We start from the raw sequence: 57,671 nt of genomic DNA, 5'->3' as shown, positions 1-57,671 counted from the left end.
CACGCTCAAGCAGAGCAGAAGCCCCATCCTGACTGCTAGGGTCAAGGATCCTCTTCCACTCCTCCCAATTAGAAGGCAAGGATTCTTTGGTTCTGCCGGCCATTAATTCCTTGTTCCATACCAGCACATAAGGATCAATCTGAGCAGGTACTCCCCACGTATACCCATTCCACTTCAGTTGATTCATTAGCCATGCCGGAGAGGAGAAGCCAGCATTCGATGACTGCTCAATCGGCAGCAGCCACCCCTTTTTGGCAAAGCCCATTACGGAAACACTGTCTGACAGCATAATGTCCGCACTATATTCCTGAACCAGCTGATTGAACCAATCAGCATCAGTCAATTTATCTGTCGTATTGACAAGCTCTACATAGATGCCCGTTTCGTCAATAAAAGACTGATTGGCTTGATTGAGTTGGATAAATGATATAGGTGACAGGTTCACCTGCACTCTTAGCTGCTTCCACGTTTCTTGACTCTTCTTCGCCTTAGGCGGGCGATTGGCTACCTCATTCGTTGAGGGCTGTGATGGTACGAATAATTGATCATCTATATGAAATTGGGACAGCAAGAGTAACGAAACGAAAATCATAATAACCGCAACTAGCAGCTTTTTTAAGTTCGGCACTCATTCTCCTCCCACGTTACCATTTTTGACTTTTCCACATCCTTATTGTAGCACCGAACGCACTAGCTGTCCCTATCTGAATGCGTCATTAGAGCAAAAAAATAAGCCCCTGGGACTATCCAGAGGCTCTGAGGGCTGTCGCTCACTAATGACTCTATAGGAGATCAGCTGCAAGCTGAGCGAGTCGGGAGCGTTCTCCCTTCTCAAGGGTGACATGGCCGCTTACACTTTCTGTCTTAAACCGTTCCACCAGATAGGTGAGACCATTGCTTGCTGAATCCAGATAAGGATGATCAATCTGCGCTGGATCTCCCATGAGGACAATTTTACTTCCTTCCCCGACTCGGGATACGATTGTCTTCACTTCATGTTTGGACAAATTCTGAGCCTCATCAATGATGATGAACTGTCCTGGTATGGAACGGCCACGAATATAAGTGAGCGCCTCAACTTGAATATTGCCCATACCCAGCAATATTTTCTCAATGTCCCCAGCTTTTTTCGTATCGAACAGAAATTCCAAATTATCATAAATCGGCTGCATCCAAGGCCGAAGCTTCTCTTCCTTCTCCCCTGGCAAGTACCCGATATCCTTCCCCATTGGCACTACTGGCCTTGCAATGAGAAGCTTCTTATACTTGCGCTCATCTTCCACCTTCATGAGGCCAGCTGCAAGCGCCAACAACGTCTTGCCTGTACCTGCCTTCCCTGCCATAGTGACAAGGGGAATATCGTCATTGAGCAGCAGCTCAAGCGCCATACGCTGCTGAGCGTTTCGTGCAGTAATGCCCCACACGGGATCATTACTGAGAAATAGCGGCTCAAGCTTCTTGGCGTCTGCGCTTACCTTGAGCAAAGCAGACTTACTCGTCCCCATGTTATCTTTCAAGATGACGAATTCATGCGGGTGAAATGACATATTGACATTTAAGCTGCGGATGGGGAGATGCCGGAAGGAATAAAATTCATCGATCACCCCAGGATGAACGAATAAGGTGACGCAGCCATTATACAACTCATCGCCAGATTGTACGGTACGATCTGACATATAGTCCTCTGTATGCAATCCCAATACATCTGCCTTGATTCGTACAAGCACGTCCTTGCTTACTAGAATGACAGTTGCTGGCTCGGATTGCCGTTCCTCCTGCTCTAAATGATAATTCAATGCCACGGCCAAGATCCGATTGTCATTCGATACTTCCCCGAACATCTCCTGTACTTTAACAAAGCTGCGATGATTCAACTCCACCTTCAATGTTCCACCGTTGTGCAGTTTAACCCCCGAATGAAGATGGCCTACATCGCGAAGCCCGTCTAGCAAGCGGGAAACAGTACGGGCATTGCGCCCGATTTCATCTGCATTTCGTTTCTTCGAATCAATCTCTTCCAGTACAACTGCCGGGATAATCACTTCATTGTCGCCAAATGCAAATAATGCGTTCGGATCATGCAGCAACACATTCGTATCCAGTACAAAAATTTTACTCATACGATCTCCCTTTCAGTTCGCATGCCCGTACTTGCAACACCAGCGGACAGCCGCGCTCGGTGTTACATAAAAAATGCAGGCACCGCTCACACTATAGTCAGTACACATGCCGCACTACTTATTTGACCAACGAACAAAGAAAGGAACGATGAATTCATGCGTATGTTGCTAATTGCCATGCTTGTCATCGGACTCATCGCCGGATGCGGCAACGCGAATAAGCACGCTGCTACGAATAACTCCTCCAATCAAGTTAAGGCGAGATCGACGAATAATGGAAAACCGGTCATTCACGATCGGGAAGCCGTTCGCGAACACTTAACTGCGCTGGCTAGGAAGGTGCCGGGGGTTCGCAACGTTAACTGTGTCGTATTCGGCAATACCGCAATTGTCGGGATTGACGTCGATGCGAGCCTAGAACGCTCTCGAGTCGGAACTGTCAAATATTCCGTTGCAGAGGTTCTCAGCAAAGACAAATATGGCGCCCATGCACTTGTTACCGCAGATATCGATTTGAATCAGCGTCTTCATGAGATGGCGGTTGATATTCGGCAAGGCCACCCTATTTCTGGCTTTACAGAAGAACTTGCAGATATTATGGGCCGCATCGTGCCGCAGATGCCAAGCGACGTCCAACATATTGATCCATCCCGCAATACAGACCAGCCTAAACTGAAAAAACAGATGTAGCTGCATGATTGCCGCACGGCCGCGTGAAGACCGGACAAGCATATTGACGCACGAAAAGCCTAGTGGGGTTCCACTAGGCTTTTCGCATGAAGACATCGTCATATTCATGATCCAGCATAACAGCTGCAGATGGGCAACAGGTCATCCCGATGCCTGTTTGATCGGATAACAGATGAGACCCTTGGGACATCTTATGTTGCAATAAGGGATTACCCATCATCAAAGCTTCGGACATCGCTCAGACCTCCTCCACATCATAATTGCAGCTTTACTCTATTATATTAATGATGCTTCAAAAATTGCATACCCTTATCCACTTAGGAGCCAGGTTGGGTTGTATTCGCATGCTGCGAGTCCGCTCCGCCTTCTCCGGGTAAGGTTGATTTCAATGATTTGCCGGCAAGTACATCCTTTATCGCCTGCTTGCCCTCTTCCAACTTCACCGTGTCCGGATAGATGTACGGGCTAACCCAATTCCCATCTACTGAAATGTAGTGAATGTTATCTCGGTTAATTCCTAAGTACGTAGAAATGGAACTGCGAATTTGGTCAGGTGTCATATCAATTTTAAAGTTATCAGCCATCGCATCAATAACGCCTGTTACCTTTGTTATACCGCCAAGCGATTGCATGTTGCCGACGATTTCCTTCAGCACTGCATTCTGGCGGACGTTGCGATCCGCATCTGTCGTGCCCTTCGTCATTGGACGGCAGTTCGATTTGCGGTAGCGAACAAAGTCAAGGGCGTTCTTGCCGTCGAGCGTCTGCTGGCCTGTCTTCAGCTTGATATGGGTTCCATCCGCATTATCGTTATAGCACATATTCTGATCCACGTTCACGTTGACGCCGCCGACTGCATCCACGACATCAGAGAAGCCTTGGAAGTTAATCACTGCGGCATAGTCGATCGGCATGCCCATATACTTGCCAAGCATCAGTTTCATCTCATCTTCCGGAGTAGCGCTGTCCAGCTTGCCTTGCTCCTTTAGTGTGAAGAACTTCGGATAATAATGATTTAGCTTATCCGGATGATAGCCGGGCAGTTCGAAATACGTATCACGCGGCAAAGAAACAAGCACCGCTTCCTGTGTTTCCGGATGCATTGCGCCGACCATGACAACATCAGTACGACGTCCAGGCAGCTCTGGCCGATAGTCGATACCGAGCAAGATGAAGGAAAAAGGCTCCTTGTTCGGTGAAAGCGTATCTTGCACCGTTGAACTGCCGCCGCCCTGTTTAGCAACTGTAGAAATATCGTTCAACTTGTTGTTCGCATACCAAGCAAAATATCCGACAATGAATATAACGACAACAGCTGCGATAAGCGCGGTGATAAGGGTCACCTTCAACCATTTCGGCATCCCTCGCTTCTTCGTGGAAGACTTCCCTTCGGAGGGCTTCCTCTCAGGCGACTTCCGCCGTTTCTGCTTCGTTCTAGGTGGCAATGGTGTCGATGAATTCATATCTTACCTCACTTACTCATTGTATTTCGGATTCGCTTCGATGTCCTGCCATAATCGCTCTGCATCTTCGCGGTCGAATACTTCTGTACTCATTTCTTCTTCCCGCCAATACGTAATGACATATCGCTCATCCGATCCATCCAAGCAAGCCTCGAAGGAGGTCAGTTGATGATCCTCCTTCAAGATTGTCTCAAAAAATTGTACCGTCTCCTTCGCTGCCCCATCATCCGGGCGCTGCTCAGACACAATATGAATTTGCAGCCAATTGAATAGTGCAACTTGCAGCTTCATCATCCGGCCTTCTCTCCCCTTTGCGTGTCGGTGATGGTGATAACGATGACGCACAATCCATTAGTTCTTTGAATCTGTCGCCTTCTTGCGGCGAGCTTCCATAAAATAGCGAATGCGTACCATGAACATCAAAGCGACCGCGACAAACAAACATTGAATGATTGGCAGCTTGTCTATTTGGAAGATGAGCAGAACAAACGCGCCCAATCCCATCAGCAAATAGATCAGTACCTCCTTCAATATCGGGAGTTTCTGCACACGGAAGACTTTATTGAACACATACACGATTAACAGATAAATAAGCGCATAACTTACAAAGGGATGGGAAGCCAACCATTCCTGCATCGTAGACGCTCACTCCTTTGCCAAAGTTGTCCAAATCCCATTATACATGGGATTCGGATACTTTGCGCGTCTTTTCTGCGCGTTCACGCTCGCTTTTGTTCAGTATTTTTTTGCGCAACCGTACAGAAGACGGTGTAATCTCGCAATATTCATCATCATTCAAATACTCTAAAGCTTGTTCCAAAGAGAATAGAACAGGAGTTTTCATCTTGACAGTATCGTCTTTGGTTGCGGAGCGAACGTTCGTCAACGCCTTCTCTTTACAAATATTTACGACGATATCGTTGTCGCGGTTGTGCTCACCAACGATCATACCTTCATAAATTTCAGTACCTGGGTTTACGAACAACGTACCGCGATCTTCAACGGACATAATGCCGTACAGTGTTGAATTTCCTGTTTCTGTCGATACGAGAACGCCTTGGTGACGTCCGCCAACTTGACCGCCAGCATATGGGCCATAGCTGTCAAACGCGTGGTTCATGATGCCGTATCCGCGTGTCAGCGTCAAGAAGTACGTGCTGTATCCGATAAGACCACGTGCAGGGATCAAGAACTCCAAACGCACTTGGCCATTGCCATGGTTAATCATGTTGACCATTTCTGCTTTTCTCGTTCCCAAGCTTTCCATTACCGGACCTGTAGCTTCTTCTGGAATGTCGATAAGCAAGCGCTCAATCGGCTCCGTCTTCTTACCATCCACAACTTTGATGATAACTTCTGGTTTCGAAACTTGCAGCTCGTATCCTTCACGGCGCATGTTCTCAATCAAAATACTCAAATGCAATTCACCACGACCTGATACGATAAATGCATCCGGGCTCTCTGTTTCTTCAACACGAAGGCTGACGTCTGTTTCCAGTTCCTTCATTAAGCGCTCGCGCAACTTACGCGATGTAACCCATTTACCTTCACGCCCTGCAAATGGGCTGTTGTTCACGAGGAACGTCATTTGCAGAGTAGGCTCATCAATATGAAGAACCGGAAGTGCTTCTGGATTCGCCGGATCTGCAATCGTCTCACCAATGTTAATATCCTTAATGCCGGCAATGGCAATGATATCGCCCGCTCCAGCTTCTTCTTGCTCAACACGCTTCAACCCTTGGAAACCGAACAGCTTCTCGATGCGTGCCTGCTTCGTCTTCCCTTCACGGTTAATAACCGCTACAGATTGACCTTGACGGATCGTACCACGGTTCACACGACCAATCGCAATACGTCCCATGTACTCGTTGTAATCGAGCAAAGTAACGAGGAATTGCAATGGCTCTTCTGGATTTTCAGTTGGTGCAGGGATGTGGGAGATGATCGTCTCATACAACGCCTGCATGTTCTCTTCCTGCTTCGCAGGATCGGATTCCATGCTCGATGTACCGTTAAGCGCAGATGCATATACAACTGGGAAGTCCAATTGCTCATCATTCGCATCAAGCTCGATGAACAGCTCAAGCACTTCGTCGATGACCTCTTCTGGACGAGCATTTGGACGGTCAATTTTGTTTACAACAACAATTGGCGTCAATTGGCTCTCAAGCGCTTTGCGAAGTACGAACTTCGTTTGCGGCATGCAGCCTTCAAATGCATCCACGACGAGCAATACGCCGTCAACCATTTTCATTATGCGTTCTACCTCGCCGCCGAAGTCAGCGTGGCCTGGTGTATCTACAATGTTAATCAGATTATCTTTGTACGTGATGGCTGTATTCTTAGCCAGGATCGTAATTCCGCGTTCACGCTCCAAATCATTGGAGTCCATTGCGCGTTCTTGAATAGCTTCATGCTCACGGAATGTACCGGATTGTTGAAGCAGTTTGTCAACCAAAGTCGTTTTCCCGTGGTCAACGTGTGCGATAATTGCGATATTGCGAAGTAAGCTTCTGTCTTGCATCGTAAAATCTTTCCTTTCTGGGTGTGGAATCATACCAAAAATCCAAATCAAGCTAACCACGAATAAAGCCGCCATAGAGGGCGGCATCTATTCCTACGATAGGTCATTCTGAAGCATGTTAGCACGGACACTTCAGAACTTTACGCTTACATGTTCGCCAGCTAGTGCTTCCATTAACGGAATCGATTTCTGAGTCCGCCAAATGCAAGCCCTGCTCCGGCAAGTATGAGTGCAACGGCAATCATATACGTACCAATTGCAAATACGAGCATCAAGATCAGCATGGATACACCGACCCCACCGAACAACAGCGCGCCTTGCCATGCGCCTCTCGGATGGTATGGATCGTATGTGTAGTATCCATACAGGCCCACGCCAATCCCAATGAGAAGCAGTGGCCATAAATACCCGAACAGTCTCCAATTGATCCAGTGGCTTAGCATGAACAGGACGCCATACATCGTCAGCATACCTGCTGGAACCATCATTACAGGCGGCAGGATTGCCATTCGTGCAAATACATACAAGGCAATACCGATAAGGAACATGAGGAGCGGCCACATCGTACCGCCGATGAAAGCAAACACTCCCATTTTCCCAAGCAAAATGAATAAGCCTGCAGCCAATATAGCAATGCCAATCACTTGTTGGTTTCTAGGCATAGGTCAACCTCCATGTCCAGATTTCTGATTCGGACACGATGTGACGCAATTCGCGTCGTTTTTTACTTTTTCTAGTGTATATGAAAGTTCGTAAAATTACTACCTGCTCCTTGAAAAAAACACAATACCCTTACCAAACCCTCCTGAGACTTCCATAACCGCCCTCTATTCATAATAGAAAAAACCTGCCATCAGCGTACTTCGGCAGGTACAAAGCATCTGTTCCGATTATCTATTGCAGAAGATCAAAAAGAGCTAATAGCGTAACTGGCGCCGAAACCAAAATCCGAGCAGCACGACGAGCGCAAGAGCGATCCACGGGAATCCGTAATGAAGCTTGCTCCACATGGCGGGCAGCCATACCGCCAATCGTTCATCAGACGCAATCATCTCGCCCGCGGTATAGCCAAGTATCCCTGCACCCGCATACAGAAGCAGCGGCATTTTCTGAAGCCATATGCTGATGAACCCGCTTCCCCACACGATAATGGGAATACTTAGCGCTATGCCGATTGCAACAAATGCCAGATTTCCCTTGGCTACCGCTGCAATCGCCAGCACATTGTCGAGACTCATGACCACATCAGCTAATAGAATAATTCGAATAGCCCCCCATAAGGAGTGGGCCTCGTTATCCCGGGTATCTGCAGGCTCCTGTTCAGCAATCAGTTGAACCGCGATAACGAACAACATAACCCCTCCCGCTGCCTTCAGGAGCGGAATGTTGATTAACCATAATGCTGCTACAGTCAGCACAATGCGAAGTACAACCGCGCCTGCGGCGCCCCACCAAATGGCCTGCTGCTGTTGTTGCTTAGACAAGCGTCTGCTCGTCATGGCAATTACGACTGCATTGTCTCCACTAAGCACCAAGTTAATCAGCATAATCTCCACCAACAACCATATCGATTCCACAGCCCGTCCCTCCCCTGTAGTTAGGTCTATGACAGAGGAGGCCGAGCTATTCCGCTATTCGCTGGCCAATGCGCAGAACAAGTCAATCCAATTGTTTAGAACCAATCTCCAGTTGCTGGCGCTGCCAGCCCAGCAGACTCATCTGTTTTCTGTACAACCTGAGCAGGCTCATTCGCATTCGCTACCTTGTCTTTACCCGACAACACGATTGCATCATCAGGCGAGCCACCCGCCTTCAGCAGGATCGCTTCCGTGTTTTCCACAGCAGCTTTAATGAGATCATCCAGCTCGGGGATAGAACGTTCCGCATGCTCAACGATATTCAAATTCGGATTCGTCGCCGGCGATTTCGGAATGAATAGAGTACAGCAATCTTCATAGGGAAGAATGGACAAGTCGTAAGTTCCGATATACTCTGCTTCACGAATGATCTTATCCTTGTCCACCGTAACAAGCGGACGAAGCAATGGCAGATCTGTCGCACGGCCGATGACATTCATGCTGCCAAGCGTCTGGCTCGCAACTTGACCCAAGCTGTCTCCCGTTACGATTGCCAGCGCATTGCGCTGCTCTGCAATTTGTGTGGCAATGCGCAGCATGGCACGGCGCATCAACGTAATAAGCAAGTTATCATGTCCACTCTGATGAAGGCGAGTCTGGATATCTGTAAAGGGAACCATATGCACACGCATTCGTCCTGCATAGTTCGCAAGCACTTGAGCAAGATCGAGCACCTTCCGCTGCGCCCGTTCACTTGTGAACGGATAGCTGTGGAAATGAATCGCATCCAGTTGCAGCCCTTTGCGCAATGCTTCATAGCCGGCAACTGGACTGTCAATCCCCCCAGATAGAAGCAGCACGCCGCGGCCGTTGGATGCCAATGGGAAGCCTCCCGCACCTTGTACAACTTCGCTATACACATAGGTCCATTCTTCTCTAACCTCAACGCGCAAATCAATTTCAGGCTTGCGCACATCGACCTTAAGCCCCTCAAACTCGCGCAGCACGGGCGCACTAACAAGGTAATTCATCTCCTGGCTGCCATGCGGGAATCCCTTCCAAGCACGCTTCGCAGAAACTTTAAAGGTTGTCCCATCCGCAGGATTCATCTCACGGATTAATTGGACGGCCGTTTCAATAATCGGCTCTAGCTCAGAAGGAGTTCGTTTAACTGGACTAATGGACACCACACCGAACACATGCTTGAGCACTTGAATCATTTCGTCTAATGGCTCACCATTCAGCTCAACATAGAGTCGACCGTATTCTTTAATGACTTTAGCATTAGGAAAAGGACTAAGCACTGCATTGACATGCTGGTAAGCTGCCTTTTCAAACTTGCTACGGTTCTTGCCTTTAATTGTGATTTCCCCATAACGAAGAAGAATCATATCGTATTCCATGATTTTCTCTTTCCCTGCCTTTCGCTTGCTATCGATTCCAATACCTATATTATCGCTGCACAAGAGATTGCAATTGTTCTGTCATTTGCTTGAAACTCTGTACAAGCCGCTTCAACTCATCCTCAGAGCAGTTCGCATCCAGACTGATGCGGATTCCGCTTGCAGCAACTTGAGAGTCATGCGTCATCGCCAGCAGCACACGGCTGGGCTTATGGAGCTTCGATGAACACGCGGATTGTGTTGAGACAATAATGCCACGCTGTTCGAGGGCGTGAACCACAACCTCTGATTTCATTCCAGGGTATGATACATTGATGATATGTGGAGCGCCATATGGAACAGCAGGACTGTTCACAACAAGCGGCTTCATCTGTGACAAATGTTCAAGTACGAATTGACGCAGGCGAACTAGCTTGTCATAGCGTTCAGACTGCCCTTCGACCGCTAGTCTGACCGCCTTAGCAAGCCCTACAATGCAGGGGACATTCTCTGTACCAGGACGAAGCTCCCCCTCTTGAGAACCTCCATACATTAGCGGCTTCAATGCGACTTGCTTCCGCTTAACGAGCACGCCAGCCCCACGTGGCCCTTGAATCTTATGTCCCGAGAGACTATATAGGTCTACACCCCATTCAGCAAGACGAACGGGAACCTTGCCTAAGCCCTGCACCCCATCCACATGGAACGTTACTTTTGGGTAGCGGCGCAGCATATCTCCAATTTCTCCAATAGGCTGTATAGCACCCATTTCATTGTTGACGTGCATGATACTAACGAGTACTGTATGAGGCCGAATTGCAGCCTCCACTTCGTCAGGACGGACTCGGCCGTTCTCATCCACAGGAAGGTAGGTAACCTCAATCCCCTCCTGCTCTAACTGCTGAACACATTTATATACGGATGCATGTTCAACTTCAGATACGATCATATGGATTGGCTTGCCTGCAGCTTGATAGGCCTTCGCAATTCCGAATATAGCAATGTTATTGCTCTCTGTCGCCCCTGATGTGAACAGTATATCTTCAGGCTCCACTTCCAGGGCACGAGCTACAACCTCGCGCGAGCGTCGAATAAGCTGCTCTGCTTGCCCCCCAGCACCATGAATCGATGAAGGGTTGGCATACACCTGCCCCATCACCTCCGCAACCGTCCGAATAACATCCGGATGGGGGGGAGTCGATGCACAATGATCGAAATACAACTGAGTTGCGCTCACCACATTCCCTCCTCATGACAACAAAAAAGATCAAAATCGGATCGAGGCGCAATCGGCTCCTCACCGTTGTTGATCTCATGTACGAAATAAGATGTTACTTATTTTACACGTTTCAACATAAAAGCACCATCCCTAATCCCATGTTCTTATCGATCCTTCATGCAGCTAATGCTCCCTTGCTCCCCATATAGAAAAAGCCTGATCCGGGGCAACTTACCGGTTCAAGCTTGAATACTCACTTATGATGACATCGTTATGAATTGGACAAGGACGGCTAATAACCCAGCAACGGTCGCAAAGATTCCAGATGAACGACTTCCCTGCAAGTAGGCAAGAACACCTAACGCGGCGGCCCCAATCCCCATCGGAATTGGAAATAGAAAGAAGGCGATAATCGAGAAAATAACGGCCAGCATGCCAATACCCGACCAATGATTGATCTTCGAATGCTGTGTTGCAATGCGAAGCGTGTCTGAGAAAGTTCCCGCTTCTTGCCCAAATTCTACATCCTGCTGCTGTTCCCGATTTCTCGCGGTATGACTTCTAACCCGGTGCCGCTTCAAACGGCGTGAATTGCGTGCTTTGTGACCTGACATCACACCTCACTCCTAGCTTCCGTTCAAGATCATTTGGGCACAAACGTCTGACAGCATGTTGAAGAGGACTTAGAGGCTGTATCCTTATGGTCGCCTCGGAACGATTCGTCCGCGAACTCTGAATTGGCCTTTACATTAGCATGTGCATCAATATCAATCATAATTTCAGAAGCTTGACAGCGAAAATCCCCCCAAAATTTACAGTTGGATACGCTGCAGCGAACTACAGGTTTTTCACTCACATCCATCACCTCCGTGTTATCAGCATGTCCTAGTCCGTGATGTCATATCCTGCTCTCTTCCTGCCATGATCTAACGAAAAAGACGCTCCGTGGCATAAACGGAACGTCTTCGTAATTGATATATTTGGAATTCCTTATTTCGAGCCTTGCATACGACGCTGCGTTAAATAGTCACTCTCATAATAGGCAAGCTCATCGCGGAGATCTTCGAACAGCTTCACAACCGACAGAACAATATCCCTCGCTGCTCGAACAGGCTTCTTCCGGAAACGAATTGCGTCTTGACCCGTATACGCGTATCGACCATCCTCTGAATAACACTCGTTCTTCGGGTAGAAGAAGGCATTCACACAATGATGATACACTTCGTACAAGCAGCGCTCGCCAAATGCCGTATCAAAGGTTGCTCTTCTTAACGCAACACCCAGCCGTTCATAGCTCTGCTCCGTGAATACGAGCAAATGCCGAATATCCGTCAGGAATCCTTTATAGAAACTAACAGTCTCGTCTTCCTCATTCCCTTGAACAAGAGCAGTTAGCGAATACTCATTTAAAAATTGCTCAAGCTTATCAATCGCTTCCTTAAGTTTGTCCTTTGAAACTTCGCATTGCTGCTTCACATTGGATGCTGGCATGAAAGCTCCCCCTTACCCCATTCGTCCATTTGGAATTTCAACTCTTCGGGCATCCGATTTGGAATCATTTTCATTTCCCCTTCATCCTACCACAATCCGATCATGATGGATATCATTTTCCGCCGCGTCCCGAATAAATTCGTGTACCAATTCTCAACCTATAAACAGGTCTGTTCACGATACGATATCTGCAGCCGAGAGGCGCTTGATATCAAAAGGCAGGACAATTAGGAAGGAACGCTAGAGGAGGAAGTTGTATGCAGCGACGATATGTGGTTGGAATAGTTGCTCTCTGTGCAGCCGTACTTACGATTCCGCTATTATGGGCTCCAGATCGCCATCCCGAGCCAAGGGGCATGACGACAGCCGCACACGAAGAGAGCATGAAAAAACAAATCCTGAATCAGGACGTTACACGCACAAGCCGGATGTTCGCCATTGATTCCAGACGTGATCTGGAAGATGCGCTTGCCAATTGGGGAGCCAAGACTCATGCCCAGAAGCAGGATACCGTTCAGCAATTTATGAAATCCCATCCCCACTTCGTGTACATGAAATGGGTCGAAGGTGGTTCAACCGCTTGGGAGAAAGGAAATGTACCGAAGGATGAGCGCTGGGACGCCAACAAGCAGCTCGAGAGTTACGTTCGGACTGCTACCATGAACGTAACGAAGCAGCAGTCATATTCCTCTCCTGAAGTGTTAGTGAATGGGAAAAGCCATATGGTCATTGGCATTGCCTCTCCCCAATCGCAGCAGGGGATTGTCGCAATCGTGAATCAAGATGTCATCCAGACCGTACGGAAGCATCAGCAAAAAAATCTTCGACTTGTACCTTACCCGCCTGAATCCAAGTACCGTGTCAAGTCTGTGGATTCCAACTCGATGCGGGATGTAAAGGTTCAAGACGGAGAAGATAACGCCGGCACAAGCCATTATTATGAAAATGAAATCGTCGTGCGCTTCCGTTCTGACCCCGACTCCATTCAATTGCAGCGTATGATGCGGGATACTGGGTGCGCACACCCGCGCAAGCTCGGTTACACGTATGTGTTTCGTTCTCATAAGATGAGTGTTAAGCAATTAACTTCTTATTTCAAACAATTCAATCCGATATACAGTGAGCCTCATTTTCTATATATGACAAATGAGAAGCCCTCACCAGTTCCATCGACTCCTTCTTCTCAAGCTCGCCCCAAGACATTGAATGAACCGACACAAGGGGATGCTGCTGAGGAGCCAAATGATGCGTTGTACAAGGCTTATCAATGGAATTTGCCGAATATCCATACGAACCGAGGATGGATGACGAGCAAAGGGGCCAAAGATGTCATTGTGGCGGTTGTCGATACCGGTGTCGATTCCAATCATCGTGATTTGCAAGGCAAGCTGCTGAAGGGTTATAACGTCTTTGATAAAAACCAGCCTCCAAAAGATGAAGTCGGACATGGTACTCATGTAGCCGGCATTATTGGCGCCACTGTCAATAATGGTGAAGGCATTGCCGGGATTACATGGTACAATCCGATTCTTCCAGTCAAAGCGCTTGACAACAACGGATCAGGTACATCGTACTCTGTTGCGGAAGGAATTATTTGGGCGACTGACAATGGAGCCAAGGTCATCAACATGAGCTTAGGCAACTATGTCGATGGCGCATTTCTGCATGATGCAGTCAAGTATGCCTATGATCGCGATGTCGTGCTGATTGCTGCAACGGGCAATGACAATACCCGGCGTCCTGGATACCCTGCTGCTTATCCTGAAGTATTTGCCGTATCCGCTACGGATGCGAATCAGAAGCGCGCTTCCTTCTCCAACTACGGCAACTACGTAGATGTTGTGGCGCCCGGCACGTCGATTGCAAGCACTTATCCGAACAATCAATATGCGGCATTGTCAGGCACTTCAATGGCTTGCCCGCATGTATCCGCATTGGCTGCACTTATTCGCTCCGTGAATCCTTCGTTAAAGAATACGGAGGTGTATGATATTATGCGGCAGAGTGTAGTCGACTTAGGAACACCGGGTAAAGATATGTATTATGGCTATGGTGAAATTGATGTCGCACAGGCCCTAAGCCTTGCAGAGCAAGGTACGACATCATTGTCGCTGCTTCCGCAAAATATTGCACGCGAAATCAAGCGGACGATTGCTCAATATGTGAAGCGTCCATCTACGCCATCTTCAATAATCCCCGCTTCCCAGCCGTAAACGACTTATGGCCGTGGGATGGGACATTGTAGATAATGTCCCCCAAACCAAAAACCCCCGCACAGCTTGTGTGCGGGGGTTATCTTATAGGCTTCGAACAATAAGTGTTGTAGCTCCGGAAAGTTTGCCGTAAGCCGGGTTCTGTACTGATCGTGGTATTACGGGAGCTACCCTTCCACTACAAAGTGACAATCATCTATCTAGACCGTACATTGCTGCACGGTTCAAGCGACCAACCCAGACGCACCTCGGGCTAAGGCTGCCCTTGCGGGCATGCATCTCATTAGGTCTTGCTCCAGATGGGGTTTACCAGGAACGAAGTCACCAACGCTCCTCGTGGTCTCTTACACCACGGTTCCACCCTTGCCTGTGCTGCCGAAGCAGCCATCGGCGGTCCATTTCTGTGGCACTATCCTTCAGCTCGCGCTGACTGGACATTATCCAGCACCCTGCCCTATGGAGCCCGGACTTTCCTCTCGTGACCAAGTCACCAGCGATTGTCTGTCAAACTTTCCGTCAACATTCGTTAGTATACAAGTTTCGCGCAAGAAACTCAACCGTCAACTTTTACAAAAACTGAAATGGCTCGGTATTTGTGGAAGAAGCTACGAATTGCGTCGATACTCCCTTGTCAGATGCCACCTGCTGCAGGCGTCCTGCGACATCCTGCTTCATCATCTTCTCTGCATTATGGCCCGGATCAATTATTGCAAGACCTGCAGCGAGTGCATCGTGGGCAGTGTGGTAATCCACATCTCCCGTGACGAGCACATCCGCTCCGTGGAATATCGCATGATGGATATATCGGGCGCCTGAACCGCCGAGGACAGCAACCTTGCGCACAGAACGATCCAGATTGCCGACCACGCGTACATTCGATACCTCGAAGCTGCTCTTCACCTGCTCTGATAATTGATGAAGAGTTACAGCTTCAGTCAGCTTGCCTACTCGGCCCAAGCCATACTCTGTTCCTTGAATATCTACAGGGTAGAGATCATAAGCGACTTCCTCGTATGGATGCGCCTTAAACATCGCTTGCAGCACACGGCTTCGAACCGACTTCGGAATAATTGTCTCAATTCGTACTTCTGGTACATTCTCCAGCTTGCCCGCTTGTCCGATATGCGGATTCGTGCCGTCGCCAGGCTTGAACGTGCCGAAGCCTTCACTATTGAAGCTGCAATGGCTGTAGTTCCCGATGTGCCCAGCCCCGGCATCCAATATTGCAGCACGGACTTCATCTGCATGCGTCTGCGGTACAAATACAACCAGCTTGTGCATCTGCTCCTGCTGCAACGTTTCGAGGACACGGACATTCGTAAGCTGGAGGCGTTCCGCCATCAAATCATTCATGCCCCCTACTGCCACATCGTAATTCGTGTGTGAGATGTATACCGAGATGTCATGCTTGATGAGCTTCTCATATAATCGGCCGGCAGGGGTATCTGTCTGCAAATGCTTCAAAGGTCGGAAAATGATTGCATGGTGAGCGATAATGAGGTTCGCTTGCTGAGCGATAGCTTCCTCCACGACCTCTTCATTCACATCGAGTGCAACGAGTACTTTCGCTACTTCCTTATTTAGCGAACCTAGTTGAAGCCCAATTCGATCATCTGGTACAGCCAATGACTTAGGCGCCAGCTGCTCCATCCACTGAATTATTGTTGACCCTTTCGCAAACATTCAATAATCGCCTCCAGTTCCGCTTTGTTCTGAACGAATACTTCTCGACGCTGCTTCGCCTCTTCACTCTCGGCCTGTTCCATCGTACGCAGTACACGCTCCCGCTTCGCTACTTCACGCTTCCATTTCTCAAAGAATACATCTGTAGGAGCTTGCGACAGCAGTGGGCCGAATTGCAGCAGCCACTCCTCTGACAGCGTCTTCCCACATAATAAAGGCCGAGACTCGTACAGACGAGCGTTATGTGTCTCTGCTGATTCGAACTGGCGCTCTGCAAGCAGAACCTCATAAATTTTGCCGTCTTCCTCTAAAATATGCTCCTTAAGCAGTGCCCAGCCTTCCTTGCGAAGCCAGCGACGAACGGTATCCTCGCCCACATTCGGCTGGAGGATGAGTCGCTTGACCCCCTCAAGCTTCTCAGGTTGAGCTGATAATATACTGACAATGAGGCTCCCCCCCATTCCAGCGATAGAAATGCAGTCCACCTCATTAGGCTCCAATACGGCAAGCCCATCACCAAGCCGGACCTGTACAATATTCTCCAAGCGAGATCCGAGCACTTGGCGTCTAGCTGCTTCATACGGACCTTGATTCACTTCACCTGCGACGCCATAAGAAATAATGCCTTGCTTCGCCAAATAAGATGGCAGCAGCGCATGGTCAGAACCGATATCTGCAAGTTTGCTGCCTTCAGGCACCCAATCCGCAATCCATTGTAGTCGTTTGGACAATTTGATGTTCACGAATCCATTTCACCCACTGTTGTCTAAAGTAATATCCCATGTAAAACGTAATAAAAAGCTTCATTAGCATAAATAGCAGAACCTCGCCACCAGCATTAAGCTTCAGTGTGATGATTCTGCCAAGCCAAGCGGCCTCAGGCATATGCCAAGCAATCAGGGAAGCTATCAGCAGCCCTGCTGAAGCTGAAGGAAGAACACTGTGCATCACCCAAGCCATCCAGATGAATAATAAGCTCTCTGGAAGCCACAACCACTGCGTCTCAATGAGCGTAAGTTCTCCCACCATTGAATAGAGAATTACCGCATAGGCGATCGCCAACAGGAGCCAACCGAACCCCTGCATTCCGCCGCGCCGCAGTAGCAATCCTGTTATGATCCATAAGAGCCCTGCTCCAATCAGCCACAGCGCCACGCCATACCAGGAAAGCCATTGATGCAGCATGAGAATGGCAAGCGCGCCAAGCATGCTTACAGCGTTGCCGAGACTTGTAAATACCGCGATTTGCACTTTACTTTTCTTTGCCGCATACTTTGAATTGAAGACGGCAAGCCCATAGTTAATAAGGGCAAATAAGGCGACAGCCCCAATTTGCATTGGAATGTCAAAAGCGGTAAAATGAAATCCAGCAGTACAGAACAAACCAGAAATGATAAATAACGCCAGCCATTTGGCGGCAGGAAGATCGGCCAGCCATTCCGCGAAGCGTCTGTTAGATACCACAGACGGCTCAGCTGCTTCTGTTGATTCTGGCAGTTGGTACAATTGAGCAAGGAATTCGCAATAGCGTTCCGGCAATAATCGATTATGTCTCCAACGTGCAATTTCCTGCGACATCCATTGGCGCTGCTTCTGATCCATGAGGCTTGTCACGCTCCTGTGTGGGAATGCCTTACATGGCGACAAAAGACCTTCCCCACGCATACTGCGCGCAAGAAGGTCTCGTCGTTAGCCACTATTCAAGAAAATCTTTAAGTCGCTTGCTGCGGCTCGGATGACGCAATTTACGAAGTGCTTTCGCTTCAATTTGGCGAATCCGTTCGCGTGTGACACCGAATACCTTGCCTACCTCTTCTAAGGTGCGAGTACGGCCGTCATCGAGACCAAAGCGCAAACGAAGCACATTTTCTTCACGTTCTGTCAATGTGTCAAGGACATCCTCCAACTGCTCCTTCAACAGCTCATATGCTGCCGCATCAGCAGGTGCCAATGCTTCTTGATCCTCAATGAAGTCTCCCAAGTGAGAATCGTCTTCTTCACCAATTGGTGTCTCAAGCGATACCGGTTCCTGAGCAATCTTCATGATCTCGCGTACTTTCTCAACACTAAGTTCCATCTCTGCTGCAATTTCTTCTGGAGTTGGTTCGCGTCCAAGTTCTTGCAGCAATTGACGGGATACACGGACAAGCTTATTAATCGTTTCTACCATATGAACAGGGATACGGATTGTACGCGCTTGGTCGGCAATCGCTCTTGTAATCGCTTGGCGAATCCACCATGTTGCATACGTACTGAACTTGTATCCTTTGCTGTAGTCGAATTTCTCAACAGCCTTAATCAGTCCCATATTTCCTTCTTGAATCAAATCGAGGAACAGCATTCCGCGTCCAACATAACGCTTCGCAATGCTGACTACGAGGCGCAAGTTCGCTTCCGTCAAGCGTTTCTTCGCTTCTTCGTCTTCCTGCTCAATTCGCTTCGCAAGTTCAATCTCTTCTTCTGCTGACAAGAGCGGAACACGGCCGATCTCTTTTAAGTACATCCGAACCGGGTCATTAATCTTAATTCCCGGTGGCAGCGATAAGTCATCATCGAAATGGAAATCTTCGTTATCCCCATTCTCCCGATCACCATTATTGCGATTGCCCATTCCATCTTCCGTTTCATTTACCACTTCAATGCCCAAATCAGACAGCTGTTCATAAAACTCATCCATCTGCTCCGGGTCTTGATCGAACGTCGATAACTTTTCAGTAATATCTTTATAGCTGAGCGAGCCGCGCTTTTTACCGAGCTCAATCAATTGATCCTTCACATGTTCCAACGCTGCTTCGGCATCTAGTCCAGTATGTTGATCATTCGCCATTTTCCGACTCCCTCCTCCCTAGAAACTTCTGCTTCCTACCGCTTCAGTTGTTGCTCTAGGGCTATAATATCTTGTGCAATTTGCGCGGCACGCAAGATGTCTCCAGAACGCTCCGCCTGCACCATTTCTTCCTTTTTACGCTCTATTTCACGATGCCTAGGCACTTTCAAGATCTGACCGATGTAATCATCTAATAAGGCGGTGTCATTTCGCAATGGCACTTCAGCCATCGATATGGATGCAGCCGTTTTCTCTAATCGGTCATCTTGCAATGTCGCCAAATAACAACTGAAATCAGGCTCCTTGCCTTGCGCGTAATAAGCATATAGATAAGCGGCAAGTGCCGCATGATCATCTACATTGAATTGCTCACCAAGATTCCGCTCCACATAGTTGGACACTTCAATATCTTGGAACATTAGCGCCAGCAGACTGCGTTCTGCATACACGTATGCTGGACGCAACACGGGCGGGGAGATAACTTGTTTATCATTCCTAACATTATTCCACCAATTGTCTTGATTATCCCCGTTTTGGTTGTTTTTTTGCAGTTTTTGACGGATATTCGCGCATTCTTGCTTCAAAGAAGCAATTGCAGAATCCCCTGATAATTCAAGCAGTGAAGCGAGCTCCTTCAAATGCATCTCCCGCTCGACAGGAGATTCAACCTGCGCCACAACACGCAACGCCGCATCTTTGAAGCGCCGTTTGCCATCATCTTCTAGCAGTATATGATTTCGACGTAAAGATATAAGCTTGAATTTGGTTGGCGTAACAGCTGACGCGATGATCGCGTGCCTGAACCGCTCAGCTCCGTGTGCCTTAATAAATTCATCAGGATCCATCCGATCAGGAAGCATGGCGACAGCAACATGCAGGCCGCTTTCCTCTAATAGGTCAATTGATTTCATGGCGGCTGCTTGTCCAGCATCATCGCCGTCATAACATAACGTAACACTGTCTCCGAGCTGCTTCAGCAGCTGGACATGATCAGAGGTTAACGCAGTTCCCATTGTCGCAACGCCATTCATTACTTGGGCTTCCCAAGCCTGAATAACGTCTGCAAATCCTTCAAACAGAACAATTTCCCCGCTGCGCTTAATGTGCGGTCTAGCTTGATGCACATTGTACAGCAGCTTCGATTTGTTGAATAGCATGGTCTCGGGTGAGTTCAAGTATTTGGGCTGACTTCCGTCCAGCACCCTTCCTGCAAATCCAACAATGCGTCCCCGGCGATCCCATATCGGGAACATGACCCGGTTACGGAAACGATCGACATACCCTTCACCATTCGTTCTTGCCGATACGATACCGCCCTTCTCTACCAGAGCAAGGTCGAACTGCCGTTTCGTTAGAAACTTCACGATCATATCCCAATTCGGCGGTGCGTATCCAATCTGAAACTGTTCGATGAGCTTGTCATTAATGCCGCGTTCACGCAAATAACGAAGCGCTTCCTGACCTTCCGTTGTATTCATTAATATGTAATGATACATCTTCGCAGTCAGTTCATGTGCTTCAATCAGCCGATCCTTCGCTTCATTCCGCGGATTGCGTTCAGCATACGAGTCGCCGCTTCCCCATGTTATAGGAATGCCTGCCAACTCAGCTAGATGGGTAATCGCTTCAGGATAGGAATATCCTTCAAGGCCCATCACAAATTGAATGGCCGTCCCGCTCTTCCCGCAGCCGTAGCAATGGAATATTTGCTTCTCCGGCGTGACCGTGAACGATGGTGTCTTCTCTGAATGAAAAGGGCACAGCCCCTTCAAATATTTACCGTTCTTCGATAAGTGGACGTATTGTCCAACAATATCGACGATATCGTTGCGTTTCAATACTTCATCGCGAACTTCGTCAGGAATAAGTCCATATCCGTTTATCGTCCATCACCTTCATCTGAACACGTATTACTAATTCGCTATGGGCGCATTTTCTCCTGCTCACGAAGCAAAAGTTTTGTCAGTTTATGTTGGAAAGTTTCGCGATCCTCTTCACTCATCGCTCGCGGACCTTTCGTTCGTAAACCTGCTCTTCTCGCTTTGCTTGAGATATGCCGCCTTGTCAGGTACTCATCTACATTATCGCCGGTCAGCTCGCTGCCTCTCGGCGTAAGTACGGATGCACCTCTTGGCAAACAGAGCGCGGCCAACCCGTAGTCGCCCGTAACCACTACGTCCCCTGACCGCGCTGTGTTGGCAATATAAATATCCGCCGCTTGAAACGCTTGATCCACAAAAACAGTATGAATATCAAGACTCATAAGCTGCCAGTCTGGAGCAAATGCAGCATAAGAAGCTACAAAAATAACTCCTGCACCCATCTCAATGGCTGCAGCAACGATTTCATTTTTTACAGGACAAGCATCGGCGTCTACTACGATTCGAAGTTTAGAAGACATGTTCTCACCATTTTCGTAAAGCGTCGGAACTTTCATTAATCGTTTCACCGTTTATATTATATACGCTGTATCGTTTAAAATTCCTGCTTCGAAATCCGGATTTCCTCTACATCAACTCAGTTTTTGTCGAATCGATGAAAATAAGGATGGAACATGTCGAAGAGAATCCGAAGAATCCCTTCTTCATGTTCCATCCATTTACAACAACTACCCTACTGTCCATAGACGATAAATCTCATTGTTGCTTATTACGCCCAGACAAGCTTGGAGAAATCTGCGAAGCGCTGAATGTCATTTGCAATATTCGCAAGCAAAGCCAAGCGGTTCACCCGCACCGCTTGATCCTCAGCCATAACCATCACTTGTTCGAAGAACGAATGGACTTCATCCTTCAGCTGGGACAATACGCTCAGTGCCTCTGATGGATTGCTATAAGCTGCTTCATAAGCTTCATGCACACGCAGCCAGCTCTCATGAAGATTGCGTTCTGCATCCTGCTCGAACAGCTCAGAACGTATCTCCTTGCTGTCTGCTTTAGCAGCCAGATTACCTACACGGTTGAACGATTCAACCGTCAGCTTAAACTCATCTGCCTGTACAGCATGCATAAGTGCTTCTCCACGAGCTACTGTGAGCTTCACATCGTCATAGCCAGCAGCCATTACCGCATCAACAACATCGTATCGAACGGAATCAGACAACACATTCTTCACCCGCAAGCCGAAGAATTCATACAATTCTTTACGAACTTCCTCACGTTCACGTTTCAACAATCCTGCTTGTTCATATACATCAAGCGTAATGTTGAAGAGCGTATGCAAAGTAAGTGGAAGATTGCGTTCCAATAGAATTTGCACAATACCTGTCGCCTGTCTCCGCAAACCATATGGATCCTGCGATCCTGTCGGGATTATGCCGATGCCGAAGCAGCCAGTCAACGTATCCATTTTATCAGCCATACTGATAATCGAACCGACAAGCGAAGCTGGTGCTGGATCGCCAGCGAATCTAGGCTTGTAATGCTCGTTGATTGCTTGGGCTACCGCCTCTGGTTCCCCTGCCTTGCGAGCGTAATCCTCACCCATAACCCCCTGCAATTCAGGGAATTCATAGACCATTTGCGTAACAAGGTCGAACTTGCAAATATCCGCAGCACGGCTTACCCACAGCGCTGTCTCACGATCCGTCTGAACCGCCAGCGCCAATGCATCCGCAATTGCATGAATGCGGCGCACCTTATTCCCGATCGAGCCTAGCTCCTCGTGGAACACGATTGAATCTAGCTTGTGCACGCAATCGATAATTTTAAGCTTCTGATCTTCTTCATAGAAGAACTTCGCGTCAGACAGGCGTGCGCGCAGCACCTTCTCGTTCCCTTTTGCAACCATCTCCAATCCCTTGGAGTCACCGTTGCGCACGGTTACGAAGTAAGGAAGGAGCTGGCCCTCTGCATTCAATACAGGGAAGTAACGCTGATGCTCACGCATCGAAGTAATCAACACTTCTTGAGGAATGTTCAAGAACGCTTCATCGAATCCACCGAACAATACGGTAGGGGTTTCAACCAAGAACAGTACCTCTTCCAGCAAATCTTCCTTAATCGCAATATGCCAATCCTTGCTCTTTGCAAGCTCTTGAATTTGGTTCTTAATATTTGCTTCGCGTTCTGCCACATCAACGATGACGGACTGTTCACGAAGGCGCTCCACGTATTGAAGCGGCGCATCAATAACCGCCTCATCACCAAGGAAACGATGACCACGAGTCGTGCGGCCCGCTTTTACGCCTGCAATTTCAAGTGGAATAATATCCTCGCCATGCAGAGCAACAATCCAGCGAATCGGACGAACGAAGCGCATATCCTTCGCACCCCAACGCATGTTTTTCGGGAAAGTCATTGCATGAATAATTGAAGTCAATCCCTCAACGAGAACATCCGCCGTATTCGTCCCAAGGCTGCTCTTATTCGCGTAGATATACTCGACTCCGTTCAACTCTTTGAAGAAGAATTCCGACGGATCTACGCCTTGACTGCGTGCAAATCCAAGGGCAGCCTTCGACCACTCACCGCTCGCATCGTGAGCAATCTTCTTCGCTGGCCCCTTCACTTCCTCATGAACGTCTGTCTGCTTATCTGCAACGTCCTGAATGAGCACTGCGAGACGTCTTGGTGTTGCATACGCAGATACCGTTCCGTATGCAATCCGCGATTCTGTCATCCAGCGTTCCGTACGCTCCTTCAGTTGTTCCATCGCACTGCGAATGAAACGTGCAGGCACTTCCTCTAAGCCAAGCTCGAGCAATAAATGTCTAGGCATCTTGTTCCTCTCCTTTCTTCAAGAGTGGGAAGCCAAGCTTCTCACGTTCTTCCAAGTAAGTCGCAGCCACATGACGCGCAAGATTGCGCACGCGTGTAATGTACCCTGTGCGCTCCGTTACGCTAATCGCGCCGCGTGCGTCAAGCAGGTTGAATGTATGGGAGCATTTCAGCACATAATCATATGCTGGGAATACCAAATGGGCATCCATCGCACGATTTGCTTCTTTCTCGTACATATTGAACAGCGTAAACAACATCTCTGTATCGCTTACTTCGAATGTATATTTCGAATGCTCGAATTCAGGCTGGTGGAATACGTCGCCATAAGCTACGCCTTCTACCCACTCCAGATCGAACACATTTTCCTTGTCTTGAATATAGGACGCAAGGCGCTCCAAGCCGTACGTAATCTCTACAGCCACTGGATGTGCGTCGATACCGCCCACCTGTTGGAAATAAGTAAACTGCGTAATTTCCATACCATCAAGCCATACTTCCCAACCTAGGCCCCATGCACCCAAGGTTGGCGATTCCCAGTTATCCTCTACAAAACGGATATCGTGGATTGTCGGATCGATCCCCAGGCGGCTCAAGCTCTCCAGATATAATTCTTGAATATTGTCCGGAGATGGCTTCAAAATAACTTGGAACTGGTGATGCTGATACAATCGGTTCGGGTTCTCCCCGTAACGGCCGTCAGCTGGACGACGAGATGGCTCTACATAAGCTACGTTCCATGGTTCTGGCCCGATGGAACGAAGGAAGGTCATCGGGTTCATCGTCCCCGCACCCTTCTCTACATCATACGGCTGTACGATGATACAATTCTGCTCGGCCCAAAATTGCTGCAGCGTCAAAATCATTTGTTGAAAATTCACAGTCAGGACTCCTTTGCCTCATATTGACGGCATTGACGTATGGGAGAATGCAAAAAACTCCCGCCTCTACGCCTGATGCCAGACGTAGGGACGAGAGTTATATTCCCGCGGTTCCACCCTACTTGATCGAAATAGTCCGATCCACTTTCACATGAGCCTTGCTCCAAAGTGCCATTTCATTCGTTCGTTCGTTCAGGCTTCCACTGCCCCTGAATCGCTGCATTCAAACGCTGCGAACTACTTTCTTCTTCAACACAAGGTATACCTCAATTTATTGATTTATTATAGCGAAATGGATATTACTCGTCAAGCTGCGCCAGATCATATTTCTCCATCTGCTCAAGGAACTGCAATGATTTCAGACGTACCCCAACATGCGTATCCATGTAACCACGCATGCAAGCCCGAAGCTGCAGCTTAGTTGCAGGCTTCAATGTAATATTGCCCAGACGATGCAAGTCTGTCATCTCGAATTTTTGAAGCAATGCAAGCATTTGCAGATTGGCGACGTAATTCGCATGTTCCCTCGGCTTGCAGCTTGCACACAGCGCACCACCTAACCGCCAACTAAAAGCAGCAAGCCTCTCCTCTGTACCGCAAGCGACGCATGCATGCAGTTGAGGAGCTACGCCAGTTCGCTGCCACAATTTCATCTCGAAGAGATGGGTTGTCACCTGTACATCCTTGCCTTGGGCAATAGCTTGCAAGTAGGCATGGAATTGATCAAACATTGGCCCCCCAGCTTCTTCATCATGCAGTGCCTTATCCACTAATTCAGCCGCATAGGACGCATAGGCTGCCAGATGGAGCTGCTCACGAAGCTGATGATTCGCCTCTACTATCTCACAAGAATTAAGAGTACCAATATGCCCCATTCCACGAAAGAACACGTACTCCCCATAAGTGAACAACTGAGTCGCCGCAGCATGTCGGCTACGAACCTTTTTCGCGCCGCGAACAAGAACACCGACTTTGCCGTGAGATTTCGTACAAAGTGTGATGATCTTATTGCCTTCCCCATAGTCCATGCTGCGGATGACAATTCCTTCAACCCGATATAACACTCTCGTCCTCCCATGATTGACGCTGCATAATCATTATTAATCTGTAGATTGCTCCACGATTGGCGCAATCTCTGTTGGGTGCTCCTCAAGCTCTTCAGTCATTCCTGCCTGCTTATATAGCAAGTAAGCGTCGACATCCCCCGTCTTCGCAAATACATTCCATGAAAAATCACGCATTGCTACAATCCCCTTTCGTTAAGAGAACCTTAATCAATGACATGCTCCTATGATGCCCGCAAGCAACAATAGTGGCAGTTATAGTTGCTGTACCTGAAGCGAACGTTCGAGGCAATATCTTCGGATACAGACCAGTAAAACTATGCGTCATCATTTAGGTTGTGCTGCTTAGAAGGGAATATCCATTGCAAAAATTGGAGTGTATGGTTTAGACCAGCCTGTTCCTCGCTAGATTTACTCGTGTCTAAAACCAAGATCGCGCAAGACTCGATCCTGATTTCGCCAATCTTTTTTGACTTTCACCCATAGCTCCATGAATGTCTTGGAACCGAGCAAGTTTTCGATATCCTGTCTCGCCAACTTTCCAATTTCTTTCAACAAGGCACCCTGCTTGCCGATAACAATTCCTTTTTGTGAATCCCGTTCCACGAAAATAACTGCCGAGATATATACAACGCCATTCTCCTGCACACGCATATCCTCGATCGTTACCGCAATGGAATGAGGAATTTCTTCTCGCGTCAGGTGCAATATCTTCTCGCGAATCAATTCTGCAACGACGAATTGCTCCGGATGATCCGTAATTTGATCATCTGGATAGTACTGCGGGCCTTCTGGCAAATAGCCTCCGAGCACATCCAGCAGCCGGTTGACGTTGCTTCCATTTATCGCCGAGATCGGCACAATCGCTGCGAAGTCGTGCAGCTCATTGTACTCTGTAATCATCGGCGGTAAAGCCTCTGGATGAACCTGATCGATTTTGTTCATGACGAGTATGACAGGAGTGCGGACTTTTTTCAATTGTTCAATCACATATTTATCTCCGCCGCCAAGCCCAGCAGATACATCGACAAGGAAGAGGACAGCCTCTACCTCATTCAAGGTGTTCAGTGCCACATTGTTCATATAATCGCCGAGCTTCGACTTTCTCTTGTGGATACCAGGAGTGTCCAAAAATACAATTTGCGAGTGATCCGTTGTATACACGCCATGAATTTTGTTGCGTGTCGTTTGCGGCTTATCTGACATAATGGCGATTTTCTGGCCGATCACATGGTTCATCAGTGTAGATTTGCCGACATTTGGGCGACCTACAATCGCGACGAAGCCCGATTTATACGTATTACGATTCATTTGATCTTGATTATGAAACATGAATTCCCCTCCAAAACTTCTCTGTATGTGCATACACGGCGCTCTGCCGTTCAATAACGACAATAGCGCCGTGTATGAATGTCTTCATCCGTGCATAACGCGCAGAATCGCACCAAGCAGCTTCATTCCCGGTTCGAAAAAGATAGCAACGCCAACTATAACGGCGAATACCGCCGTCACGAGCACGGCTCCTGCGGCGGTATCTTTGGCTACCTTCGCCAATGGATGCGGTTTAGGCATCACGAGATCGACGACAGATTCTACTGCGGTATTCAATAGTTCAGCTGAGATTACGATGGTAATGGCGAGTCCTAGCCACAGCCAGTCCGAAGTCGATATTTGCAGTACAGCCCCTAATAGAAGTACCAACACACTCATTGCTGCATGTACCCTCATATTGCGCTGCGTTCGTATTGCATAGGCTATTCCTGCGAAGGCAACACGAAAGGTATCGCTCCACGGACGCTTCATTAGCGGCGCAAACCTACCTTCTCTAGCACTGCTTCCTGCTTGTCCATCATAATTTGTTCACTTGGCTCATCCTGATGATCATATCCGAGCAAGTGCAGGAAGCCGTGAACAAACAAGAATCCAATTTCACGCTCCAAGGAGTGACCATATTCATCCGCCTGCTCCTTGGCACGTTCTGTTGAGATGATGATATCGCCAAGCAGATCATTCATCTCATCCAATTCTTGCTCATCCTCAATTTCGTATAGAATGTCCAATTCCTCTTCAACAGATTCGTTCAAGGCAAAGGACAATACATCTGTCGGACGATCAATTCCTCGATATTCACGATTTAACTCATGGATTTGCTCATTATCAACGAACGTTAACGCGACCTCTCCCTCTTGAATGCCCTCCATCGCCGCAGCTTCCTGTAGGATACGCTCCAGAAGCTCAATTAGGGAAGGATCTATCGGGTAAATGTCTTGATCGTCATTCCATTCCAGCTTCATACTCGACATGTTCGTTGCTCCTTACTTGCAGTTTTAAGATGTACGTTCAACCGAATCAATCGCAGGCTACGACTTCGGAGCTTCCGCTGCAGCACCCGCGTCCTTATTCTTCAACTTCGAGTCATCCGGATACTCAATGCGGGAGTGGAAGATTCCCATTACAGTCTCCTTCAGTGACTGAGCAACAATATCCAGCTCGCGCAGTGTCAGATCACATTCGTTGAACTGATTGTCGTCCATCCGATCCTTCACAATTTTATGAATCATCGATTCAATTTGCTCGACTGTCGGATGACGAAGCGAACGCACTGCCGCTTCCACACAATCCGCTATCCCTACAATAGCCGCTTCCTTCGATTGGGCTTTAGGCCCAGGATAGCGGAAATCATCCTCAGTAAAGTCAGGCTCAATACCCTGTTCTTCCGCCTGCTTCTTCGCTTTAAAGTAGAAATACTTCAAGAAGGTTGTACCATGATGCTGCTCAGCAATATCTCGTATCGGCTTCGGCAGCTTGTAATCCTTCAGCATCTCAGCGCCGTCCCGGGCATGAGCAACGATAATGGACGTACTCAGCTTCGGATCGATTTGATCATGCGGGTTGTCCATATTCGTCTGATTCTCAATAAAGTAACTTGGACGCTTCGTTTTGCCGATATCATGATAGTAGGCACCTACTCGACACAGCAGTCCATTCGCACCAATCGATTCCGCAGCCTGCTCAGACAAATTCCCTACCATCACGCTATGGTGATAGGTTCCCGGTGTTTCTGTCAGAAGTTTGCGCAGTAATGGATGGTTCGGATTGGACAATTCAACCAGCTTGAGTGCAGACAGAATGCCAAATGTAACTTCGAAAAACGGCATCAGTCCGAGTACAAGCACAGATGTGAGCAGTCCGCTGGCAAAGGCAAATGCAGCCGACAGCATCGTATGACTCTGATTCATTGGCTCTCCATATAGCATGGACAGCGTCAGAGCGGTTACACTGCCGAAGATACATACCATAATGCCTGCCTTCAAGATCGTGGAGCGTTGGCTTGCACGATGAATGGCGAATATCGCTGCGTAACTGGTCACGAGCGCAAAAAATCCAAAATGGAAATCAAACAGCGTGCCTTGGTTGGTGTTCAAGATCATCCCCGCAACGATACTCAGAACGACTGCACATATATATGCCAGCGGCAGATCAATAAGCAGGGTTATCAGCATAACCCCCATCGCAGTTGGTGCGACATACCCGATATAAGGGATATCCTTCGTCTGCGCGTAGCCGATTATATGAATCGCAATAATATTGATTATAAAAATCAACACAAGCATCAGCAACTGCACGTTGTTGAACTTGAAATGAGTATGGCTTGATTGACGCATAAACATAAACAAGACGAGCGAGAACATCACAGACAGAAGCAACAAGCCAAATTGCGGCCAGTAGTTGACTTCAGATTTCAAGAGATCGTTCTCTTTCAGCAAATCATAAGTCTCTTGAGAGATAACCTGCCCTTTTTTAATAAAGATATCGCCCTGCTTAATGAAGATTGGCTGCGTATTCTCCCGCGCCTGAACCTTTGCATCCTTCGTTGCGTCATCATTGTAGAACTTGTTCGGCGTAATGCAGAGGCGAACGAGCTCCTGCACCACCTCGCGAGCAGAGCGCTTATCCAGCGAGCTTGCATTGACGTATTCCGGCACCTTAGCTCGTGGCACAGAGGCATCTGGAACCGCGTCAGCCATCAGCTTAGACACTAGTTCCCGAGCAACAGGCTTCATTTGTGCGACGTCTTCTTTAGTCAAGCGTGCAATTTTCAGGTACGTTTCTTCAGGGATATCGTACTTCTGCTCGTCAATGCGTTTCTTTACTTCGTCAAGCAGTGTACTCGAATATGTATCCTTATTGCGGCTTGTCGTCAGAAATTCCCTAAGATACTTATTGACCTCATCAGGGATGACGGTGCGATATAAGCTGATCTTTTGTGCGTACGATATAAGCTCATCGTCATTTAACTGGTCGATACGCTCGAACAGAGAATCGATTAAGCGCTCATTTTTGAGCGAGATAATCTCATAAATGGGCTGCACGCGCTCGGCAGCCTGCTCTTGAGCTTTAAGCGTTGCCTTCTTATCTGGGATTTGAATCGGTGCGATAATATCCTTCTCACTCTTCGCATTGACTTCAATATCCAGCTTCTCTGGCAGAATGCTCGGCGCCAAACTAAAATAAAATAATAATGTTAATAAGAAAAACAGAAGAAAACGTACGCCTACGCTATACTTCCATCCCGTCATATTCACTTGACGTTTGCTATTTCCGTTGCCGGAACGATTTGTCTGTAGCATAGAGAACAGTCCTCTCTATCCTTGGTTTTCGCTTTCCTTCTGGTAAGCTGTAATAATTCTCTGCACTAAGGAATGACGAACGACATCCTGCTCGGCAAAATGCACGAATCCGATCTCTTCAATTCCTTTCAAGATTCGCCCTGCTTCTACGAGACCAGAGCTCTTGCCGCGAGGCAAATCAATTTGGGTGATATCTCCGGTAATGACCATCTTCGAGCCGAAGCCAAGTCGTGTCAGGAACATCTTCATTTGCTCAGGTGTCGTGTTCTGTGCCTCATCCAATATGATGAACGCATCATCCAGCGTCCGTCCCCGCATATAGGCGAGAGGCGCAATCTCAATCAATCCACGCTCAAGAGCCTTAGCAACCTGTTCCGTGCCCATCACGTCATACAGCGCATCATAGAGAGGGCGCAAATACGGATCTACCTTCTCTTGCAAATCTCCAGGCAAGAAGCCAAGGTTCTCTCCGGCTTCTACTGCAGGCCGAGTCAGAACAATTCGCTTGACGGCTCCTTCCTTTAACGCAACGACGGCAAGTACAACGGCAAGATACGTTTTCCCTGTACCTGCAGGCCCTACACCGAATACGATGTCTCTCTTCTTAATCGTTGATACATAATGTCGCTGACCTATTGTCTTAACGCGGATCGGTTTGCCGCGGTATGTATGTGCGATTTCGCCCCTGAATAAATCAAGCAGCTCGTCAACCTTCCATTCCTGCGCTAAATCGACTGCATACATGATATCCCGTTCAGACAGGATAATATTGTTGCGAATCAGCTCGAGCAGAACGAGGAATAACTGCTCCAATTTTTCAGTTTCTTCCGCTTCCCCCGTAATGACAACCTCCGCCTCGCGCGATGTTACTAGTGCATCTGTACGGCTTTGAATCAAGCGCAGATGCTTATCTTGCGGCCCGAACAGGGCTAGTCCTTCAGCAGCATTTTGTAGTGAAATTTTAACAGTCTGTTGTTGCGACAAAAACCTCAGTCTCCTTGTATTCAGTGTCCTTGTTCATGTGGTTCTGATTCCGGTTGTGATTTCTGTTCAAACTGGCGAACAAGCGGAAGTTCTTCCGCTATTGATTGCTCCACTTCAAAAAGCACCTTCATGACCACTTTACCATTGTCCGTCTTCTGATGCAAAATTTTTTCCGAATGAATGCGGGCATTTGGTCCGTTTTTGCCGAGCACATCCGCCCTAGCTTGCTTCAGTCCTGCCTCTGCAGCTTGCGTCTCCGTTCGTTCCTCAGATGCGAACTGAACTTCCTTAATTTTCTCATTCGTCCAGCCAATAGGCAGCGACAACTGCCTCCATTTCAGCGTGTTGTCCTCCTGCAGCTGCTCATAATGAGCATAAGGAATATCTCCGAATCCAGAGACCATAAGTCTCCGGTTGCCTGTCACGATATATTTTCTTTCTTTCTCTTCCCCTGTGTATACTTTATGCTTCATGACGAGCGGCGAGGAAATCTCATATTGGTGCCAGACGAGCCCTCTTGCTTCTCCCTTGGCCGCCACATCCTTCGGTTCAGTTTCAGTTCCAACGGCCCCGGAAATAAGTACAGCGCCTTTTTTGACGCGGGCATTGCGGGCAACGACAGCTCGTCCATTCTCCGCGATAATATCAGTTACGATTGCATCCTCTGAAGCAACAATATGTCTTGGATTAACCAATTTCAATGAATCGGGCTTCGTTGCTTCAATCACTTGAATTGATACCCTGGTCCCTTCCCAATTGACTCCCACCCATGATGCCTCTTTCAGCTTCGTGTGCATCGCCTTCGCAATTAGATCAGGGTCACGCAGACGGAATGTCCACTGAAAAGGATATATCCCCTGCTCTTTCGCAGCCGCAAGCACCTGCTCTGTTGGTATGCGATCATTGCCCTTCACATCAATGGACCATACCAGCGAGGAGAGCATGTACAATCCAAGCATAAACATAGCGAAGCCAATCAAGAAGAACTTGCGGCGGAGGACTCGTCTCAACGCAAAAGGCCATCCTATCCGCTGCTCCACATGAACCCGACAGCCTGTCTGCTTCAAAATGGGCCTCAGGTTAAAATAATCAGACAGCAGTACATAGCACTGGAAGTCTTGGAACGAAGTCCGCTGCACATCCCACACTTGGATTTGTTTGGAGACGACAGCATTAATAAAAGACTCCGCATTCCCTCCTCGAATGCGAACCCGAACATAGCCGCGAGCATTGGCCAACGTAGGTGCCTTCACTTCATTTCCCCCGTTCCATTGTATGTGATATTGCGTATGATTCCTTCAATACGTATCTCTTCCGTCCATATCGCCCGAATAACAAGCTCTGATCCGGATATCTCTAGTTCTCCATTGGTTAGCGCCAACCGAACCAGTTCGTTCGAAAAATGCACAATCCCGCGGTGGTTCTCAACGATAAGATGCCGATTTCCAATCATGGCTAACCGGGGCGTATCCGATAATGTATCCTGCGGCAGATCCAGCCAATTCGCTGTCCAGTTGCTTAATTTGCGGCCAAAGCGACTCATTTTGCGACGGGCCCCCTTCCTATTCGTTACAATTTATGCGCAGAATGACGCGATTATAACGATTGCAGCGACCCTTCACGCGAGATCCTCGAGGAATATTCCATGTTAATGATTGTCTGTGGAACTGCAGAAATAAAAAAAAAGCCCCACTATGCAGGCTTAGCATGTATTGTACTGAGCCTGTATGTGGAACTTCTCTCTTCGCCTACAGTTGTTCCTAAACGGAACAGCGAGGACTTGTATTAATACTTATAGATTCAGCGGCGATGCTGATAGGGACGCTTGGCACGCGGCGGCCGAGCACCTCCGCCCAAATGACTCCCTGCATCACTTCATCAGGTGTTACTGCCCGGCTTGAAGAACCCTGCCCTTGTTCGGGTGAAGCAGCTGATGAAGTATGGCGCTTAGAGAATCTGGAAGCTGATCCGGACGAGATCGAGCTCGCCATTCGGTCAATTGCAGCCAGACGCTGCTCTAGCTCCGTAAGACGCGCCTCATCCGAGTCAATGGAATCATACGAGTTACCTGCGCTCGAAGCCATCCCTGCTGGCTCAGGTCGTTCAGCGCTGGCCGTATACACAGGCTGACGTTCTGGCCTGCGTTCTACCTCCTCGTATTCCTCCTCGCCTTCATCTTCATACCTCTTGTCATCGCTGCTTTTTGCAGCCCCTCCACTAAAATCAGGCATCCGGTTAGTTTTGTCCTTTTTCTTCGAGCCGCCCAGTGAAGAAAAAAGAGCTCCCAAAATAATAATCGCTATTAACGGATTGCTTGTGACGAAATGAATAATCTTCTCAATGATCACCATGGCTCATCGCCTAGCTTTCCGATTTGTTGTCGTGATTATGGTTGGAATTATTGTCGGAGACTTTGCCGATTGTACCGCGCATTTGCGTATCGGCTTCAATGTTTTTCAAATTCATATAATCCATCACACCCAACTTGCCGCCGCGAAGCGCTTCAGCCATAGCAAGAGGGACTTGAGATTCCGACTCAACAACACGTGCACGCATTTCAACGACGCGCGCCTTCATCTCTTGCTCTTGCGCGACTGCCATTGCACGGCGTTCTTCTGCTTTTGCTTGCGCAATGCGCTTATCCGCCTCAGCTTGCTCTGTTTGCAAATGCGCACCAATGTTCTTACCTACATCAACGTCTGCAACATCAATAGACAAGATTTCAAAAGCCGTTCCCGCATCCAAACCTTTGCCGAGTACAGTACGGGAAATAAGATCTGGATTCTCCAGAACGTCTTTATGGGATGCGCTGGAACCTACAGTTGTAACGATACCTTCGCCAACACGCGCGATAATCGTCTCTTCCCCAGCACCACCGACGAGACGCTCGATGTTCGCACGTACGGTAACGCGCGCGCGAACCTTTACTTCAATACCGTCCTTCGCCATAGCGGCAACGATAGGCGTTTCAATAACGCGCGGGTTAACACTCATTTGCACCGCTTGCAATACATCGCGACCTGCAAGGTCAATTGCTGCTGCGCGTTCGAATTCAAGATGAATATTCGCACGTTGTGCAGCGATTAACGCATTAACAACACGGTCAACATTACCGCCCGCCAAGTAGTGACTCTCCAATTGGTTAATATTCAGTCCAAGACCAGCCTTGGTAGCCTTAATCATTGGGTTAACGATACGGCTTGGGGTTACACGGCGCAGACGCATAGCGACGAGTGAGATAATACCGATCTTCACCCCGGACGCAATAGCCGAGATCCAGAGCATTACTGGGAAGAAGCTAAAGAATACACTCAGTGCAATAACAATAACAACCCCTATTAACAGCGCAGTTACCATAGATGGATCCATATTCGATCATCCTCCAATATTTTGTTATATGTGTGAAGCAAGGGTTAGAACCTATAGTGAAAAATAACATAAAGGGGTCAATCTTTGGTCAACGATCGTACGACAATCCGTACGCCCTCCACCTCAACAACCTCAATCTCTTCGTCACGGCTTATAAAACCGCCATCTGTGACGACATCATATTTGATATCTCCAATCAAAGCCGTTCCCGATGGACGCAATGTTGTCAATGCACGCCCTGTCTTCCCGATCAGCTCTGTATGATTTATATTCGACACGTACCCTTCATCTGTCGTCAAGGAATCGCGGAGAATGAACTTATTCCAAATGCCGCGGTGCTTGAACACACGAACGACGATGATAACCACGATCAGAGCAGCTGCGAAGGCAATGCCAAGCGACATCAGCGCATCTGCTGTATCATTAGCAGCTCGCACGACACCCGTAATCAAGCTTAACGACCCTAGTATACCCAATATGCCGAAGCTCGGGATGAACAACTCCAGTGCTAGCAGTATTAGCCCAATGATGAATAGTACGATGGTCTCCACCCCCGCTAGTCCTGCAATGTAGTGACCGAAGAAATACAAACCAAATCCAGCAATCCCCAGTATTCCTGGGACACCGAAGCCTGGTACGAACAGTTCGATTGCAACACCTGCGATTCCAAGGAACAGGAGCAATGTCGCAATCCCTGGATGAACAACAAAGGCTGCAATTTGTTCTGAGGTAGAAGGCTCAATCTGAACAAGATTTGCTTGATCAAGCTTCAACTGTTTCAACAGATCTGCCGTATTGGATGCTACATATTCCGCATAGCCAGCTTTACGCGCATCCTCCGAGCTCAATGACAACACCTCACCCGATGGTATTGTCCGTCCCAGCTCCTTAATTTCGTAAGCGCCTTGCAAATCAGCCATTGCTTGTGCAACGAGCGGATCTCTGCCATTTTTTTGTGCAACGGCTTTCATTTTGCTAACCCACATGGCAACTAACTTCGGATCATTCACGTAATTATGAGCCCCATCAACCAAGGCTGCCGATCCGATTGCACTGCCTGGAGTCATTGCGATCTCATTGGCGCTTAGTGCAAGATAACTGCCTGCCGATGCTGCATTGCCCTCTACGAACATAATCGTACGCACAGGACTGGAGATAATTCTCTGGCTGATATTGCCCGCAGATCCCAATTCTCCACCCGGTGTGTCCATCTCGATAATAATCGCTTCAGGACTTAGCTGCTCTGCCTCATCAAGTGCCCGGAACAGGAAGGACTCCATAACTGGATTCACCGTTCCCTTCAGTGGAAGGACTATCACATTGTGTACCGAACTGCCTTCCGCTTTCACTTGAGCGCTTACAAATGGGATGCAGGAGAACAGGATCATGATCGCTGTCAAAACTAAGGTGGCTAATCCTAGTGGTTTACCTCGAAAATACCGCATGGTGGATGACTACCCCCTTTCTTATTCTGTTGTAGACAAATGCGATACGTGCTATTCAAAAAGCTTGCTGACAATTGTGGCATGACTCACATTGTGAAAACAGCCCTTTTGAACACATATAATAATACGTCCTGATCATGCCTTGCGTTTCATCTTTAGATATATAGAAAAAAACACTCCTTATGAATAAGGAGTGTTTTTTATCGTTTCGTCAATAGACGTAAAGAGATCGTTTATTGCAGACATTGTTGCACGACAGAATTGACTAACTTGCCGTCTGCGCGCCCCTTCACCTTTGGCATGAGGGCACCCATTACTTTCCCCATGTCGGCTTTCGAAGAAGCACCGGTCTCTTGGATGGTCTCTTGTACAATCACTTTTATCTCTTCTTCGGAAAGCTGAGCAGGAAGATAAGGCGTCAAGATATCAATTTCCGCCCGAACCCCATCTGCCAAATCGCCTCGACCTGCTTTTTCGAACTCGTGGAGGGCATCTTTCCGCTGTTTGATCTCACGACCTAGAATTTCAAGCACTTCATCGTCATTCAAAGTTCTTCTTTCATCTATCTCAACATTCTTGATCGCCGAACGAACCATTCGGATGGTGGAGAGTTTGAACTTGTCTTGACTTTTCATCGCTTGCTTCATATCTTCGTTCAATCTTTGGCTAAGATCCATTGGTGCGTAATCCTCCTAAAACTTTCTCTTGCGGGCAGCCTCGGACTTCTTCTTGCGCTTAACGCTTGGCTTCTCATAGTGCTTGCGCTTTTTAACTTCAGCCAATACGCCATCCTTCGCGATGGAGCGCTTAAAGCGACGAAGTGCAGCATCGATTGTCTCGTTTTTGCGAACTTTCGTTTCAGACACCAGTTATCCCTCCCTCCGAACAGACCGTCCAAGAACAAAAACACGGTTCATCAAATTACATTATATGTGATTGTAAAACTAGGTGTCAACCATGTGAACAGATTATAACGACATTTCATGGTTGGAAATGTTTGCACAGCGGCATTTGCCCGCATGTTGACCTGCCATTATATGGCTATAATACGCGATTTATCCAATCAATGCTCCCAGCTGTTCGCCGCCAAGCAAATGATAATGGATATGGAATACCACTTGTCCACTATCCTTGCCGCAGTTGTTAATCAATCGGTAACCCGATTCTGCAATGCCTAGCTCACGTGCAATATGCTGAGCAGCGCGATGAATGTCGCCAATTAGGTCGAAATCCTCGCCTTCAGCATCGTTCATTGTTGCAATATGTTTCTTTGGAATCACGAGAATATGTACTGGAGCTTGGGGAGTAATATCGTGAAAGGCTACTACCGTATCATCCTCATACACTTTTTTCGAAGGAATGGAGCCTTCGACAATTTTACAAAAAATACAATCCATCTCTTTCATTCCTCCCTCATTTGTATTCGCTCTGAGCCTGCATTCAGGCTGTATGTCTCTTAATTTGGCGTACCCTTATCATAGCAAAAAAAAGAAGCCTGTCCAAGTGATCTCTAAAAAGCAATAGCGTTTGTATGCGCATATACCGTACTTTGAGGTTGGAATTTATCAAAAAAAGAAAAAAAGAGAGCACCTCGTACCCCGCAATTGCGGGCAGCGCGTCAGCGCTGTGAGCGTACTGTTGCTGCAAGCATCGCGACTCTTGTTCATTGATCACGACTGTTTGCAGACACAATACGATCACCGAGGTGCAAATAGGAAAATTATTGATGTCGGCTGTCTGTATTATAACAGCCTGTTGAAACTGTTACTGTGAGCTAGTTCACAACCATCTAATTCGTTTCCATTACGATTCGTGACCCTTCTCCTGCTTGTTCTGCCGGTATGACAGCCAGCTTTCTCGCCAAGCGAGCACGCAGCTCCGGAACATGGCTGATTACCCCAACTGACAAGCGATCCGAATGCAGCTTCTCCAGTGCGGTAACAACCGTATCAAGAAGCTCAGGATCGAGTGTCCCGAATCCTTCATCAAGGAAGAAGAACTCGAGAGGGTACTTGCCTCGTAATTGAATCTGAGAGGACAGTGCAAGAGCCAGTGCAAGCGAAGTCAAGAAGGTCTCTCCTCCCGATAGTGTAGATACCGGTCTGCGGATACCTCCATTGCCATCATCGCGGATGACGAAGCCCCCGCCAGAATCCACTTCCAGCGCATAGCGCTGCTTCGTTAATACCTTCAATCGTTCTGACGCAGCGCGGCTAACCTGCATAAGCTGTTCTTCCGCAATAAATTCAACGAAGGCGTTACCACGGAATACAGCCTGCAGCTGGTGCAATCGGCCCGCATATTCTTCGGTGCGCGAGCGTGCTTCCTCAAGTTCTGTCCAGCGTGCATGCTTGCTACGTAACTGCTCCGCGTCCCGCTCTGCCTTTGCTTTCCGAGCAAGGGCTTCCTCTGCCGCTGCTTCGGCCGCCACTTTCTTCTCGCTGCAAGCGTTCCACTGCTCGTCCGTAACCACTGAAGAACCTATTCGCTCTTGCAATCGATTCAGCTGCGAACTGACATCCCGAACTGAATCGTGATAAGCGAGCAGCGTTTGCTCTAATTGTGAGGTGAGTTCTTCTGTCATCCGAGCGGCATGCACATCTGAAATTTCTGTAAAGGAAGACTTCGACAGCAGATCTTGAAGTCGTTGACCGCTCACTTCTACCTGCTCGGCCAGACTCGTCAAGGCTTGCGCAGCAAGAGCCGCCTGACGGCCTGCAGCTTCGCTTGCAGCCCGTAACCTTTCAGCCTCGTCCGCTGTTCGCTTAACTCGTTCACGAAGCTCCGCTAGACGAGCTGATGTAGCTGCTGCAAGCTCCTCTATGGATTGCTTCTGCAGCCATGGCTTCAACCGAGTCTCGTAATCCCCTAGTAGACGGGCAACACCATTACACTCCGCTTGCGCATTGACACGCTCAACCTCAGCAGCTTGACGCTCTTTCGTGTATTGAAGAATACGTTCTTTCGTTTCCTCTATATAAACCGTACTCTTCTCCAGCCGTTCCCGGCAATCGCTCACAACTGCTTCTCGTGTACTCCATTCCTGCTGCAAAGACGGCATCTGCGCGAATTCCCATTGGAACGCCTTATAACGAAGATTCCATTCCTCATGCTGCTTGCCAATATCCTCTTCGGCTTCCTTCCATGCACGATTGGCGTCACGCAATGCCGCATATGAAGATTGGTAGCTTGATGACAATTGCTGCAGCTCCCACTGCTTGCCTGCAGCATCCTTCAGCAGTTGCTCCATAAGGCCTTCCATTGCACGAGCATTCTGGATGAATGACTGCACGTCTTGCTGTAGAGCTGTCAACTGATTCTCCACTGCAGCCAAATCCAATTCTTTAACATCTTTGTACGTGTGTGAACCTGCTTGCTCAGATGCTGCTCCTTCGCCGGCTTGCAGCGGCGATTCATCTTCCAACAGCATGTCCTTGTTATCTAAACCAAACGATTGCGCGGCAGCAAGCTCAGTCATAGAGTCTCTCCACGAAGGATGTTCGCCTCTTAGTTGGTCTTCTTCAGCCACTGCTGACAACTGATCGCGCATCAGCTGCGACGCTCGCTCGGACACTTCCTGCAGACGCTGCATCCAGGTCGAGAACTGTTCACGGCTACGAGCTGCTTCAGTGTCCACATCCAGCAGCAATCGGCTCGATATATTCTTCAGTTGCTCCCATTGCCGCCAGCGCTCATCTCCATTCGTAGAGTTGACCTTAGCACTCGCATGTACATGGGCGGGGGCTGGATGTTCCTTCGATCCACATACCGGACAGGACTCATTATTAACCAATGACGATGCTAACTGGACAGCCATTTGCTCCGCTGTTTCCTTCCACTGCTTCTGGCGCTCATCATCCATTGCCGATTCAACCTGGATTAAGAGATGGGTCACTTGCTCGCGAAGCCGTCTCCAGCATGTTCTTGAATGAAGCCCATCTTCCAGTTTATGCCGAATCGTCCCAGCTGCGGACAACAGCTCTTCAAGCTTATCATTAAGCTTGCGATTGACAGCTTCTGTCTGTGCTTCATGCTTCATTCGATGGTTATTCAACTCATTGGAGCGTCCTTCCATGAACGTGATCTTATCATAGTAAGAGATCGCCTGATGGAAGTGTTCCTGCTCCTCGGCAGTCTTGACATGTGCCGCAAGCGTCGTTCGAAGTTCCTCTTGACGTGCCGCCGCCTTCTTAAGCAGCTGCTCTGATCGTTCAATATCAGACGCTGCAGAGTCATAGCGTGCATGGGCACTCTCCAAGCGGAGCTTCCATTCGCCCTCCTCCTTGCGCAGACGCTCGCATTCCTGCTGCAGGCGAACTGCCTCTTGAAGCTGCTCACTCTGACGGAGCAATTCCGGCTCTTCACGCTCTTGAACGTGCTTCGCCTCCTCGACAGCAGTCACAGCCTTCTGTGCATCCGATGCAGCGATGCGCGCTTGTTCTTCACGAGATGCATGCTCTGCCACAGCCATGTTCCGCTTTACAATCAACTGCTCCGCTTCCAAGGCAACAGGTGCAATCCGTTCTGCCTCTCTCGCACGATTCAGCTTCGTCTCCTCTTCAGCGCGCTTTGGCGCCTCATTCTGCAGCTCAGACATTCTTCTCGATATTCGTGCATGCTCCTGTTGAAGCTCACGCTGCTCAGCCATAGCGTGATACTCCTGCTCAACAGCCTGCTTGGACGCCTTCGCCAGTTCCGCCTGTTCCGCCGCTTCAGTCAATGCCTGTTCTGCACTCGCCAGCGCTTCCTGCGAGGCATCACCCAATCCCTGCTGTTCAGCCGAGTAAGCCATCAGTTCAGCTTCAGCATCCTTGGCACGACGAGATATACGAGCAGACAGCTCATCTCCGTATTTCTCAAGCGAGAAGAGACGCTGAAGCATTTGACGTCTATCACTGCCCTTAAGCGACAAGAACTCTTCGAACTTGCCTTGAGGAAGAACGACCGCTCTTGTGAAGTCATCCATTTTCAATCCAATGTGCTGTTCAACACACCGAGTTACCTCAGCCAGCTTGTCAGCTAAGACGACCTCGCCTTCAGGCGTAATCTCAACAAACCGACTGACCGAGTTGCTTACTGTAATATCGCCCGTCCGTTTGAACCTGCGCTCTACGCGGAACGCTCTACGCTCCCCAGCACCGTTCAACTCAAATGTAAACGCAACGGACAATTGATTTTCCGCCTGATTCAATATGCCCTGCGTGCCATTCGTAGCTCGCTCTACCTTCCCATACAGTGCGAGCGTCATCGCATCCAAGATCGTAGACTTACCGCTTCCTGTCGGGCCAAATATACCGAATAAACCTGTCTCGCACAGTGTTTGGAAGTCGAGGCACTGCTCTTCTCGATAGCTTTGCAATCCTGCCAGCTTCAACTCGATTGGCTTCATGCGCCTTCACCTTCCTTCTCCAGCCCATCTTCTCCGATCAATTCCAAGAAGCAGTCCACTAATGCATCATCAGGCTTGGCTCCTCCAGTCTGACGCTCATAGAACCTCCGGAACAGTTCATGTACCGGTAGTTCACTACGGCGTCCTTCTTCAGCCGCAATTCGTTCAATCTCTGGATAAATGGGACGAATATTGACGATACCTTCATGATTTCGACGCAGCTTCTGAATCTGCTCTAACGTCAGTGCTTCTGTAAGATGAATGCAGACCTCCAGCCAAGCACCAGCATCCTTGCCCTCCTCAATCCAGCGAAGCGTCTCTTCATACCCACCGCGAACATTCCATTTCATGAGCGGCTTGCCGGAAGAGAGGAATCGCTCCTGAGGAACAGCCTCCTGACCCGGTGCCAAATCCAGCAGAGTGACCGACTTCGCCTGACCCGCCTCTGAGAAGCTGTAGCCGAGCGGCGATCCACTGTAGCGAATAACCCCCGGCCCCTTCACTGCCTGTGGCCGATGTAAATGGCCAAGTGCACTATACTGCGGTGCAGCAGGAGCTCCCATACAAGCGAACACGCTTGGATCAACAGTATAAGCTCCACCCACCTGGATTGGGCGCTCAGAATCACTCTCCAGTCCGCCAAGAACGTACAAATGACTCATAATCAAATTAACGGTAGAAGGTCGAAAATGCATGGCCTGATGAAGCAGCAGCTTCCCTACCTTCGCGCTGTATGCACTGCGCAGCTCATGTTCTTCATTGGAGGCTGTAAGCAGCTCTCCTAATCGCGCCTCAGATGGATAAGGCAGCCCTGCAATAACTGCATCTTCCCCCGTTCTCGCACAATGAATGGTCACTGGCTCCAGACTAGGCTGCCCGATTAGCGTCACGCCAAGCTCATGCACGAGTGGCGCTGATGCCGATAAGCGATCTGGGTGGTCATGATTCCCGGAAATAATTACGACCGGGCGCTTGCCCTGCTGCGACAATCTGGCAGCAGCCTCATAGAACAGCTGCTCTGCCGCTGCCGGTGGGTTAACCGAATCATATACATCCCCTGCGATCAGGATCAGGTCTGCCTGCTCTTCATCCGCCAGTTGTATGAACTCTTCGACGAAAGCAGCCTGTTCGTTTAGACGGCTCCTGCCTTCCAGCGTCCGCCCAAAGTGCCAATCCGCTGTATGCAAAATACGCATGGTTGTCTCTCCTTTCTTCCTGCGATTGTAATAGACTATAGTTCACACGCTTGCTTAGCATCGAAAAAGTACAGCACCTTACGGTCGACTGGACGATGCCATATCTGTTCGATTGCACGTGCGTATAAATTCAACTGGAAACGATAATGCTCCGTTAGTGCCTCTAGGCCGCCTCGATGTGCAAGCACCTTATCTGTCTTATAATCGAGCAGCACGAGCTGCCCTTCCCATTCGAACAGGCAGTCTATGACCCCTTGAACAAGTACCGTCTCCTGATCAAGCAAGCCAGATGTGTCTCGTGCCGCGAAGGTCGAAGTTGCGACAAACCGCTCCATCGTCGATTTCCCCGACCGATCGTTGTCCAGCGTTGGTTGTTCGCTAGAAACTGGCTCAGCTACCGGCACATCTTCATGAGCAGGGGGCTTCTGAGCGAGATTGCTATTCCCGGAGCTGAGATGCAGCTGTCTCGTCAATTCGATCGTATAAGCTTCAGCAGCTGTCAGACCATAGCTGAACGGAAGCTCTCGCTTCACCCATGTTGCCTGCAGCAGTTGACGGCCAACCTCACTCTCGAAAAAGCCAGCTACCGCAGCTTGATCAATCGCTTCCGCTTGCTTGTCCGTCATATATTGATGCTGTACCAAATAGAGCAGGGTGTTGTGAACAGTATCTATCGTCACATCCGAATGCAGAGGCATATGCTGCATAAAGAGATGATATAACGTCCCCCGTTCCGTTGGCGTCACCTTGCTAGCCTCCATAAATTTAGGACGGCGCAGATGCAGCGTGAAGCCTTCTTCACTCCTGGGAGAAGATGTAGCGGGGCCATTTCCCCCTGATGTCTCCAAGGAATGGCCATTGTCCATAGTTGTTTCATTTCCAGCCATCGCTCTATCGACCGGCTCATGCTCGTCGGTACGAGGCTCTGAAATCCATTGGTCGGCTGGCCATTCATCCGACGCCGACATCCGTTTCATTTCCGTGACTGAAGTCTTCGCTGGTAGTAAAGTTGCAATCCGATTCGGATCCCGCCAGCGAAGCCGCTCATCCAGCGCAGCTTGCCAATCGCTTGACGGCATGTTCTCCTGCACGTCCAGCCGCTCCAATGCCTCGAGCACCTGCGCCTTATCCTCATCCAGTTCCACTCCGCCGAGTGCTGTACCAGATGCAAGAACCGCGGCGGACATAATTGACAGTCTCCACTCCGAGCGATCGTCATGCAGGCACTCCCCGTTCCGATTCGGAAGCCCCGCGAATCGGCGCCATTCCGACGCGGACATATGTCGAATAACAGATGGCCCGATCCAATCCATGTAGGAACGTGCCCGTGCCACCATATAATCAGGCAGCAGCAAGGACTCTACATCGAGTGCTTCTCCCCACTCCCGAATTGACTTCTCTGGATCATTGACAGTACCGATTAGAATCATCTTCTCCTTCGGTCTTGTCAAGGCGACATACAGCACCCGCATCTCCTCAGCAAGCAGTTCCAGTTTCATTTGCCTGCGAATCGCCAAGTTCGGAAGTGTCGGATAAGAAACTCGGAGCTCTTCATCTACGAACTTCGGCCCGAATCCGAGCCTCTTGTGCATCAAGAATGGCGAGTTCAAGTCTTGCTGATTGAATCGCTTCGACAGTCCTGCAACAAAAACAACTGGAAACTCTAGCCCTTTACTCTTATGAATCGTCATAATGCGAACTACATCTTCTTGTTCCCCTAACGCACGAGCAGTTCCCAAGTCTCCTCCTGTATCGCGCATGCGGTCAATAAAGCGTAGGAATCGGAACAGACCGCGAATGGAAGAGGATTCGTATTGACGTGCCCGATCATATAGCGCTCGCAGATTGGCCTGCCGCTGCATACCTCCTGGCAATCCGCCTACCCATTCGTAATAGCCCGTCTCTCGGTACAGTCGCCATATGAGCTGCGATAGACTTCCTTGACGTGCCGCCGACCGCCAATGCTCCAGCTTGTACAGAAAGCGATACAGCTTATCCTGCAAGTCAGTGTCGCTTGATACCTCCTCAGCTTCTTGTTCTGCCGCTTCGGTGTGCATCGTTTTACACACAGCATCATAGAAAGAAATACCCTTTCCCTGAAGTCGAACTTGTGCCAGCTCTTCTGCCGTAAGTCCGACAATCGGAGAGCGGAGAACCGCCGCCAATGGAATATCCTGCTGCGGATTATCAATAACACGAAGCAAAGAGAGTACAACCTCTACCTCCGTAGCCTGAAAATAGCCCGTATTGAACTCGGCGTAAGCAGGAATGCCTTCCAATCTCAGTTCTTCTACCATGAGCGGTGCCCATGCTTGCGTCGCCCGAAGTAAAATTACAATATCCCGATACGTCGCTGGACGCATTCGCTTCAAATACTTATCGTACACGAGGAACGGTTCTGTTCCTTCATCCCCGAGAAGCCTGCGGATTTTTGCCGCAATTGTCCGCGCCTCAAGGCGTGCTGTTTCCATCTCAGCAGGATCAAGCGCTTCGACAGCCGCAGCTTCCACATCTGAATCAATATCCTCATTTTCATCGGAGGCCAGCTCTGCATCAGAACTTGCACTAGCCTTCTCAATGAGCACCAGTTCGGTTGCATAGTTTTGGCGTTCTGCAAGCTGCTCCATATTCGGCTCGCGCTGAGCAGCACGCAATTCATCGCTGATTTGTTCCAAGGTTGGATAAGTCGCCCCGCAAACGAGCTCAGCAGCTTCATCATATTTCAGCTCAGCTACTCGGTCATTCATGATCTGGCGGAACAGCATATTGACCGCATCTACTACACCCTGTCGGCTGCGGAAATTGCGTGCCAAATCAATGCGTATCCCCTTCTGCTCGGAGCTATCTGAAGAATAAGATTCATATTTGCTCAAGAACAGACCTGGTTCGGCAAGGCGGAAGCGGTAAATACTCTGCTTAACGTCCCCTACCATGAAGCGGTTGCCAGCGCCGGAACGCGTAATCAGATTCACAATCGCTTCTTGAACCATGTTCGTGTCCTGATATTCATCGAGCAGGATCTCAACGTATTGTTCTTCATACTGTCTAGCTGCTTCTGAAGGAATCGTATGAGCTGGTGTCGAGTCTGGATGGCGCAATATTCGAAGGCAGTAATGCTCCAAGTCCGAAAAATCCAGCCATCCCTTCTTGCGCTTTGCTTCCTCAAAGCGTTCACCGAATTCAATGACAACATCAGCCAGCGTATGCATGATTGGGGCTATCACGCTCAGTTCCTGTAGAAATTGCTCTGGTGTTCTGCGGAACAATTCGTCCCGCAGCTGCTGCAGCCTCGCTTTTGCTTGGTCGCGAAGACGTTTCACCTGCTCCTGCAGTGATTTATCGTACTTATCTCCCCGGCAAGCAGCCAAACGGCCGAACGCCAATAAGTCAAATGAGGAGAAAAGCCTCTCCCATGGTTCATGTTCAGCGGCCTCAGCCAATGCAGCAGCACCTGACAATTCCTGAATTAGTGCCTCCCGATAGGGCTCAGGGCCTCCAGGAGCGTCCAATAATCGATACGCCTGCCGCAGCAGTTCTACAATTCCATTCAAGGTCAGGCGTGCATCCTGCATAACACTTGTCGTCCAAGGTGACTTGCCCAGTTCTTCCACCGATTGCACCTCGAACGAAGCGGCCATCTCCTTCATCCATTCATCCGGCCATGGATGACTGCGCGAGAAGTCGAACAACTGCTGCACTAAGCGGAATGCGGCTTCATCGCTGCGTTCCCCGCTGAACCAATCAACCATTCGCTTGAATTCCGAGTGACCGTCCGCATAGCGCTGTTCAAACAATTCCTCCAATACGTCCTGCCGCAGCAGCTCTGTCTCCGTGTCATTTGCTATGCGAAAGGCCGGATCGAGCTGCACCGATTGGAAATGGCGCTGAATAACCTCTAGACAGAAGGAATGCAGTGTCGTGATAGAAGCGCGATTCAATAGCGCCAGTTGACGGCGCAGATGCTCAGAATCAGGCTTCGCCTCCAATTCCCGCTCCAAGGCAAGTCGAATACGCTCTCTCATCTCGGATGCAGCCGCCTTCGTAAAGGTTGCAACAAGCAGCTGGTCGACATGGACGGGTTGTTCTTCATCACTAATCGTCCGAATAATACGCTCCACGAGAACCGCTGTCTTCCCCGATCCAGCAGCAGCCGCGACAAGCACATTTTGTCCCCCGTCAACGACAGCACGCCATTGTTCATCTGTCCAGGTGCTTCCTTCCGGCTTGTCTGGCAGCACCCTGACTGTAGATGATGCCTCTACAGCATCCGAACGAGACTGTGTCCAATTCAGCAGATCGAACTCCAACTCCTGCTGCCGCTTGCCGCCGAGCGCTTCGTCCCCATTATGATTCTCGTTCTGATTCATTGTCCGCTGCTCCTCCTTCCATCCTCATCCACACTTCGTCCTTCGTCATCCGCGGCAATACATGATAGTCGTTGCCTTCGGTCAACTCATCGAATTGGCAGACTGGCTTATAACTGCAAAAATCACATGCCTTCTTCGTACCAAGGCGATAAGGGTCTATACGAACATCACCATCTGTAATCCGGGTTCCGATATCTTGGATCACATAGCGAGCCGTTCCCCGCAACATATCCCATTGCTCCGTAGTCGCAACAGATGCATTACTGTAGAACGACCCATCCGCCTTCACCGCAACCGGGAGAATGTCTGAATACCCTTTTTCAAGCGGCTCATCCATCAAGGACACAACTTCGCGATCTGCCAAAACGAGTCCGCGCATTTTATATTTCTTCATCATTTGCTCATAAGCTTGCTCCACACTCATTCCATTCGCCGCCTGCAACAAAGGATTGTGGACATGGAAATAGAGTGTGCCAGCAGGCAATGCCGACGAGCCGAGCCACAGTTCCGCATACGTAATCAATACATCCAAATAAGTGAGCATTTGCAGCGACAGACCGTAATACACTTCCTGCAGCTTCAAATCTGTCGAACTCGATTTATAGTCAATGACGCGAAGCAGCACGCCGCGGTCACTGTCCGCCTTGTCCACCCGGTCAATCCTTCCGATGATCTCCATTGTACATCCATTGCTTAGAGTAAATCGAAGCGGCGGCAGCGGCTTGTCCGGACCAAAGTCCATTTCCAGTCCAATTGGCTCAAACTGACCTCTGCGAGCATGCTCTCCAAGCACGGAAGCAGCACGGCCAACGATTCGCTTCAGCTTGAGCGAGATATGCTCATAACGCTTCGAGCTAAGCAGAATCTCCCCTTGCAGTCTTGGGGCAAGCATATCCACGATACGATCCGCTTCTGCTCGACATTCATCCGCAGACAGCGCTGCCCAAGTTCGATTCGAGCTCTGCAAATCAATGGCAAAGCGGCTGAGGGCTGCGTGGAACAGCTGCCCGATGTCTGGAGCCTCCAATCGATATACCCGACGTTCCTTCAGCTTCAAGCCATGGGAGGCGAAGTGCGAGAACGGACAGGCTACGAAGCGCTCCATGCGAGACACACTGGTTCGCAAGGCAGTACCGTACAAGTGACGGCTTGTGGCCGGAGTAAGTGTCTCTGCTTGATTCCGATACAATAGCGAGCCCATCAGCACCTTCAGCCGATCATGCCATGCTGGCTGTGCGGCGAACCAGCGGTACACATCCCACCATATATTTGCCATTGGTCTTCCTTGGCGCCACTCTCGCAGCTGAGCAATCAGGTGTTTCAGCGCAGATTCCGGATAGACAGCGAATTCCGATTGCTCCTCCTCATTCATGAATTCATTCGGCTCAGCCATGACGAGCCGCTCTTGTACACGTGGGAACATGCCGCGTACATGCCGAACCACCTCGGACGGCAGCAATGTCTTCCCTTCTTCATCAGCGAGTGCGTAGCTAATCCACAGACTGTCGCTAGGCGTCGCGAAGGACTGATAAATTAAGAACCGCTCGTCCAGTAGCTTGCGGCGGACGCCAGGCGCGAGTTCCATGCCTATCTGCTGCAGAGTGTCCCGTTCATGCTCCGTAAGCACGCCATCCTCAATCGGACGAGCCGGTATAACGCCATCGTTCACGCCAAGCATATATAAGTGCTTAATTTGGCCGGGTCTTGTCCGATCCATTGAAGCAATGAGTACTTGATCCAGCGCTGGCGGAACAAGCGCCATCTTGATGCTCTCAAATCCGGTATCCAGCATGCCGCCGAACAATTCAATGCTCATCTTCTCTTCGCCGACCATCTCTACCATTTGATCCAATATATCTAAGAGAGCCCCCCATATTTGCCGATGTTCCCGTGATAGTTGAACCTCTCCGTCAAGCAATGCATCTTGGCTCATGCGCTCCAGCTTATGAGGCACACCAAGCGCCATCCAGAACGCATACATAGCCTCGCACATGCCGCGAACGTTCGAGCTCGCCTTCATTGCGCGTGCAAGCTCAGCAATCGGATCGGCAATGATGCTGCGGCATTGCTCCACCCACTCTGGAGCATGTCTTGGCCGTTCAACAGACTCAGCTTCTTCAGTTGTGCCTTCCGCCGCTCCATCCGCATGATCAGGATCAAGCGACAATTCCGGCATTGCAGGCCATGGACGGTTGCTTGTCCACCTGCCTCCTTCGATGCCGCATGCAAGCACATAGTTCTCCAACTTGTCAAAGTGCTCTCTTGTAATCGAACCATCTTCGGACAGCAAAAAATCGGTTTTGACAAACCGAAATACTGCGTCGTATTTCCAATTGCCTATTATGATATCAAGCACCGCTCGCGTCATCTCAACAAATGGATGATGCAGGACTGATTTCTTCTGATCTGTAAAATAGGGAATCCCCGCCTCGGTGAATACCGTATCAATCAGCTCACCATAATGTGCAATGTTCCGCACCATTACCGCCATGTCCCGCCAGCGTACCTGCTCGTTGCGCACACGCCGCAGCATTTCCCCAGCAACCGCTTCAACCTCGGCGCGGCGATGTACTGCCGCCTGCACCGTAACCTCTCGCTTCGTATCGTGATCGGACGCATGGCTATCCTTACTCTTCACATTAACTTCCGGCTCACGATAGGGTACTTTGCGTTCAAAATGCCGCTCCAGATGAGCAAGCTTCGGAGAAGCTGTATAACGAGGAAGTGGCGCTTCCTTCGAGTCAAGATGCGTTATGCTTCCGATGTCCACGCCAAGCGTATCGGCCATCTCTAGCAGCTTCAGCATAGTAGTTGCCGTTGGATGGAACAAATTCAGCTCATGCGGAACTTCGCCAAGCGCATAAGCCTTATCCAAACACAGCGTCACACTTATATTCGGCGCATGGAGAATGAGCGAAGCGAGAACCGCATATTCTTGTGGGGTAAATCCGTGAAACCCGTCAATCCAAATATCAGCGCTCTTCACGTACTCCGATGCTGCAACACCCTCGGACAACCGAGCAAGCACGTCTTCCCCATCCAAGTAGCGACCAGCCAATTCCGATTCAAACTCATGCAGGATGCTGGAAATGTCGCGAAGCTTCGCGGATAACAGCGGTTGTCCTGTCATGTGAGCGTCCAAAAAAGCAAGATGCTCCTCAACTTCACTGGACTCTACTCGATACCGCTTCATCTCATCAAAGAGATCGTTAAGCTTCTCGATAAATCCGAATTGTTCTGCTGCACCCGCAAATAAAGGCAAATCTGACTTGCGGCGCTGCAAAATCTTGTAGAGCAGCATCTTCTTGCCCTCTTCATTGATCGCTGTTAGTGCAGTGCCGCCAGCCTCTTGCATGACGCGATACGCAAGTCGCCGGAAACTTAGTACTTGCGCTCTCAATATGCCAGCGATTCCATCCTCACGAATGAGTGCATGCTCTGCCTGAAAGGTTGCCTGTTCGGGGACTATCCATATAATCGGTGCCCCGTCCGCTTGGCTGCGAAGCTCATCTCGTACGCTTCTTAACACATGCTCCGTCTTACCACTGCCGGAACGACCGATGACAAAATGCAACGGCAAAGTGATCCCTCCATTTCCCTAAATGCGATTCATGGCATCTACTTGCCACGATATGATACACTATGATCAAACCAATAATTGGTATATAATTTCGGTTACACCCGATTCTAGCATTAGGTTTCATTATATCATATTTCAAACTAGCGATAGAACACATGTTTGGAAACGATGCCGATATTCGCCATCTGCTTCTTGTGAGTTGCAGTGCATCATGTAACTTCGTAATCGAAGGCGAGGCTCATGTTCAACCTACCCTCTATTCGAATAAGGAGGCTGATTGTCATGATACATATTGTCAATGGAGATTGTACTGCCATGCAGCTAACCAAAGTCGCCGAACAGCTGTGGAATGAGCAGGTATGGGTATATTCAGAGCTGCTGACCGAAGGCCCCGTATACGCTAGGCTTGAGCAGTATCTGGCTTATCGAGCGCTGCAATTAGAGCGAATGTGCGGGCTGCCTTCCACTGTTTTTTTGCAAAGAGGAAATGAACAGGAACGCATGTGGAAATCAGATATTTTGCCTGCTCAAGAGATTGCATTATGGTTCGAACACGATCTGTTCGACATTACCATGCTGCTCCGCTTTTGGACTTGTATACGCAATCCAAGCAGAACGCATCCATTCGATGTGCTCAGCGGATAACCGTATGGCGGCATCTCGATAAGGGGCCAACTGCTCTCCCGTAAGCACCCCAAATCCGAGATAGCGATCATGTTCAGCAATGGAGGCGATACCCACTGAAAATTGCACAATGGGTTCAGGAATCAAGCAGTACCCCTGCTCCATTTTGCGCTATTACGGAAGCGCTTCAATTCCACCTCTCCCGTTACCCCTCAACACAGGATGGAATCGGGATTGTCGAGCGATCCACGCTAGGCGCTGTTCAAGATGGGGCTGTTACATTTCAGAACTGCTTCGAGATTGTTCGCAATCAACTGCCGCAATACGGACTTGGGGATATGCAGTTCTGGGGATACCTGCGTCGAATGACCCGCGGAGACGCTCCGTTGCTTGAGCTATCTCCCTCTTCATCCTCCTTGCCGGAACCTCTCAAGTCTCCATTAGCCGATGCTGGTCACCTCCTCTTAACCAAAAGCGGCCAGCAGGTACTGGATGGTACTCTCAACTGGGCTCAGTCTGGTGGATATGGACGCTGGCTTGGCGGCGCATTTATTACCCGATCGACAGCTGGAATAAGAGCATAGAGTGAGGAAACCGAAGAAACTCAAATATATGCTAACTGCTGACTTTATCCCATATATACAGCAAGCGCCATTCATTGCAGACGATCCCAAACCTGTCTGCAATGAATGGCGCTTTTCTTGTTTATTCTTCCTTATCCTATCGATACTTTAGGAAGATTACTTCGAGCGAACCTCGAAGATGGCGAACTTCAAATAATGACCTTCATCCACTCCCGCAATTTGCGGGTGATCCTTGCCGGCAGGACGCCATTCGACAAGGCGCAGCACCTTGCCTGCATCCTGGGCTGCATCCAATATGGACTGCATGAACATGTCCGGACGCATATGATAGGAGCAGCTTGCTGTCACAAGATAGCCGCCTTCATTGACCAGCTTCATACCATGAAGATTGATGTCCTTGTAGCCCCGGTACGCGCCTTCAACAGCACCTCGCGTCTTCGCGAAGGCCGGAGGATCCAACACGACGACATCCCACGTACGTCCGCCTCCAGCAGTCATCGGTTTCGAAGTATCCACCTTCTTCGCACTAGATTCTCCGCTTGCCCGCTGCGTGCGCTCCTCCAAGCCATGAACCTGCTCACGCAAATAGGCGAAGGCATCCGCAACGACAAACTCGACACGGTCTGTAAAGCCGTTCAGTTCGACATTGCGCTTTGCACTCTCGATCGCATGCTCGGAAATATCGAGACAAGTGACCTTCTTGGCTCCATATTTACAAGCATTCAACGTGAAACTTCCTGTGTGAGAGAAGCATTCCAACACCGTCGCACCATCCCACCATGGGAATGTAACGGGCTTTCCCTTCGCATTGAGTGGCAAGCTCTGCACGGTTCCATCCTCGGCCTCTACTTCACCCATTTGGATGCCGCTGCGAGCTCCCCAGCCTGTCATAAGCGGCGCAATGGAAGCGCGGTTCTCACGCTGGTCGAAGAAGTAGCCTGTCTTCTGTCCTTCTACGATATCAACCTCGATGATAAGCCCGTTCTCCTCTACTTGGACATGGCGCGGACAATCTCCATACAGCACGCCTGTCTTCAGTTCAAGACCCTCACGCTCACGAATTGGCACATCGCTGCGCTCATAGATGCTGCGCGGCTGCATGACATCGACTAGGGCTGCCACCAACGCTTCCCGATGGACATCCATTCCCAGCGTCACAATCTGCACGACGAGAACATCGCCAAAGCGATCCACGATAAGTCCTGGCAGAAAGTCTGCTTCGCCATATACGAGGCGATAAGCCTTGGCTCCAGGCAAGAAGCGCTGACGATGTGCAACACAACGTTCGATTCGCTCTTTGAAGAAGGCCTCATCCATTGCTTCAATTGGCTCATAGGATACGATGCGCACCATAATTTGCGAGGCAGGATTATAATAGCCTGTTGCAATGTATTTCCCCTGAGCGTTCTGGACATCGACAAGCATCCCCGGCTGAGGATTTCCTTCGACTGTTTCAATCTCTGATTGATATACCCAAGGATGGGGTCGTTCAATTCTCTTTTTCCGCGAACGGATTAATTTCACATAAGGCCTATTCAATTACAGTTCTCCTCTCAGCTCCAATGGCATGTCATGGTTGTCCACTCGCAAGCATAGAATGGAATAGCTTATTGCGACGAATTATGGATGACAAAGGAGCCCTTCATGTTTAAAGAAATTTGGTTCCCGCTCCTTAGCGGATTGGCACTGTTTCTATTCGGAATGAAAACGATGGAGCTTGCCCTGCATGCTTGGGCTGGCCCCTACCTGCAGCGGTTTCTACACCGTTCTACCCGCACCCCTATACATGGAATGCTGTTCAGCACAGGCATGACAGCCGTACTGCAGAGCAGCACGGCCATCACGGTCATTACGATAGGTCTGGTCAATGCCGGTATTATGAACTTCTCCCGCACGCTCGGCATCATTCTAGGCACCAATATCGGCACTTGTCTGACAACCGAGTTGATTGGTCTAAATATAAGCCAATTCGCCAAGCCCCTCCTCTTCCTGTCCTTAGCCGGATGGTTCATTGGGGCATTGGCCGACGAATATCAGCCTAAGCTGCTGCATCGCATCGCCTCTTGGTGGCGGCCGCTCCAATTCGGCTCCCTTGCCGCAGCAGGCTTCGCCTTCATTATGCTCGGCATTGAATGGATGAAGCAGATTAGTGAGCCGCTGCAGCAGCGCGGACTATTCACTTGGTTCTTGGAACGATCAAGCGACAGTCTGCTCTGGGCGCTGGCAGCGGGCGTCGTCATAACAGCACTCGTGCACAGCAGTGCAGCTATTATTGCAATGGCCATGGGATTATCAGCTACCGGGGCATTACCCGTTGAAGTTGGCATTGCGATCGCAATTGGATCTAATGTTGGCACCTGCTTCACAGCCGTAATTGCTTCACTTGGCGGGACAAGAAGCGGACAGTTCGTCGCCTGGACCCATGTCGTGCTGAACATTGGCGGCGCTGTCCTATTCTATCCTTTTATCAGCCAAATCGGACAGCTTAGCGCCGTATTTAGCTCCGACGCCGCCGGTCAGATTGCACACGCCCAGACCATTTTTAATATTGCAAGTTCCCTCCTGGCCCTGCCTTTGTGTTACCTGCCGGTTTGGAACCGGATCCGTTAACAATTGCAATACCGAAACTCGTGCCGATGCGCGTTGCTCCCGCTTGAATCATTGCGAGCGCTGCGGCGGTATCCCGAATGCCGCCGGAAGCCTTAACGCCCATATGCGCAGGCACATGCGCCCGCAACAGACGAATATCTTCCAGCGTTGCCCCGCCCTTGCCGAAGCCGGTCGACGTTTTGACAAAGTGGGCACCTGCCGCTTCCGATGCTTTGCATGCCGCAATCTTATGCTCTGTATGGAGAATGCCTGTCTCCAAGGTGACCTTGACGATCACGCTTCCCTCAACCATCCGGACAACCTGGGCGATGTCCTGTTCAACAGCCTTCACATCTCCGCTTAACAGGCTTCCAATCTGCAGAACCATATCGATCTCAGCAGCCCCATCCTCTACCGCCCGGGCCGCTTCAAATGCCTTGGCTTGACTGGAACTAGCTCCCAATGGAAAGCCGCATACCGCCGTCACATTCACACCGGTTCCATTCAGTAGATCGCGACAAGCGGATACCCAAGATCCGTTCACGCACACACTGTAGAAGTGATATCGGCTCGCCTCCGCACACAGCTTCTCAATATCGCGCGCTGTCGCCTCCGGCTTTAGCAGGGTATGATCGATATATGGTGCCAATTGAAGCTGATCCGTCATGCAAACTCTCTCCTTCCTGCAATGTGCAGAGAATTAAAGATTTACGGATATGGACAATTCTTCAAATGCCTTTTGCAGGATGTGGTCGTTGTTATCATATCCGAACTCACGCTGCTTCTCCCACGCTTCTTGCGGACTGTACCACTCTACGCTGCGAATTTCCTCAATTTGCGCATGAAGCTGGCCTTCCTCTGCCTCAACGAGGAAATAATGCACCTCTTTATCAATTGTACCCGCTTGTGGTTGTACATATTGATAATAAATGGTATCGAGTTTGGTATCGATTCGTCCATGAATCCCGGTCTCTTCCCATATTTCACGCAACGCCGTCTGTTCAATCGTCTCTCCGGCCTCCATCTTGCCCTTGGCCAGCGAGATCTTGCCATACCGATCTTGAATCAGTTGGATCTCAATTCCTTCCCCTCTTCTACGGTAAACGACTCCTCCTGCGGATACTTCCTTCATCTCGCGCACCTCCATCTATGTTCGTTACTCCTATGTATATATCCTAACCGAAAAGAAAGAGGATTTCATCCATTCAGCCATTGCCGAGCGGAGAATCCTCCTCGATTCTTTATTCAGTGGTTTCGGTTGTTTCGTTCTCTAGCTTATTGCTATATTTCTCTATTTCCAATTGCCTATCCTATGTTAGACAAGGTGATTAGGAAGCAACATTTGGCTCCTGGCCAATGACGCGCGTAAGAATACCTTGATTCTCATTCACGCCCGCTTCTGTAATTTTCACGCGGCATAATTGGCCAATCAAGGACTCATCTCCTTCGAAGATTACTTGAAGGTAATTGTCCGAGTAGCCCATCAGCATGCCAGCACCTTCATCGCCCTTCGTGTTCCGTTCTGGAATCACATCGACAACTTCTCCAACGAACTTCTGTGCATATTCCAGCTGCATTTGTTCAGACAGATCAATCAGCTCATGAACGCGAGCATGCTTCACTTCTTCATCCACTTGATCCTCCATGCGCGCAGCCGGAGTACCTGTACGCTTCGAATACGGGAATACATGCATTTCAGAGAAGCCCACTTGCTTCATAAATTCATAGCCTTGACGGAAATGCTCATCCGTCTCACCTGGGAAGCCTACAATGACGTCTGTCGTAATCGCCACATTCGGCATTGCCTCACGAATACGAGCAATCTTCTCCGCGAATTCCTGTGTCGTATATTTGCGGCGCATACGCTTTAATACTTCGTCATTGCCCGCTTGAAGCGGAATATGCAGATGACGGCACATTTTCGAGGACTTGTTCAGTACTTCGATCATGCGATCATCAATTTGGCTGGCTTCAATGGAACTGATACGAATACGCTCAAGCCCCTCTACCTTGTCCAAATCCCACAACAGATCGGTCAAGTCATAGTTCTCCATATCGTCGCCGTACCCACCGGTATGAATCCCTGTGAGTACGATCTCCTTGTAGCCTGCCGCTACGAGCTGGCGAGCCTGATTTAACACACTCTCCGCTTCACGGCTGCGGGATAGACCACGCGACCAAGGAATAATACAGAATGTACAGAAGTTGTTGCACCCTTCTTGAATCTTCAAGAACGCACGCGTCCGCTCTGCGAAATCAGGCACGTCCAATTCCTCGAACGCACGTGTCTTCATAATGTTGCGTACCGCATTAATAGGCTGGCGCTGTTCATGCAGCTCACGAATGTAATCCATCAACTTCTCACGATCCTGTGTGCCGATAACGAGATCAACGCCTGGAATGTCAAGAATCTCCGCAGGCGATGTCTGCGCATAGCATCCTGTTACCGCAATAATTGCGTCAGGATTGCGGCGCACAGCGCGACGAATGATTTGACGGCTCTTCTTGTCGCCTGTATTGGTTACGGTACACGTATTAATCAGGTATACATCTGCCGTCTGCTCGAAGTCGACCTGCTCATAGCCTTCATTTTTGAACAATTGCCAGATCGCTTCTGTATCGTAAAAATTGACTTTGCAGCCCAATGTGTAAAATGCTACTGATGGCATCGTTCACATTCCCCCCATTTCTCCGAATTGATACATGATGCAGGCACATGCAGCCATACCTGCCGTTTCTGCTCGCAATATGCGGCGGCCTAAGCTGACACATCGTGCTCCAGCTTCCACAGCGGAATGAATTTCCTGCGCAGCAAATCCACCCTCAGGCCCGATGACAATCATCATTCGAGCTTGCTTCGCCATACTTCCCTGCATGTCGCCCTGTGTAGGTGCGAACGCTTCTAATACGTCGCGCAGCATCGTCCCTCGCTCATCCTCATAGCAGATAAGAACAAGGTCATAGGATGCGAACTGGGCCGTCAAGGCCTTCCAGTTCATTGATGTTGCGATCGTCGGGACAACATTCCGATGAGACTGCTCAGCTGCTTCCTTCGCAATCT

The 57,671-nt window shown here is 49.3% G+C and carries 51 protein-coding genes and 1 other RNA gene (2 of these 52 cut by a window edge); 5 read left to right on the top strand and 47 right to left on the bottom strand.

The window, feature by feature from the left end; genetic code table 11:
* On the bottom strand, positions 1 to 628 hold the 5' end (the start) of the coding sequence (locus BBG47_RS03310; protein ID WP_065290506.1) for an extracellular solute-binding protein. It extends 737 nt beyond the left edge of the window; the window shows 628 of its 1,365 coding nt (coding positions 1-628); the start codon lies at positions 626 to 628; its stop codon lies off the left edge, out of view.
* Positions 629 to 782: 154 nt separating this feature from the next.
* Positions 783 to 2,120: a PhoH family protein gene (locus tag BBG47_RS03305; RefSeq protein WP_021256774.1), complete on the bottom strand. Its 1,338-nt coding sequence runs from the start codon at positions 2,118 to 2,120 to the stop codon at positions 783 to 785.
* A gap of 156 nt (positions 2,121 to 2,276) precedes the next feature.
* Between BBG47_RS03305 and BBG47_RS03300 the strand changes: the two genes are divergently transcribed.
* A complete protein-coding gene (locus BBG47_RS03300; RefSeq protein ID WP_065290505.1) occupies positions 2,277 to 2,810 on the top strand; it encodes a YhcN/YlaJ family sporulation lipoprotein in 534 nt (177 codons plus the stop codon).
* 73 nt (positions 2,811 to 2,883) lie between these two features.
* On the opposite strand, the gene BBG47_RS29795 is transcribed toward BBG47_RS03300, so the two are convergent.
* The 12 genes from BBG47_RS29795 to BBG47_RS03250 all read right to left on the bottom strand — a co-directional run bounded on the left by BBG47_RS29795 (position 2,884) and on the right by BBG47_RS03250 (position 12,466).
* Complete coding sequence (locus tag BBG47_RS29795; RefSeq protein ID WP_175400472.1) at positions 2,884 to 3,045, bottom strand: hypothetical protein; 162 nt, start codon at positions 3,043 to 3,045, stop codon at positions 2,884 to 2,886.
* 82 nt (positions 3,046 to 3,127) lie between these two features.
* A complete protein-coding gene (locus BBG47_RS03295; RefSeq protein ID WP_065290504.1) occupies positions 3,128 to 4,273 on the bottom strand; it encodes an LCP family protein in 1,146 nt (381 codons plus the stop codon).
* A gap of 12 nt (positions 4,274 to 4,285) precedes the next feature.
* Positions 4,286 to 4,564, bottom strand: a complete 279-nt coding sequence (locus BBG47_RS03290) for a hypothetical protein (RefSeq protein WP_028531282.1) — start codon at positions 4,562 to 4,564, stop codon at positions 4,286 to 4,288.
* Between the two features lie 60 nt (positions 4,565 to 4,624).
* Positions 4,625 to 4,909, bottom strand: coding sequence for a YlaH-like family protein (locus tag BBG47_RS03285; RefSeq protein WP_021256778.1), 285 nt, complete (start codon positions 4,907 to 4,909; stop codon positions 4,625 to 4,627).
* A 40-nt stretch (positions 4,910 to 4,949) separates the two neighbouring features.
* Positions 4,950 to 6,797, bottom strand: a complete 1,848-nt coding sequence (gene typA, locus BBG47_RS03280; protein WP_065290521.1) for a translational GTPase TypA — start codon at positions 6,795 to 6,797, stop codon at positions 4,950 to 4,952.
* A 173-nt stretch (positions 6,798 to 6,970) separates the two neighbouring features.
* Positions 6,971 to 7,459 carry a LiaF transmembrane domain-containing protein gene (locus BBG47_RS03275; protein WP_065290503.1) on the bottom strand — a complete coding sequence of 163 codons (489 nt, stop codon included), beginning with the start codon at positions 7,457 to 7,459 and terminating at the stop codon, positions 6,971 to 6,973.
* 255 nt (positions 7,460 to 7,714) lie between these two features.
* Complete coding sequence (locus tag BBG47_RS03270; RefSeq protein ID WP_065290502.1) at positions 7,715 to 8,374, bottom strand: TerC family protein; 660 nt, start codon at positions 8,372 to 8,374, stop codon at positions 7,715 to 7,717.
* Positions 8,375 to 8,469: 95 nt separating this feature from the next.
* Positions 8,470 to 9,777 carry a tRNA uracil 4-sulfurtransferase ThiI gene (gene thiI, locus BBG47_RS03265; protein ID WP_065290501.1) on the bottom strand — a complete coding sequence of 436 codons (1,308 nt, stop codon included), beginning with the start codon at positions 9,775 to 9,777 and terminating at the stop codon, positions 8,470 to 8,472.
* Positions 9,778 to 9,826: 49 nt separating this feature from the next.
* Entirely contained in the window at positions 9,827 to 10,993 is a 1,167-nt protein-coding gene (locus BBG47_RS03260) for a cysteine desulfurase family protein (RefSeq protein ID WP_065290500.1), read from the bottom strand.
* Between the two features lie 239 nt (positions 10,994 to 11,232).
* Positions 11,233 to 11,589: a hypothetical protein gene (locus tag BBG47_RS03255; protein ID WP_065290499.1), complete on the bottom strand. Its 357-nt coding sequence runs from the start codon at positions 11,587 to 11,589 to the stop codon at positions 11,233 to 11,235.
* 29 nt (positions 11,590 to 11,618) lie between these two features.
* On the bottom strand, positions 11,619 to 11,837 hold the full coding sequence (locus tag BBG47_RS28860) for a DUF1540 domain-containing protein (RefSeq protein ID WP_028531284.1): 219 nt from the start codon (positions 11,835 to 11,837) through the stop codon (positions 11,619 to 11,621).
* 128 nt (positions 11,838 to 11,965) lie between these two features.
* A complete protein-coding gene (locus tag BBG47_RS03250; protein WP_028531285.1) occupies positions 11,966 to 12,466 on the bottom strand; it encodes a DUF3907 family protein in 501 nt (166 codons plus the stop codon).
* Between the two features lie 257 nt (positions 12,467 to 12,723).
* On the opposite strand from BBG47_RS03250, the gene BBG47_RS03245 reads away from it, so the two are divergent.
* Complete coding sequence (locus tag BBG47_RS03245; RefSeq protein WP_065290498.1) at positions 12,724 to 14,679, top strand: S8 family peptidase; 1,956 nt, start codon at positions 12,724 to 12,726, stop codon at positions 14,677 to 14,679.
* A gap of 115 nt (positions 14,680 to 14,794) precedes the next feature.
* Here the strand turns inward: BBG47_RS03245 and rnpB are convergent.
* The 28 genes from rnpB to addB form a co-directional block, all read right to left on the bottom strand.
* Positions 14,795 to 15,192: RNase P RNA component class A (rnpB, locus tag BBG47_RS03240), an RNA gene on the bottom strand.
* A 54-nt stretch (positions 15,193 to 15,246) separates the two neighbouring features.
* Complete coding sequence (locus tag BBG47_RS03235) at positions 15,247 to 16,362, bottom strand: Nif3-like dinuclear metal center hexameric protein (protein ID WP_065290497.1); 1,116 nt, start codon at positions 16,360 to 16,362, stop codon at positions 15,247 to 15,249.
* A complete protein-coding gene (locus BBG47_RS03230) occupies positions 16,338 to 17,105 on the bottom strand; it encodes a tRNA (adenine(22)-N(1))-methyltransferase (RefSeq protein WP_051250033.1) in 768 nt (255 codons plus the stop codon). Before BBG47_RS03230 ends, BBG47_RS03235 begins: the two co-directional genes overlap by 25 nt.
* Positions 17,053 to 17,964, bottom strand: coding sequence for a hypothetical protein (locus tag BBG47_RS03225; protein ID WP_065290496.1), 912 nt, complete (start codon positions 17,962 to 17,964; stop codon positions 17,053 to 17,055). The genes BBG47_RS03230 and BBG47_RS03225 overlap by 53 nt, the downstream gene beginning before the upstream one ends.
* Before the next feature lie 94 nt (positions 17,965 to 18,058).
* A complete protein-coding gene (rpoD, locus tag BBG47_RS03220) occupies positions 18,059 to 19,189 on the bottom strand; it encodes an RNA polymerase sigma factor RpoD (protein ID WP_021256791.1) in 1,131 nt (376 codons plus the stop codon).
* A 35-nt stretch (positions 19,190 to 19,224) separates the two neighbouring features.
* Positions 19,225 to 21,072: a DNA primase gene (gene dnaG / locus BBG47_RS03215; protein ID WP_065290495.1), complete on the bottom strand. Its 1,848-nt coding sequence runs from the start codon at positions 21,070 to 21,072 to the stop codon at positions 19,225 to 19,227.
* A gap of 38 nt (positions 21,073 to 21,110) precedes the next feature.
* Entirely contained in the window at positions 21,111 to 21,590 is a 480-nt protein-coding gene (locus tag BBG47_RS03210) for a YaiI/YqxD family protein (RefSeq protein WP_065290520.1), read from the bottom strand.
* A gap of 248 nt (positions 21,591 to 21,838) precedes the next feature.
* Positions 21,839 to 23,908: a glycine--tRNA ligase subunit beta gene (gene glyS / locus BBG47_RS03205; protein ID WP_065290494.1), complete on the bottom strand. Its 2,070-nt coding sequence runs from the start codon at positions 23,906 to 23,908 to the stop codon at positions 21,839 to 21,841.
* Positions 23,901 to 24,788, bottom strand: coding sequence for a glycine--tRNA ligase subunit alpha (glyQ, locus tag BBG47_RS03200; protein WP_065290493.1), 888 nt, complete (start codon positions 24,786 to 24,788; stop codon positions 23,901 to 23,903). The genes glyS and glyQ overlap by 8 nt, the downstream gene beginning before the upstream one ends.
* A 299-nt stretch (positions 24,789 to 25,087) precedes the next feature.
* The gene (gene recO, locus BBG47_RS03195) at positions 25,088 to 25,852 is read right to left on the bottom strand and encodes a DNA repair protein RecO (RefSeq protein WP_021256796.1); all 765 of its coding nucleotides are present in this window, start codon (positions 25,850 to 25,852) and stop codon (positions 25,088 to 25,090) included.
* 36 nt (positions 25,853 to 25,888) lie between these two features.
* On the bottom strand, positions 25,889 to 26,029 hold the full coding sequence (locus BBG47_RS28855; protein ID WP_072728894.1) for a YqzL family protein: 141 nt from the start codon (positions 26,027 to 26,029) through the stop codon (positions 25,889 to 25,891).
* A 234-nt stretch (positions 26,030 to 26,263) separates the two neighbouring features.
* Entirely contained in the window at positions 26,264 to 27,184 is a 921-nt protein-coding gene (gene era / locus BBG47_RS03190) for a GTPase Era (RefSeq protein WP_370510413.1), read from the bottom strand.
* 84 nt (positions 27,185 to 27,268) lie between these two features.
* Complete coding sequence (locus BBG47_RS03185) at positions 27,269 to 27,655, bottom strand: diacylglycerol kinase family protein (RefSeq protein WP_065290492.1); 387 nt, start codon at positions 27,653 to 27,655, stop codon at positions 27,269 to 27,271.
* Positions 27,655 to 28,155 (bottom strand): rRNA maturation RNase YbeY, encoded by a 501-nt coding sequence (ybeY, locus tag BBG47_RS03180; protein ID WP_021256799.1) that lies wholly within the window; start codon positions 28,153 to 28,155, stop codon positions 27,655 to 27,657. The genes BBG47_RS03185 and ybeY overlap by 1 nt, the downstream gene beginning before the upstream one ends.
* 57 nt (positions 28,156 to 28,212) lie before the next feature.
* Positions 28,213 to 30,483, bottom strand: coding sequence for an HD family phosphohydrolase (locus BBG47_RS03175; RefSeq protein WP_065290491.1), 2,271 nt, complete (start codon positions 30,481 to 30,483; stop codon positions 28,213 to 28,215).
* A 15-nt stretch (positions 30,484 to 30,498) separates the two neighbouring features.
* Positions 30,499 to 31,467, bottom strand: a complete 969-nt coding sequence (locus BBG47_RS03170; RefSeq protein ID WP_065290490.1) for a PhoH family protein — start codon at positions 31,465 to 31,467, stop codon at positions 30,499 to 30,501.
* Between the two features lie 20 nt (positions 31,468 to 31,487).
* Complete coding sequence (yqfD, locus tag BBG47_RS03165; RefSeq protein ID WP_065290489.1) at positions 31,488 to 32,720, bottom strand: sporulation protein YqfD; 1,233 nt, start codon at positions 32,718 to 32,720, stop codon at positions 31,488 to 31,490.
* A complete protein-coding gene (gene yqfC, locus BBG47_RS03160) occupies positions 32,717 to 33,010 on the bottom strand; it encodes a sporulation protein YqfC (RefSeq protein ID WP_021256803.1) in 294 nt (97 codons plus the stop codon). The genes yqfD and yqfC overlap by 4 nt, the downstream gene beginning before the upstream one ends.
* A gap of 217 nt (positions 33,011 to 33,227) precedes the next feature.
* Positions 33,228 to 33,818 (bottom strand): hypothetical protein, encoded by a 591-nt coding sequence (locus tag BBG47_RS03155; protein ID WP_065290488.1) that lies wholly within the window; start codon positions 33,816 to 33,818, stop codon positions 33,228 to 33,230.
* Between the two features lie 10 nt (positions 33,819 to 33,828).
* The gene (gene floA / locus BBG47_RS03150) at positions 33,829 to 34,836 is read right to left on the bottom strand and encodes a flotillin-like protein FloA (RefSeq protein WP_065290487.1); all 1,008 of its coding nucleotides are present in this window, start codon (positions 34,834 to 34,836) and stop codon (positions 33,829 to 33,831) included.
* A gap of 77 nt (positions 34,837 to 34,913) precedes the next feature.
* Positions 34,914 to 36,281, bottom strand: coding sequence for an NfeD family protein (locus BBG47_RS30585; protein ID WP_065290486.1), 1,368 nt, complete (start codon positions 36,279 to 36,281; stop codon positions 34,914 to 34,916).
* A gap of 233 nt (positions 36,282 to 36,514) precedes the next feature.
* Positions 36,515 to 36,958, bottom strand: a complete 444-nt coding sequence (locus BBG47_RS03140; protein ID WP_021256807.1) for a GatB/YqeY domain-containing protein — start codon at positions 36,956 to 36,958, stop codon at positions 36,515 to 36,517.
* Between the two features lie 15 nt (positions 36,959 to 36,973).
* Positions 36,974 to 37,147, bottom strand: coding sequence for a 30S ribosomal protein S21 (gene rpsU / locus BBG47_RS03135; protein ID WP_005547957.1), 174 nt, complete (start codon positions 37,145 to 37,147; stop codon positions 36,974 to 36,976).
* A gap of 189 nt (positions 37,148 to 37,336) precedes the next feature.
* Entirely contained in the window at positions 37,337 to 37,678 is a 342-nt protein-coding gene (locus tag BBG47_RS03130) for a histidine triad nucleotide-binding protein (RefSeq protein ID WP_065290485.1), read from the bottom strand.
* Between the two features lie 392 nt (positions 37,679 to 38,070).
* Positions 38,071 to 41,670: an AAA family ATPase gene (locus BBG47_RS03120; RefSeq protein WP_065290483.1), complete on the bottom strand. Its 3,600-nt coding sequence runs from the start codon at positions 41,668 to 41,670 to the stop codon at positions 38,071 to 38,073.
* Positions 41,667 to 42,866 (bottom strand): exonuclease SbcCD subunit D, encoded by a 1,200-nt coding sequence (locus BBG47_RS03115; protein ID WP_065290482.1) that lies wholly within the window; start codon positions 42,864 to 42,866, stop codon positions 41,667 to 41,669. Before BBG47_RS03115 ends, BBG47_RS03120 begins: the two co-directional genes overlap by 4 nt.
* A gap of 35 nt (positions 42,867 to 42,901) precedes the next feature.
* Positions 42,902 to 47,233: a UvrD-helicase domain-containing protein gene (locus BBG47_RS03110; protein WP_065290481.1), complete on the bottom strand. Its 4,332-nt coding sequence runs from the start codon at positions 47,231 to 47,233 to the stop codon at positions 42,902 to 42,904.
* Complete coding sequence (addB, locus tag BBG47_RS03105; RefSeq protein ID WP_065290480.1) at positions 47,211 to 50,813, bottom strand: helicase-exonuclease AddAB subunit AddB; 3,603 nt, start codon at positions 50,811 to 50,813, stop codon at positions 47,211 to 47,213. The genes BBG47_RS03110 and addB overlap by 23 nt, the downstream gene beginning before the upstream one ends.
* A 282-nt stretch (positions 50,814 to 51,095) precedes the next feature.
* Between addB and BBG47_RS03100 the strand changes: the two genes are divergently transcribed.
* Together BBG47_RS03100 and BBG47_RS29370 are read left to right on the top strand one after the other, a co-directional pair.
* Positions 51,096 to 51,458, top strand: coding sequence for a DUF1835 domain-containing protein (locus tag BBG47_RS03100; RefSeq protein WP_065290479.1), 363 nt, complete (start codon positions 51,096 to 51,098; stop codon positions 51,456 to 51,458).
* A gap of 344 nt (positions 51,459 to 51,802) precedes the next feature.
* On the top strand, positions 51,803 to 52,021 hold the full coding sequence (locus BBG47_RS29370; RefSeq protein ID WP_139070664.1) for a hypothetical protein: 219 nt from the start codon (positions 51,803 to 51,805) through the stop codon (positions 52,019 to 52,021).
* 156 nt (positions 52,022 to 52,177) lie between these two features.
* Here the strand turns inward: BBG47_RS29370 and BBG47_RS03095 are convergent, their stop codons facing one another.
* On the bottom strand, positions 52,178 to 53,560 hold the full coding sequence (locus tag BBG47_RS03095) for a class I SAM-dependent rRNA methyltransferase (protein ID WP_065290478.1): 1,383 nt from the start codon (positions 53,558 to 53,560) through the stop codon (positions 52,178 to 52,180).
* 105 nt (positions 53,561 to 53,665) lie between these two features.
* On the opposite strand from BBG47_RS03095, the gene BBG47_RS03090 reads away from it, so the two are divergent.
* The gene (locus BBG47_RS03090; RefSeq protein WP_065290477.1) at positions 53,666 to 54,631 is read left to right on the top strand and encodes a Na/Pi cotransporter family protein; all 966 of its coding nucleotides are present in this window, start codon (positions 53,666 to 53,668) and stop codon (positions 54,629 to 54,631) included.
* Here BBG47_RS03090 and deoC read toward each other — a convergent pair.
* From deoC to BBG47_RS03070, 4 genes are all read right to left on the bottom strand, one after another.
* Complete coding sequence (gene deoC / locus BBG47_RS03085) at positions 54,564 to 55,277, bottom strand: deoxyribose-phosphate aldolase (protein ID WP_065290476.1); 714 nt, start codon at positions 55,275 to 55,277, stop codon at positions 54,564 to 54,566. The two genes, BBG47_RS03090 and deoC, sit on opposite strands and share 68 nt — an antisense overlap.
* Before the next feature lie 33 nt (positions 55,278 to 55,310).
* Positions 55,311 to 55,742 (bottom strand): NUDIX hydrolase, encoded by a 432-nt coding sequence (locus BBG47_RS03080; RefSeq protein ID WP_065290519.1) that lies wholly within the window; start codon positions 55,740 to 55,742, stop codon positions 55,311 to 55,313.
* Positions 55,743 to 55,938: 196 nt separating this feature from the next.
* Complete coding sequence (gene mtaB / locus BBG47_RS03075; protein WP_021256818.1) at positions 55,939 to 57,279, bottom strand: tRNA (N(6)-L-threonylcarbamoyladenosine(37)-C(2))-methylthiotransferase MtaB; 1,341 nt, start codon at positions 57,277 to 57,279, stop codon at positions 55,939 to 55,941.
* Positions 57,280 to 57,282: 3 nt separating this feature from the next.
* A protein-coding gene (locus BBG47_RS03070) for a 16S rRNA (uracil(1498)-N(3))-methyltransferase (protein ID WP_065290518.1) crosses the window boundary here: on the bottom strand, positions 57,283 to 57,671 show its final stretch. It continues 391 nt past the right edge of the window; only the last 389 of its 780 coding nucleotides appear in the window; its start codon lies off the right edge, out of view — the gene reads right to left on this strand; the stop codon is at positions 57,283 to 57,285.

Source organism: Paenibacillus sp. KS1, from assembly GCF_001680695.1.
Taxonomy (GTDB): Bacteria; Bacillota; Bacilli; order Paenibacillales; family Paenibacillaceae; genus Paenibacillus_B; species Paenibacillus_B suaedae.
The sequence above is the reverse complement of the archived record's forward strand: the minus strand, read 5'-3'. Positions and strand labels throughout refer to the sequence as shown.

Coding starts and splice junctions, on each gene's coding strand:
- BBG47_RS03305 (WP_021256774.1), bottom strand. CDS start 2,120: ATGAGTAAAATTTTTGTACTGGATACGAATGTGTTGCTGCATGATCCG.
- BBG47_RS03300 (WP_065290505.1), top strand. CDS start 2,277: ATGCGTATGTTGCTAATTGCCATGCTTGTCATCGGACTCATCGCCGGA.
- BBG47_RS29795 (WP_175400472.1), bottom strand. CDS start 3,045: ATGTCCGAAGCTTTGATGATGGGTAATCCCTTATTGCAACATAAGATG.
- BBG47_RS03295 (WP_065290504.1), bottom strand. CDS start 4,273: ATGAATTCATCGACACCATTGCCACCTAGAACGAAGCAGAAACGGCGG.
- BBG47_RS03290 (WP_028531282.1), bottom strand. CDS start 4,564: ATGAAGCTGCAAGTTGCACTATTCAATTGGCTGCAAATTCATATTGTG.
- BBG47_RS03285 (WP_021256778.1), bottom strand. CDS start 4,909: ATGCAGGAATGGTTGGCTTCCCATCCCTTTGTAAGTTATGCGCTTATT.
- typA (WP_065290521.1), bottom strand. CDS start 6,797: ATGCAAGACAGAAGCTTACTTCGCAATATCGCAATTATCGCACACGTT.
- BBG47_RS03275 (WP_065290503.1), bottom strand. CDS start 7,459: ATGCCTAGAAACCAACAAGTGATTGGCATTGCTATATTGGCTGCAGGC.
- thiI (WP_065290501.1), bottom strand. CDS start 9,777: ATGGAATACGATATGATTCTTCTTCGTTATGGGGAAATCACAATTAAA.
- BBG47_RS03255 (WP_065290499.1), bottom strand. CDS start 11,589: ATGTCAGGTCACAAAGCACGCAATTCACGCCGTTTGAAGCGGCACCGG.
- BBG47_RS28860 (WP_028531284.1), bottom strand. CDS start 11,837: ATGGATGTGAGTGAAAAACCTGTAGTTCGCTGCAGCGTATCCAACTGT.
- BBG47_RS03250 (WP_028531285.1), bottom strand. CDS start 12,466: ATGCCAGCATCCAATGTGAAGCAGCAATGCGAAGTTTCAAAGGACAAA.
- BBG47_RS03245 (WP_065290498.1), top strand. CDS start 12,724: ATGCAGCGACGATATGTGGTTGGAATAGTTGCTCTCTGTGCAGCCGTA.
- BBG47_RS03235 (WP_065290497.1), bottom strand. CDS start 16,362: ATGTTTGCGAAAGGGTCAACAATAATTCAGTGGATGGAGCAGCTGGCG.
- BBG47_RS03225 (WP_065290496.1), bottom strand. CDS start 17,964: ATGGATCAGAAGCAGCGCCAATGGATGTCGCAGGAAATTGCACGTTGG.
- rpoD (WP_021256791.1), bottom strand. CDS start 19,189: ATGGCGAATGATCAACATACTGGACTAGATGCCGAAGCAGCGTTGGAA.
- BBG47_RS03210 (WP_065290520.1), bottom strand. CDS start 21,590: ATGTCTTCTAAACTTCGAATCGTAGTAGACGCCGATGCTTGTCCTGTA.
- glyS (WP_065290494.1), bottom strand. CDS start 23,908: ATGCCTAGACATTTATTGCTCGAGCTTGGCTTAGAGGAAGTGCCTGCA.
- BBG47_RS28855 (WP_072728894.1), bottom strand. CDS start 26,029: ATGCGTGATTTTTCATGGAATGTATTTGCGAAGACGGGGGATGTCGAC.
- era (WP_370510413.1), bottom strand. CDS start 27,184: ATGTTTCATAATCAAGATCAAATGAATCGTAATACGTATAAATCGGGC.
- BBG47_RS03185 (WP_065290492.1), bottom strand. CDS start 27,655: ATGAAGCGTCCGTGGAGCGATACCTTTCGTGTTGCCTTCGCAGGAATA.
- ybeY (WP_021256799.1), bottom strand. CDS start 28,155: ATGTCGAGTATGAAGCTGGAATGGAATGACGATCAAGACATTTACCCG.
- BBG47_RS03175 (WP_065290491.1), bottom strand. CDS start 30,483: ATGCTACAGACAAATCGTTCCGGCAACGGAAATAGCAAACGTCAAGTG.
- yqfC (WP_021256803.1), bottom strand. CDS start 33,010: ATGAGTCGCTTTGGCCGCAAATTAAGCAACTGGACAGCGAATTGGCTG.
- BBG47_RS03155 (WP_065290488.1), bottom strand. CDS start 33,818: ATGGTGATCATTGAGAAGATTATTCATTTCGTCACAAGCAATCCGTTA.
- floA (WP_065290487.1), bottom strand. CDS start 34,836: ATGGATCCATCTATGGTAACTGCGCTGTTAATAGGGGTTGTTATTGTT.
- BBG47_RS30585 (WP_065290486.1), bottom strand. CDS start 36,281: ATGCGGTATTTTCGAGGTAAACCACTAGGATTAGCCACCTTAGTTTTG.
- BBG47_RS03140 (WP_021256807.1), bottom strand. CDS start 36,958: ATGGATCTTAGCCAAAGATTGAACGAAGATATGAAGCAAGCGATGAAA.
- BBG47_RS03130 (WP_065290485.1), bottom strand. CDS start 37,678: ATGGATTGTATTTTTTGTAAAATTGTCGAAGGCTCCATTCCTTCGAAA.
- BBG47_RS03120 (WP_065290483.1), bottom strand. CDS start 41,670: ATGAAGCCAATCGAGTTGAAGCTGGCAGGATTGCAAAGCTATCGAGAA.
- BBG47_RS03115 (WP_065290482.1), bottom strand. CDS start 42,866: ATGCGTATTTTGCATACAGCGGATTGGCACTTTGGGCGGACGCTGGAA.
- BBG47_RS03110 (WP_065290481.1), bottom strand. CDS start 47,233: ATGAATCAGAACGAGAATCATAATGGGGACGAAGCGCTCGGCGGCAAG.
- BBG47_RS03100 (WP_065290479.1), top strand. CDS start 51,096: ATGATACATATTGTCAATGGAGATTGTACTGCCATGCAGCTAACCAAA.
- BBG47_RS29370 (WP_139070664.1), top strand. CDS start 51,803: ATGACCCGCGGAGACGCTCCGTTGCTTGAGCTATCTCCCTCTTCATCC.
- BBG47_RS03090 (WP_065290477.1), top strand. CDS start 53,666: ATGTTTAAAGAAATTTGGTTCCCGCTCCTTAGCGGATTGGCACTGTTT.
- deoC (WP_065290476.1), bottom strand. CDS start 55,277: ATGACGGATCAGCTTCAATTGGCACCATATATCGATCATACCCTGCTA.
- BBG47_RS03080 (WP_065290519.1), bottom strand. CDS start 55,742: ATGAAGGAAGTATCCGCAGGAGGAGTCGTTTACCGTAGAAGAGGGGAA.
- mtaB (WP_021256818.1), bottom strand. CDS start 57,279: ATGCCATCAGTAGCATTTTACACATTGGGCTGCAAAGTCAATTTTTAC.